Source organism: Mycobacterium kyorinense (genome assembly GCF_001672775.1).
GTDB classification, from domain to species: Bacteria; Actinomycetota; Actinomycetes; order Mycobacteriales; family Mycobacteriaceae; genus Mycobacterium; species Mycobacterium kyorinense_A.
This window is the reverse complement of the sequence record NZ_LZKJ01000143.1, coordinates 1-48,741: the sequence shown is the minus strand read 5'-3', so window position 1 is coordinate 48,741 and position 48,741 is coordinate 1. Positions and strand designations below refer to the sequence as shown.

Here is a 48,741-nt window from a genome sequence, read left to right as displayed (position 1 = left end):
GACATGTTCTACAACCTCGGGATCGCCGGACGGGCCATGCGCCGCATCGGCGCCGTCGAGTTCGCGACGACGATCGCACCGGGCCTGCGTGACGTGCTGCTGACCGGCAAGATCAAAGAGTCGGTGATCCGGATGAACAAGGGCACCAAGAACCCGGTGTATGACGCGATCGTCGTCGACGCACCGCCGACCGGGCGGATCGCGCGCTTCCTGGACGTCACCAAGGCGGTGTCCGATCTGGCCAGAGGCGGGCCGGTGCACTCGCAGGCCGATGGCGTGGTCCGGCTGCTGCACTCCGATCAGACGGCTATCCACCTGGTGACGCTGCTGGAGGCACTGCCGATGCAGGAAACGATGGAAGCGATCGACGAACTGCAGGAGCTGCAGCTGCCGATCGGCAGTGTGATCGTCAACCGGAACATTGCGGCCTACCTGCAGCCCGACGATCTGGCCAAGGCCGCCGAAGGCGACATCGACGCCGACGCTGTGCGCGCCGGATTGGCCACGGCCGGAATCAATCTCAGCGACGACGACTTCGCCGGCCTGCTGACCGAGACCATCCAACACGCCACCCGGATCACCGCCCGCGCCGCGGCAGCGGAGCAGCTCGACGAGCTGCAGGTGCCGCGGCTGGAGCTTCCGACGATCGCCGACGGCGTCGACCTCGGCAGTCTTTACGAGCTCTCCGAGATACTTGCCCAGCAAGGAGTTCGATGAGTACCACGCCACCGGCTTTGGATATGGCCACGATCCTTACCGATACCACCAATCGGGTGGTGGTGTGCTGCGGTGCCGGCGGGGTCGGCAAGACCACCACCGCCGCAGCAATGGCGCTGCGTGCAGCCGAATACGGCCGCACCGTGGTGGTCCTGACTATCGACCCGGCCAAAAGACTTGCTCAGGCGTTGGGAATCAACGACCTCGGCAACTCGCCGCAACGCGTGCCGCTGGCGCCAGAAGTGCCCGGGCAGCTTTACGCGATGATGCTCGACATGCGCCGCACGTTCGACGAAATGGTGCTCCAGTATTCCGGACCCGAACGGGCGCAAGCGATTTTGGACAACCAGTTCTACCAGACAGTCGCTACCTCGCTGGCCGGTACCCAGGAGTACATGGCGATGGAAAAGCTGGGCCAGTTGTTGAGCCAGGACCGCTGGGACCTGGTGGTGGTCGACACCCCGCCGTCGCGCAATGCGTTGGACTTCCTGGACGCGCCGAAACGGTTGGGCAGCTTCATGGATAGCCGGCTGTGGCGGCTGCTGCTCGGGCCGGGGCGCGGCATCGGGCGACTGGTCACCGGCGCCGTCGGCTTGGCGATGAAGGCGCTATCGACGGTCCTGGGCTCTCAGATGCTTTCCGACGCCGCGGGATTCGTGCAGTCGTTGGATGCCACCTTCGGCGGCTTCCGGGAGAAGGCGGACCGCACCTACGCGCTCCTGAAGCGGCGCGGCACCCAGTTCGTCGTGGTGTCGGCGGCTGAACCGGATGCGCTGCGTGAAGCGTCGTTCTTCGTCGATCGGCTCTCCGAGGAGCGCATGCCGCTAGCCGGCCTCATTCTGAACCGGACGCATCCGATGTTGTGCTCGTTGCCGGTGGAGCGGGCCATCGACGGCGCCGAGACACTCGAGAGCGCATCAGAGGGTCGCGGCGCTGCCCTTGCCACGGCGGTGTTGCGCATCCACGCCGACCGCGCGGCGATCTCCAAGCGTGAAATCCGGTTGTTGTCGCGCTTTACCGGCGCCAATCCCCACGTTGCGATCGTCGGCGTACCGTCACTGCCGTTCGACGTCTCCGATCTGGAGGCGCTGCGCGCCATTGCCGACCAAATCACAGCGGTAGCCAGCTGACGCGCTAGTCACCGTCCAAAATCCGGACGTCCAAAATCCGGACTTAGCCAGCGCTGCGATGCTTGCGTTGCGCAGCGAAGAAGTCCGCCCAAGACACGACGTCCGGGTGCTGCTTGAGGAGGGCCCGCCGCTGGCGTTCGGTCATCCCGCCCCAGACGCCGAACTCGACGCGGTTGTCCAACGCATCCGCGCCGCATTCCAGCATGACCGGACAATGCCGACAGATCACTGCAGCTTTGCGCTGCGCGGCGCCGCGCACGAAAAGCTCGTCCGGGTCGGCCGACCGGCACAGAGCCTTGGACACCCAGGCGATCCGTGACTCGGAATCAGCCCGATAGACAGAAGGTTGGCTCGGTACCGTGCTCGTCCTGCGCACCGTCGTCCGTGAATCTGCCACCAGCGTTCCCCTTCTCGCCGGCCGCCACGTCGACGGCCCCCGCTCCTTGATACAGATCCCTCTGCGACCTACGCCACACCAAGTCCGTCAGTGTTACCTGTATCTCACTGTCCGTATAAGTTAGGTGGTCAGGTACCAATTGCGCAACAGTCTGATACCGGCTTTTTTGGCACAAGTGTGCCGTCCGATCATGAAACGCCGATTTGTGCTGGTCGTCGGAGCCTGAGGGACACCTGAGAGCGGGCTGATAAGGCGCTGAACTGTTACGCTCGCGCAACTATTCGCACAGACCACTCAAGGTGACACGCGTCGCGGCGCCGCTAGTCTAGTAGCCATGCCAGAGCCCGAGCGACCCCCGACCGCGATGACGGTCGCCAAGCTCGCAGGGTGCTGTCTGCTGGCCGGGGTACTCGTCGCAGCGCTGCTATTTCCACTGGTCGGTGGGGTCGGATTAGCGTCCAACCGGGCCTCGGAGGTCGTTGCCAACGGGTCGGCCCAACTGCTCGAGGGCGACGTGCCGGCAGTGACCACGATGGTCGACGCCAAGGGCAACACCATCGCCTGGTTGTATTCGCAACGCCGCTTCGAAGTACCCAGCGACAAGATCGCCAACACGATGAAGCTGGCAATCGTCTCGATCGAGGACAAGCGGTTTGCCGAGCACAACGGCGTGGACTGGCAGGGCACGCTGACGGGGCTGGCCGGCTACGCCTCGGGCGACCTTGACACTCGCGGCGGTTCGACGATCGAGCAGCAGTATGTGAAGAACTATCAACTGCTGGTGGTCGCGCAGACCGACGCGGAGAAGCGGGCAGCCGTCGAGACGACGCCGGCGCGCAAGCTGCGCGAAATCAGGATGGCGCTCACCCTGGACAAGACCTTTACCAAGTCGGAGATCTTGACCCGCTACCTGAACCTGGTGTCGTTCGGGAACAACGCGTTCGGCGTGCAAGACGCCGCGCAGACCTACTTCGGGGTGAACGCCTCGGAGCTGAACTGGCAACAGGCTGCGCTGTTAGCCGGATTGGTGCAGTCCACCAGCACGCTCAATCCGTATACCAACCCCGACGGCGCACTGGCCCGGCGGAACCTGGTGTTGGACACCATGATCGAGAACCTGCCCAAAGAAGCTGACGCGTTACGCGCGGCCAAGGCAGAGCCGTTGGGAATCTTGCCGCAGCCCAACGAGTTACCGCGCGGCTGCATCGCCGCCGGAGACCGGGCGTTCTTCTGCGACTACGTGCAGGCCTACCTGGCCCGAGCCGGAATCAGCAAGGAGCAGGTGGCCCGGGGCGGCTACCTGATCCGCACCACCTTGGACCCCGACGTGCAGGCCTCGGTCAAGCAGGGGATCGACGCGTCGGCCAGCCCGGACCTCAACGGGATCGCCAGCGTGATGAGCGTGATCAAGCCGGGCAAAGACTCCCACCGTGTGCTGGCGATGGGCAGCAACCGTAGATACGGGCTGGACACCGATGCCGGGGAGACCATGCGGCCGCAGCCGTTCTCCCTGGTCGGCGACGGGGCCGGGTCGATCTTCAAGATTTTCACCACGGCCGCAGCGCTCGAGATGGGCATGGGCATCAACATGCAGCTCGAGGTTCCGGGCAGCTTCCAAGCCAAGGGCATGGGCAGCGGCGGCGCCAAGGGCTGCCCCAAGGAAACCTGGTGTGTGGTCAACGCCGGCAACTACCGGTCTCCGATGAACGTCACCGATGCGCTGGCGACGTCGCCGAACACTGCATTCGCCAAGCTGATCCAGCTGGTGGGCGTGCCGCGCACGGTGGATATGGCGGTCAAACTCGGGCTGCGTTCCTACGCCGATCCCGGGACCGCTCGCGACTACGACCCGGACAGCAACGAGAGCCTGGCCGACTTCATCAAGCGGCAGAACATCGGCTCGTTCACCCTGGGCCCATTCGAACTGAACGCCCTGGAATTGTCGAATGTCGCGGCGACGCTCGCCTCCAGCGGCAAATGGTGCCCGGCCAACCCGATCGACAAGCTGATCGACCGCGATGGCAACGAGGTTGCCGTCACCACGGAAGCCTGCGAGCAGGTGGTTCCCGAGGGGCTGGCCAACACCCTTGCCAACGCGTTGAGCAAGGACTCGCAGGCCGGCGGCACCGCGTCGGGATCGGCAGGCGCCGCGGGCTGGACGCTGCCAATGTCGGGCAAGACCGGCACCACCGAAGCGCACCGGTCGTCGGGCTTTCTGGGTTTCACCAACCAGTACGCGGCCGCCAATTACATCTACGACGACTCGACCTCCCCATCCGACCTGTGCTCGTCACCGCTGCGACGCTGCGGCGACGGCAACTTGTACGGCGGCAATGAGCCGGCCCGTACCTGGTTCACGGCGATGAAACCGATCGCCACCAATTTCGGCGACGTGAAGCTGCCGCCGACCGATCCGCGCTACGTGGACGGCGGTCCCGGTTCGCGCGTTCCCAGCGTCGTGGGTCTCGACGTCGATGGGGCGCGGCAGCGGTTGAAGGAAGCCGGTTTCCAGGTCGCCGACCAACCGACGTCGGTCAACAGCACAGCCAAGTACGGGGAAGTGGTCGGCACCTCGCCGAACGGCCAGACCATCCCGGGCGCGGTGGTCACCATCCAGACCAGTAACGGGGTCCCGCCGGCGCCCCCGCCACCTCCCGAAGGTGCGCCGGTGCCGATCGGCTCGCAGGTCATCGAGATTCCCGGTTTGCCGCCGATCACCATTCCACTGTTGGCGCCACCGCCGGGTGAGCCGCCACCGCCGCCGCCGTAGCAGCGGGTCACCACCAACTGGCCGTGGTGATCGCAAGCGCGGCGAAGCCGGGCGCAGCGGGTCACCACGAACTGGTCTAGCCGCAGTAGGCTTCCGACATGCCTGCCGTTTCATCTCTCCTGAAAACCACAGGCGCTGTCGGGCTCGGCTCGGCCGTCGCCGGGATCGGTTATGCCTCGCTCATCGAACGCAACGCGTTCGTGCTGCGCGAGCTGACCATGCCGGTGTTGACGCCGGGATCGTCGCCGCTGCGAGTGCTGCACGTCAGCGATCTGCACATGCGACCGGGCCAGCGCCGCAAGCAGGCGTGGCTGCGCGAGTTGGCCGCCTGGGAGCCCGACCTGGTCGTCAACACCGGCGACAACCTGGCCCACCCCAAGGCGGTTCCTGCGGTGGTGCAGAGTCTGGGCGATCTGCTGAGCCTGCCGGGAGTGTTCGTCTTCGGCAGCAACGACTACTTCGGGCCGCGTCCGAAGAACCCGATGAACTATCTGACCAACCCCGGTCACCGCGTACACGGCCAGCCGCTGCCCTGGCAGGATCTGCGGGCGGCGTTCACTGAGCGGGGCTGGCTGGATCTGACCCACAACCGTCGCGAATTCGAGGTGGGCGGGCTGCACATCGCCGCGGCCGGCGTAGACGACCCGCACATCGACCGCGACCGCTACGAGACGATCGCCGGTCCGGCCAGCCCGGCCGCCAACCTGCGGCTGGGACTGACCCATTCGCCCGAGCCCCGCGTGCTGGACCGCTTCGCCGCTGACGGCTACCAGCTGGTGATGGCCGGCCACACCCACGGCGGGCAACTGTGTCTGCCGTTCTACGGTGCGCTGGTCACCAATTCGGGTCTGGACCGGTCTCGCGCCAAGGGGGCGTCGCGGTGGGGTGCGACGATGCGGTTGCACGTCTCGGCTGGGATCGGCACGTCGCCGTATGCGCCGGTGCGGTTCTGCTGCCGGCCCGAGGCAACCCTGCTGACGCTGATCGCTGCGCCGACGGGCGGCCGCAACTCGGATAGCGACCGCGGCCGGTCGCAGCCCAGCTATTCGGTGCGTTGAGCCACCCGGCGCGGGTCGCGGCGCACAGCCGACCACGCGACTGGACCGACAACGCGATCCGGCTGATCGAGGCCGATGCACGGCGCAGCGCCGACACGCACCTGCTGCGATATCCCCTCCCGTCGGCGTGGTGCGACGACGCCGACGTCGCGCTTTATCTCAAAGACGAGACGACGCACATCACCGGCAGCCTCAAGCATCGGCTGGCGCGTTCGCTGTTCCTCTACGCGCTGTGCAACGGCTGGATCGGCGAGGACACCACGGTGGTGGAGGCATCCTCGGGGTCGACGGCGGTGTCGGAGGCGTATTTCGCGGCGCTGCTGGGCCTGCCGTTCGTTGCGGTCATGCCGGAGTCGACCAGCGCCTCCAAAATTGCGTTGATCGAATCACAAGGTGGGCGTTGCCATTTCGTGCAGCGATCTAGCCAGGTGTATGCCGAGGCCGAGCGGGTGGCGCGAGAAACCGGCGGGCACTATCTGGACCAATTCACCAACGCCGAGCGGGCTACCGACTGGCGGGGCAACAACAACATCGCCGAGTCGATCTATGTCCAGATGCGCGACGAGAAGCATCCGATTCCGGAGTGGATCGTGGTCGGGGCGGGCACCGGTGGGACCAGCGCGACGATCGGGCGGTACATCCGCTACCGCAGGCACGCCACCCGGCTCTGTGTGGTCGACCCGGAGAACTCCGCGTTCTATCCGGCCTACGCCGAAGACCATTACGACGTCGTCATCAACGCGTCGTCTCGCATCGAGGGGATCGGCCGACCGCGAGTCGAACCGTCTTTTTTGCCCGGGGTGGTCGACCGGATGGTGTCGGTGCCCGATGCCGCGTCGATTGCGGCCGCGCGTCATGCCAGCGCGGTACTGGGGCGACGGGTGGGCGCCTCAACCGGAACCAACCTATGGGGGGCGTTCGGGCTATTGGCCGAGATGGTCGCGAACGGTCGCTGCGGTTCGGTGGTCACGCTGCTGGCCGACAGCGGCGACCGCTACGCCGACACCTACTTCTGCGATGAATGGGTCAAGAGCCAAGAACTCGATCCGGTCGCATTCGCTGCGGTGCTGTCCGAGTTTGAACGCACCTGCCGTTGGGAGTGATCCCACGCCTCTTGAGCTTCGTTCGCCGGAGCTGTCACCAGCAGCCACAACACGCCAAGGGCCAAGAGTCCGCCGAACACCACGGCGCCCAACACCGTCATGATTCTCTCGCTTCCGTTGGACCGAAATCGTGCGCTGATTGGTTTGCTTAACGTTACTGACAGGAAGGCCTATTCCACTGCATCCTGTGTGGCACGTCGCTTGCGAGTCGTAATGTGACCTGCACATCACCAACCCGAGATCCCATCCCGTGCTGTCGACCGCACCAGAATCGGACGTCCAGTGAATACCCATCGTTTGCCGCACCCAATCCACTTTGGCGAGCCGCGGCGGCGGTGCGATACGCTGTCGTGGCTTCATGCGGGGTGTGGCGCAGCTTGGTAGCGTGCTTCGTTCGGGACGAAGAGGTCGTGGGTTCGAATCCCGCCACCCCGACTCGTGTCATCGCAGGTGAGAGGCCCTGACTGGTTGTACTGGTTGGGGCCTTCGTCCTTTCCAGTCCGCAGCTGGTCCGCAGCAGCTTTCAGCGATTGAGTTCGAGCTTCGTCGAGAGCAGCCGAAACCATCTCCAAGTCATCCGGAAACAGATCGGCGTAGGTATCCAACGTGAGGACTGCCGAGGCATGGCCCAGCATGGTCTGCACCGCCTTGACGTTGGCTCCGGCACTGATTGCCAGCGACGCGGCGGTGTGACGGAGATCGTGCGGCGTCACCACCGGGAAGGTCGCATCCGTCGCGACGAGCCGCTTGACCGCTTTGTTGAATACTCGGCGACGCCAGTTCGACACCCTCAGCACTCCGCCTTCGGGCGCGGCGAAGATCAGGTCATCGGGCTTCTTTCCGATCATCGACGCACCCAGTTCGTCAGCGAGGAATGCGGGAAAGGGCACCATCCGCTGCTCGTACGACTTAGGCGATGACCATTCAAGTTGACCTTCGACCTCCGTGACGGATTCACGCACGTGGACGCGACGTCGAAGCATCTTCGCGTCACCGACACGCAACGCTGCCATCTCTCCCCAGCGCAATCCGGTGTAGGCGAGGAAACGCACGACCGTCGCATCGGTCCCGACTTCAGACGCGAGCTGCTCCACCTGTCGGTGCGTCAGATAACCGCGTGGCCGCCGTTTGCGCCGAGGAAGTTTGATTCCGACACACGGATTGCGTGCGATACGGCGGTCCTCGACAGCCATCTCCAGCACCTGCCGCAAGATACCTACGGCATTCTCGATGGTGGCCGCGCCAGCACCGGCAGATGTCAGCGACTGGACCCACGCCCGGACGTCGGTCGTTTGCACGTCGGCGACGGCTACAGCTGACCACCGGGGCTCGACGTACACCGGCCACGTGTATCTCCGCGTCGATGCCGTGGTCTTCTTGAGATGGCTCTGCGTCCCAAGCCATTTCGCGTAGAGCTCGCCGACGCTGACGCGTCCCGCCTTCGGGGCGACGTAAGCGCCCGTCACCTGCATGGCTGTGATCTCGTCGAGCCAGGCCTGCGCATCCACCTTTCGCTCGAAGGACCGTGTGTTCTCCTGACCCTGGTCGTCGACATAGCGTGCCAGCCAGCGACGCCCCTTGCCTGCCCGCGCAGAACGGCCACCGTCTGCACGCCGCCAGCGGTCCTCCACGCCTCCGCGGCGGTTACGTCTTTGCATAGCTGCTCCTCTGCCAACGCCAGTTTGGCACCGACCACCGACAGTCGGTGAGAAGAACCGACCGCCACCAGTTTCATCGTGAATTGCAGGCTACTGGTGGACAGATTGGTAACACCACCAGCAGGGTGGGATCCACACCGAAGAAGTTTGATTTAGGAGGAATCAGATGGAACTGCTTGGAGCTAAACAGGTATCGGAGATGATCGGCGTTCCAGTCGGGACGCTGCGGTACTGGCGCCATTCGGATATCGGCCCGGCGAGCTTCACGCTCGGCCGCCGAGTCGTCTATCGGCGCGACGAGGTACTGCGGTGGATCTCGCAGCGGGAGAATGCAACCCGTCGAGGAGGCGGCGACGCGGCATGACAACCATCCAAGCGAAAAGCCCCGGGGACTAGCCGAGGCTTTTCGTTCGAACCACCCGATCCTCGAACACGGAAGTTCCTCATGAGAATAGCTCGTCATGTCTGCCCGCAGAAGCACCACGGGCAGGAAAGCCTATGAGCGCCAAGGAAGAAGCTGACAAGCGGTCAGTTGCCGCCCGTCTGGTCGGCATGGCGCAGGAACGCTACCTTCTCGGGGTGTCCGAAGACGGCGAAGCATTTGGCGCCGAACGTACGCGTCCGCATATAGCGATGCTCCTTCGCGGCGGCCGAACGGGGCTGCGTGCCGACCTTGCCGCCCGACACTTCGCCGAGACCGGCGCAGTCGCCGGCGGCCAAGCACTCACCGACGCCACGTTGATCCTTGAAGGCCTGGCAGCTGCCCAGCCCCCGGAGAAGCTGCACCTGCGCGTTGCCGAGCACCACGGGGCGAGCTACATCGATACCGGACGTCCCGATGGCAAGGTCATTCGCATCGGCTCAGGCCGTTGGACGATCCTCGACTCCGCTCCGGTGCGGTTTTCTCGAACGCGGCTGACCGCTGCCATGCCCCTACCTCCGGCCAACGGTGATCTGGAACGGCTTTGGGATTTCGTCAATGTCGCTGTCGAAGATCAGCCCGCGTTGCTCGCAGTACTCGTCGCTGCACTGATCCATTGCGACGTGCCGCATCCTGTCTTGGCACTCTTCGCGGAGCAAGGCAGCGCCAAGAGCACGACGACACGCATGCTGGTCGACCTCATCGACCCGTCCCCAGTCCCGCTGCGGCAAGCGCCGCGCGACGCCGACTCCTGGGTGACCGCCGCCTCCGGCTCATGGGTGGTCGCCCTGGACAACCTGTCCGCCATCCCGCCGTGGTTGTCGGACTCGCTGTGCCGCGCCGCCACCGGCGACGGCAACGTCAAACGCGCGCTTTACACCGACGCCGATCTGGCGGTTGTGAAGTTCCGCCGCTGCGTCATCATCAACGGCATCGACGTCGGCGCGGTACGCCCCGACCTCGCCGAGCGACTTGCGACGGTCGACCTGCGACGCATCGATCGTCACATGCGACAACCGGAGGCCACGATGCGACAGAGGTGGCTGGAGTCTCTACCAGGTATTTTAGGCGGGCTCCTCGACCTAGCCTGCACCGTGCATCAGCGCCTGGCGACCATAGTGGTCGACGACGCGCCACGAATGGCGGACTTTGGCCGCACCCTGGCGGCCGTCGACGAGGCGTTGTCGACCCATGGCTTGCGTCGCTACTTGTCGCGCGCCGATCAGCTCTCCGAGGACAGCCTGTCCGCCGACCCATTTATTGAACAACTGCGGCGGCACGCCCGTGAACCACTCGTCGGGAAATCTGGCGGCGACCTGCTGACGATGGTCACCCCGGTCAGCGACCACTGGCGACGCCCCAAGGAATGGCCGAAGAACGGCAGAGATGTCACAGCAAGTCTGAGGCGGCACGCACCGGCGCTGCGGAGCCTCGGATGGGTCATAGATGACGACGGCGCGCGTAACCATCGGAACGTGTTGCTATGGACCATCTATCCGCCATACAAAGATGTGGTGGCTCAACTAGCCTCGCAATCCTCGCGTCCCTCGCCGCTACCGTCGAGCACCACCACGCTGCGTAATCCTGAGATCGCGGTTGCACCGGTCACCGATGAGAGCCGCGAAGACCTACCCGCGTAGCAGTGCCTGCGTCGTTCTGCGGAATTGCGAGTTGTTCTGTCGGGTCCGGAGGGCATTATCAGGACGTACACGGGAAGGCCAGTTGACATGAATCTCGATAACGATCTGAAGCGGTTGGCCACCGCCGCGGCAACTAATTGGCCGGAGATCGCATTATCGGGGCGTCTCGACGCCGCGATTCGCGACCTCTACCGAACACATCTGCCGTTCCCGCCATCCTGGACTCCCGACGAGCGTGACGAGTTCATCGAGGAGCACGCCGAAATGGACGCGCAACAATTGGTTAGCCGGTTCGACGACCTGATCGACGTCGTGATCGACGGTTTCGGCTGGCAGAACGGCTACTTACCCCATTCCGAGGACGCTTCAGCGATGATCGCTGAAGCGCGAAAGGATGCCGTCTACGAGTTGGAAGCTAGTATCGAGTATCTGTCAGATGACCTCGCGCAGAGGGCAATCCACACCGCAGGTCGGACCGCCGCGAGTATGACCGGGTGCAGTCCCGCCGGACGACGTTCCCGGCGGAGGTCGAGACATACGAGCCGCTGATTCGCCTGAGCTTCTCACCAGCTACGGTGCGGATGAACGGCATTGGACAGATCCCGCGCGGCCGTCAGAGTCGCCCGATCGAGCTTCTTGAGCCGAGCCTGCTCTGCCACACGTGTGAGCACCTCACACAGCACCCCGGCGTCACCCAGCGCAATTCCTACGGCATCCACCTGCACTACAGGCTCGTTCCGTCGGCCTGTCGGCTCAGATTGCTCCTGTGACGCAATGCCTTTCGGCACTTCGACGACACGTATCGGTGCGCCGTAGCGTTGCGCGGCTGTGCGCGCCGCCGACGCGTCTCGACGACACGTGTCCGAGCAATACAGTCGGCGACGGCCACGCCGAGGAGCGACCTTCTCATCAAGCATCACCGCATCGCAGCGGACACAGCGAGTCGGATCGTAGCCACCGCCAACACCTTCACCGGACGAACCCCGTGGTACATCCTCTGGCTGTGGATCGACGCTGACTGAGTCGGTATTCGGATCCACCGCATCAACAGGTCCCGAACTCGCCGCCGCGCAAGCTGTTGAACCCCGTCCACCCTGATCTCCGGTGCGCGCCCGGCGCAGGACAGTCTGAATTTCGCGGACATCCACGCCGACGAGTTCGGCGATCTGCGCATAGGTTTGGCCGCGAGCCCGCATCTGCTCGATGACGGTCTGCATTCCACGGAAGTGACCTGACCGCCTCTTCACCGCATCAGCGCGGATGTTCTCGGTGGCCTGGTCTAAGCGTCTGCGTTCCCAAATATCAACGACGTTAACTCTATGGAGAATCGCCCGGATCTCCTCGGCGCCCGCCGCGTTGGCACGATCACGGCGAGCCCTCTCCTCCTTCTTCTTCAGCTGCGCTTCCCATGCCCGGCGCCGCGCAAGAAGCTTCTCATTCGCGCCCATGTCTGCAACCTACGAACCGGTAGCCGGACAAGTCCACCACCACAGCCACATTCGCGTTGCGATACTTCGGTCGTGAATCTTGATCTCAGGTGAAGTCCATGGAATTAGCACTACTCATTGAGGAAGGGCAGTACTTCACGTAGTCAGATCACGATCCGAGGGCGAAGAGGCGCCGTTCGATCACGTCGGGTTCTGTGGCGAATTCGTAGGCCCAGTCCTTGGCCAGGTCCAAGTAGCGAGTGTAGTGATCACCTGAGGCTTCCCACGGGTGGCCGGTGACCTTGATCAGTCCGGCAATGACGTTGTCGTCCATGATCAGAGGCTGCGAGAGATAAGGTTTCGCGTCGTATCCAGCGAAATACATCAACTTGGTGAAGTACGACGGGCCGAGCCCTCTGACCCACAGTCGCTGGTGTCTACTCAACGCTTTGTACGCACTGATCGGCCCCTCACCGCGTGTAATTTCGATTGCCTGGGTCAGGCGCCCCGCAACATTGGCATCCGCGAACGGCTTCGCCGCACGTGTCGTCGACTGCCCTGGTGGCGCACCCCAGAATGTGATCGCTGCGTGCAACTGCGTGGCCGACCACGGATCGTCGAGTTCGGTTATCGCGCGCCGCGCAATCGCGAATACGACGGCGCGGTCGATGCGAATCCGACCGTCGTCATTTGCCGGTAGACGATCGAGTTCCGGCGGCCACATCCGTTCATCGGGTAGCACTCCCCGGCAGTACTCCGGGTTACGCAGAAATCCTTGGGCAAGAACGTAGTCGTCTCGCGACGGCGCTGCCTGGCCGTCAAACAGATCGGGGACCTGGCCGATCGTCATTGCACCTCCCCTCAAATAGTGACTCCGGTGCGTCGATTTCACATGAGGAGGCGTCCTTCGGAGTTGTACCGAGCAGCAACTCCTCCGTACGCGTATACAACGAGCTGATTGTCATCGACGACTTCGAACGAGTCGAAGGGAGTCGAGTAGTTGACGAGCGTAACTGGGCCTTAAGGATGCTCCTGGATTCGGAAGCAGCGCATTCAGCTGTCGTACTCCACCTGCATGACCGGCCCCTTCCGCTACTGAACGCAATGGTCTCGGACATGGTCAGCGACCGTTGACAGAACAGCGCGATCCAACGGTTTGTATCTAGCTCGTCGGCCGAGCGCCGGTCGTGGGCCTCGACCACCGCGTCGTAAAACCGATTGTGCACCGGCCGCCACCTCCTCCGGATACCCGTTGATCGGCTATGTAGCCAAGCACCGCGGACACGTTCGTCGGTCGGACGGTTACGCCTGATATTGATGGCGCCCCCAGCGGGGTGCGCGCTGAGCACCTCATGGATCGGCGTCGTCGTCGCGGAACTCGTGGGCACTCATTGCCTCCTCGTCCGCCACGCTGCCATACGGGAATGACCTCCGACGTTGTCGCATCAACATCAAGTCCCTGCTCAATGCCCAAATCCACACACCTCTTGCACTCTGGGCCGGTATCGGCCGCTAATCGCCGGACGAAAATCGAGTATGCCCGTCCGCCGGCGCCAGAAATCGCCGAGCCCATTCAACGAGGAACACCGCACCGAGGGCATTGTCGCGGTGTTCGCAACACTCAGCAGCGGCAAAAAGAGCGTCAACTACAACGAGCAACTACGCGAGGACCGCGAGGCTTCATCGCCCTGGTCATCTGATTGGCCGCGCCGCCCGCAGGCTGACGAGCACCTTGACTCCTATCCGCCCGCGGGATCGGCCAAACCTTGGCCGATGTCTGTCTAGACATCTAGACTCAAGCCCTTATGGGAGACGAGGTCGACACCGACGACTTGGTTGGCGCAGCTGAAGTCGCGGCCATACTCCGTCTCTCGCACCCGAACAGCGTTACAACGTACCTCCATCGATACCCCGACTTCCCGAAACCCGTCGTCGACCTCGCGGCGAGCCGTGTTCGCCTCTGGCGACGGCAGGACATTGAGGGCTGGCATCAGCGGAGGACACAGCCATGACCACAACAGAGATAGTCCGAGGTGACCGAAGCGGCGGCGCCACGACGAGCCACACCATCGTCGTGCCCGCCCTCAAGCTTCTCCTTCAAGAGGTTGGTACGCACGCGGCCGCTACCGACTATGAGCAGGCTGTGCTCGAAGACAACGTCCTGGGGAAGGGCACCATCGAGTCGCGTCGACGGACTCTTCGATATCTTCGCGAGCTCTACATCCTCCGAAACGATTCCTTGCTATTTCGGGCACTGAGTGATCTCTGGACCGACGACCCTGCCGGTCAGCCTCTGCTAGCCGGGCTGTGTGCGCTCGCGCGTGATCCCGTGTTCCGGGCAAGTGCTCAAGCGGTCTTTGACAGCGAGCCCGGCGATCCGGTCACTAGTGCCGATCTGGCCGAGACCGTCGGGAAGACGTTCCCGGACGCCTACAGTGACTCGACCCTCGCGAAAGCCGGTCGCAATACCTTCTCGTCTTGGGAGCAGACAGGTCATCTCCGGGCAATCGCGAGGACCGCCAAGGTTCGCCAGCGTGCGACATGCACTCCTGCGACCACGGCATTTGCCCTGTTACTGGGACATCTTGAAGGCCTGTCAGGGGCTGCGTTGTTCGACACCTTGTGGGCGCGCGCGCTGGACCGCCCCAAGGTTCACCTCATCGACATGGCTGCCTCTGCATCGCAGCGGTCGCTCGTCGATTTCCGCCATAGCGGCGGCATCACCGAGGTGGGCTTCACCGAACTACTTCGTCCGTCGGAGGGCCGACCACTGTGAGCCGCATCGATGACCTCATCTCCAACTATGAGCGGTTCGTGTGCCTTCCATGGCCGTCTGGCCTTGCCCCCGCCCAGCGGGTGTGGATGGCCGTCTATGGGCCGGACGATGAGCGCCGACTGCGACTGCACTTGCCGGAGTTTGAGACTGCATCGAGTGCCGCCGGTCGCGAGTGGGCGCAAATCGACATCACGAACGCCTTTGAGGTTTGGATGGCAGCGCACGAATACCGCGATGCGTACTTTGCCAATCCGAAGCTGATCCAGCCCGAATTAGCCGGCTTCATCAATGCTCTTGTCAGGGATGTGCGCGCGCAGCTGGCAGAGATGAGCACACCGAATACCGTTGTCGGGCTGGTGGGGGCAGGAAGTCTCTTCGGTCTTGGTGATCAAGTGAAGGTGTCCGCGTTGATCGGCGGGATTGAAGACCTTATCGCGGGTCGCTTGCTGGTCTTCTTCCCAGGCGAAGTGGATCACAACAACTACAGACTGCTGAACGGACGTGACGGATGGAATTACCATGCCGTCCCCATCACTGCCGACAAGGGGACACTCCTGTGACTTTGACTAACCGCGACGTTTTCGCGATCGACCCGACCGAGCGCGACATTCCCAACCTCGGCGTAGCGAAGGTCAAGAAGCCCGAGGACGATCGCGATTGGGCGACCCTGGAGTGGGAGCTACGTAGCTTCGTCTGCGACGGCGAGTACGAACGCGGGCTGGAACGAATTCTCGATCAGTTTCTCAGCCATCTCAGCCAGGCAGAGCAGCCAGCAGTATGGGTCAGCGGGTTCTACGGCAGCGGCAAGTCCCACCTCATGCGCGTCCTTGAATACCTTTGGCGCGACTATGAACTCCCATCAGGCACATCGGCGCGTTCGCTAACCACGCTCTCATCGGAAATCCAGGCACATTTGAAGGAACTATCCGTAGCTGCCAAACGTGCGGGAGGCCTGTGGTCTGCTGCGGGAACCCTCGGCTCGGGAGCTGCTGGATCGGTACGGCTCGCATTCTTAGGGGTTGTCTTTGGCGCCGCTGGACTTCCGCAACAGTATTCGCCGGCCCGCCTAGCACTTTGGATGCACCAAGAGGGCCTATACAACGACGTCCGAGCAACAATCGAGGCCAACGGCAAGGAATTCGAGCACGAACTTCGCAATTTGTACGTATCGCCTGTGCTTGCCCAGGCCTTGATTGAGGCCGGCGCCAGCTTCGGTGAGAACCCCGCAGCAGTTAGCGCTGCTTTGCAGAGTCAGTTCCCCTTAGTCGACGACGTCACCAACGACGAAACTCTCGACACCTTCGAGGAAGTCCTGCGACTGCAGAGCGATGACGCCGGCAAGCTGCCGCTCACACTCGTCATTTTGGATGAGATGCAGCAGTACATCGAGGATGACAACGTAAAGGCATTGCAGGTCCAGGACCTCGTCGAAGGATGCTCATCACGTTTCAACAGCCAGGTGCTCATCGTCAGTACCGGTCAAGCCGCACTCACGGCTAATCCCACTCTCCAAAAGCTCATCGACCGTTTTCCCGTTCCGGTTGCCCTGTCGGACACCGATGTCGAGACAGTCGTCCGCGAGGTCGTTCTCCGAAAGAAACCCGACAAGGTGGCTGATATCGAAGCGGTACTCGAGCAGGTCACGGGCGAAATCGACCGACAACTCGGCGGCACACGCATCGAAGCCAAGGGCGCCGACAAGGCGACGATCGTTGCCGACTACCCACTTCTGCCGACCCGCCGCCGGTTCTGGGAGAGGGCGCTGCGGGCCATCGATAAGGCCGGCAAGGCCGGGGTCCTGCGTACGCAACTAAAGATCGTTCACGAGGCCGCTCGCAACGTCGCCGACCAACCGCTCGGCACGGTCATCGGCGGCGACTTCGTGTTCCGCTCCGAGTCCGCCAGCATGCTACAGAGTGGCGTGCTATTGAAGGAGATCGACGAGCTGATCCGCGGCCTCGATGACGGTTCCGTGGAAGGTGTATTGAAGTCGCGGGCCGCTGCGCTGACGTTCCTCATTTCCCAGCTCCCTCACGAGGGGGTTGGCGACACTGGTCTTCGCTCTACTGCGCCGATACTTGCCGACCTCCTGATCGAAGACCTCGCAAGCGACGGCGCCAAGCTGCGTAAGGACGTCCCCCGAATCATGGAGGAATTGGTCGAGCAGGGTCGAGTAATGAAACTCGGCGACGAGTTCCGGCTGCAAACTGCCGAGGGCGCCGAGTGGACTCAGGAGTTCAATCAGCGCCGCACCTCAATCCGCGCCGACGCTGCGCGCATGTCCTCCCTCCGCAACGATTGGCTTCAGCGCGCGGTTGATACGGAGTTGGCCGGGCTGAAGTTGGTCCACGGCAAGAGCAAAACCCCCAGGAAGCTGACCCGGCACTGGGGCGACGACCTTCCGCCGACCGATGGCACTACGGTTCCGGTATGGATCCGCGATGAGTGGGGCATGACCGAGGCCAAGGTCCGCGAGGCGGCAGCCGCTGCTGGCAACGACAGCCCGATCGTGTTTGTGCTCTTGCCGAAAATCGACGCCGAGTCCATCGCGGAGACGCTTGCCAGCTACGCGGCTGCGACCGACGCGGTGAGCCAACGTCCCGAACCGCAGACCGACGAGGGGCGGCAGGCCAAGCAGGGCATGCAATCAAGGGTGATCGAAGGCCAGCAGCGGCTTGACAATCTGTTCGCTACCGTGATCGCCAAGGCGCGGGTATTCCAGGGCGGTGGCAACGAGCTGACCACTGGTTCACTACGAGCCGGCGTCGAAGCCGCGGGCAACCATGCCCTGTCCCGCCTGTTCCAGAAATTCTCCGCCGCTGATGACCCCGGATGGAGCAAGGTCATCGCCAAGGCGCGCGATGGCGCGCCTGACGCGCTCGGAGTAGTCGGCTGGCAGGGCGAGGTACCCGCCAACCCGGTTTGCAAGGAAGTCCTTGCGCGTACGTCTGGTTCCGGCACCAAGGGCAGCGACCTCCAGCGCGATCTTGGCGACGCGCCATTCGGCTGGCCCAAGGACGCGGTCGATGGTGCACTGCTCGCTTTGTTGGCCAGCGGCAATGTTCGCGCCGAAAGAGACGGCCACCGCATCGACGGCGCCAAGGAGCTTCCAGCCACCCAGGTCGGCAAAGCAACGTTCTTCAAAGAAGACGAACCACCAACCAAACACGAGCAGCTAGCTGTGCGGGGACTGCTCACTGCCGCCAATGTCGCCTACACCTCCGGGAAGGAGGGCGCTGCCATTAGTGGGCTCCTGCAGCACCTCCTCGACCTTGCGGCGAGAGCAGGCGGTCTTCCACCGCTACCTGCACCACCCGACACGTCGCACCTGGATGGCCTCGCCGCGCTCGGTGGAAACCAACAGCTACGTGCAGTCGCCCAGCACGCTGAACAGCTACGCCAAAGCCTCAAGACCTGGACAGCTATCGGCGCCAAACGGGGCGACCGGGAAGCATCGTGGCATGTACTCGACCGCCTACTAGTACATGCGTCCTTGCTCGAAATCGCACCATCGATCAAGACGCAGCGTGACGCGATCGAGACCGGTCGCCTACTTATGCAGGACCCGGACCCGGTGGCACCACTGATCAAGGAACTATCCGACGGCCTCCGCACTGCGGTGCTCGACGCCGCGAAGTCAGTTAAAGACGATCACGCGAGAGCCTTAGCCGAGATCGAGGCCTCGCCCGAATGGCAACAACTCGATCCGGCCGACCGCACCCCCATCCTGGAAGGTGCGGGGCTTGCCGCGATAGCCGTTCCGGCGGTCGGATCCGACGATGAGCTGCTCAAAGCACTGGATACGACCCCATTGAACATGTGGGCCGAGCGCCGTCAAGCAATCCCCGCCAAGGTCGCAGCGGTGCGTACTGCCGCAGCCAAGAAGATCGAACCCAAATCCGTCACTGTCACGACACCTGCGGCGACTCTCCGGACACAGGCCGACGTCGAGACCTACCTGACTGCGCTACGAGAGCAACTCCTCCGTCACATCGCAAACGGCGAAACAATCATCATCTGAGGACTCGAAAGTGCCGATACTCACTGCCCGTCAGCGCAACTTCCTCGAAGCCGCCTGCACCAAAGGCCGCCGCGCATCTGAACAAGCGGTCCGCGCCTCACTCACCTCCCTTGCCGTAACCGCAGAGCGTCCCCCGACCCACCTAAACGAGAACGATCGAGAACTCCGCCGCGGGTTACGGGCTAAAGCCCGCCAACTAGGCGACGTCGGCGACAAACTTGACTTACTTGTCGCCGAATGCGCGTACGAGCAATGGCATCGCTTGCTGTTTGCCCGCTTCCTCTCCGAGAACAATCTACTTATCCACCCGGAGTACCAAGCACCTGTCACCCTCGAAGACTGTGACGAACTCGCAGCTTCCCTCGGAGAACCGGACGGCTGGTCCGTCGCTGCCCTCTTCGCCGCTGAGATTGTGCCCGGCATATTTCGCCTTGAGGACCCTTGCGTTCAGTTACGTCTCGCGCCGGAAGGTCGGTTGGCATTGGAGAGCATCGTCGCGGACATACCCGCAGAGGTCTTCGCTGGCGACGATGCGCTCGGGTGGGTCTACCAGTTCTGGCAAAAGGACAAGAAGGAGGAGGTCAACGCCTCGGAGCGCAAAATTGGCGGGGCGGACATCGGACCGGTCACCCAGCTATTCACAGAAAACTATATGGTCCGCTTCCTGTTGGAGAACTCGCTGGGAGCCTGGTGGGCGTCGCGACACCCAAACAGCCCGCTGCTCAAGGATTTCGAGTACCTGCGATTCAATGACGCCGGCAAGCCCGCGGCGGGCACATTCGATAGCTGGCCTGACAACGTTAGCGACGTCACAGTCATGGATCCCAGCTGCGGATCAGGCCACTTCCTAGTCGAGGCATTCGCGATCCTGTGGCGGATGCGAGCGGAGGATGACGGACTCGCTCCGGTCGACGCGCAAGACGCGGTATTGCGCGAGAATCTCTTCGGCCTAGAGCTCGACCCCCGCTGCGTTCAAATTGCCATATTCGCGCTGGCGCTTCACGCGTGGAAGTCGAGCGGCGAGTGGCGTGAGATCCCAGTGCCTAACGTCGCATGTTCCGGTATCCCCGTGAATGCACCAGCCGAAGAATGGCGAGCCTTGGCAAACGGTGATCAACGACTGGAGGACGCCCTTGCACGCTTGCACATCCTGTTTCGAGAGGCCGACACGCTGGGCTCGCTGATCGACCCGAGGCGTTCCGCAGAGATCAGCGATCCGACCGGAACACAAATTTCGCTTGAAGACGTCGACTGGGATGAGTTGCTGCCTTCAGCACAGCATGCCTTAACAATGGAGGGGCGGGATCCCGCGGCGTCGGTCCTCGCCGCAGACGTATCGGGCCTTTGGCGCTCAGCAGAATTACTCACTCGGAGCTTCACGCTCGTCGCGACGAATGTGCCGTTCCTCAGTCGTGGAAAGCAATCACAGGTACTACGGACGTACTGCGACTCGCATCTTGCCGAAGGACGTGGTGACCTCGCGACAGCGATGCTGCTGCGGTGGGCCCGCGTAGCGACGGTGGCGCTAGTTACGCCCCAGAATTGGCAGGAGAAGTCTACATATGAGGATCTGCGGCAATGGGTCTTACGCAGTTGCAGTTACAAGCTTTTCGCGCGGATTGGCAATAACGTCTGGCAGACGCAGTCGAGCGGCCAACCTTTCAAGATGCCGACAGTGTTGTCCGTCATTGAGCGTCAAGAACCGCATGACGGGGCAACCACATCGGTCATCGATATTGGGAACGGATCACTAGCGACGAAGGCTCGGGACCTGGCCAAATCAGACGTCACAGCCTTTGCTCAGAGCGCGCAACAAAGCAATCCCGAGAGTCGGATACTCCCGGTGCCGGTCGCCCCGTCGTCGGTGCTGCTGGGCTCTATCGCGCGGTGCATTCAAGGAACAAGTACAGGTGACACGCCGCGGTATGTACGGAAATTTTGGGAGCTGCCGCATGTCGAGGCACCATGGCATCGTTTCCAGTCCTCGACTGCCATAACCGCGCCATACGTTGGTAGGGAGTCAGTGGTGCGATGGGATGGGCCAGGCGGCGTCGCCGACGAACCCGGCTCCGCGGTCAGAGGAGATGAGGCGTGGGGACATCTCGGCGTGTCCGTGACGCAGATGGGCAACCTCAGTCGGACGCTGTACCTGGGTGATCGATTCGACACAAACGCTGCAGCGGTTGTTCCGCACGACGCGGAGTTGGTCCCTGCGTTGTGGGCATTCTGCACGTCTAATCAGTTTGTCGCCACGGTTCGTTCGGTCGCTTCGTCTACTCAAGTGACCAATGGCGCACTTGAACTTGTGCCATTCGACGTCGATCACTGGCGCAAGGTTGCCGCGGAAAATGGGCAACTCCCGGAGGAAAATTCACAAGATCCGACTCAATGGTTATTCAGGGGCCGACCCGATGCATCGACGGCTCCACTTCATGTGGCCATAGCGCGGCTCTTGGGCTATCGGTGGCCCGAGCAGTTCGAGTCGGACGAACTCAACACCTTCACCGATGCCGACGGGATCGTCTGTCTTCCCTCGGTCACAGGTGAGCCGCCAGCTGCCGAGCGGCTCCAGCAATTGCTTGCCACGGCATTCGGCGAATCCTGGTCCTCTGCCAAACGGAAAGACCTTTTGGAGTTGTCGGGAAGCAAGAAGGACAAGCTTGACGACTGGCTGCGGGATGAGTGCTTCAAACAACACTGTGCTCTATTCGGTCATCGGCCATTCGTGTGGCACATCTGGGATGGCCAGCGCGATGGCTTCGCGGCGCTGGTGAATTACCACCGGCTCGATCGCAAGGTGCTTGAGAAACTCACCTACACCTATCTTGGCGACTGGATCGAACGACAGCGCGCGGAAGTGCGCGACGAAGTGATTGGGGCGGAGGCTCGACTGGCAGCTGCATCGAAGCTGCGAAAGTCGCTCGAACTGATCCTCGACGGAGAGCCACCGTATGACATCTATGTGCGCTGGAAGTCGTTGGCAGAACAGCCGATCGGATGGGAGCCGGACCTGAACGATGGCGTGCGTGTGAATGTGCGGCCGTTCGTCGAGGCGGGGATTCTGCGCTCGCAGTTCAACGTCCATTGGCGGAAGGACCGCGGCAAGAACCCTGATGGATCAGAGCGACTTAATAATTGCCACCTCACGACCGCCGAGAAGCGGGCATCACGAGGTGGTTCTGCATGACAGAGACCGTCCTTGACCGCCTCGGTATTGCACTTGATGACGCTGCGCGCAGCGACAGCAATGTCTTCGACCCACCGGTCGCGATCCTATGGCCGGACAAGGGCAGACAGTGGGAGGGCTCGATTGCACGGCTTCGCCAGCGACGGCAGGTGTTGACCCTGGGTCCACACAATCCATCCTCGGGTACCGGCCCCGCGTATTGGCTTCGATGTGTTGCAGCGGGCACCCTTGAGATCCACGGCCCGGGCGGTCTTCCCGTCATTTACTTGCCGGGAGTCTCCCGAGATGACCTTCGGTCCGTGGCTACGAGTAATCAGGCCCTTGCCCCGCTGGCTCCGTTGCAGCACCGAAGCCAGTGGTTCACACAGTCGAGCGGCAAAGACTGGACCGTACGTGCGCTACTTATTAATCAGGATCGCGGGCTCGGTCTTAGTGTGGCTGGTGACGACTCAACATCACAAGCTCTGATCGCTGGGCTAGGCGACCTAGTGCAACTACCTTTATCGCGCTTGAAGGAACGCTATATCGATGCACCATTTCTCAATGGCTTGCTGAACCCTGATCCGATCCGGCGACTGCTGCAGTGGATCGATGATCCAGTCGCCGTGCGGCAAGAACTAGGCGACGTTGCATGGAATGCTTTTGTTGCACAGTGCGAGTCCGACTTTGACTTCGATCCAGCAACAGCCGGCGTGGTTGAAGCCGCCCGCAAGCTCGGCACCGCGGAAGGCGCTTGGGTGCAGGTGTGGCAGCGCTTCCGAGAAGCGCCGGGCGATTACCCGGGTATCCACCAGCGACTACGGGACGCAAGGCCGATGGAGTTATTCACCCCATCCGGTTTGGCGTGGCCTCAGGACAACGAGGCCGCCGAGGATCAACTTCGAAATCGGCTACTTGATCTGGCATCTCTGACAGCAGCTGGCGCAGCGTCTCAGATTGCACAACTGGAGGACAGCCACCGTGAGCGGCGTGGATCGGTGTGGGCGCAACTAGGGAAATCGCCCCTTGCTTTCGCCGTTGAGCACCTAGCCAACCTAGCTGCAAAATGCACGTCTGCACCGCCGACGGGCAACGTTGAGCAGCTTCGCGGAAGCTACGCGACCGGAGGGTGGACGGTGGATCTTGAAGCGCTGCAGGCGCTCGGCGAGGTCGATCACGACCGAGACATGAAAGCCGTCGCAGCAGCTTTGGACGCGTTGTACAGGCCCTGGGTTGAGGCTGGTGCGAGAGCGCTACAGGATGCCGTGGGCCCCGAAGCGAATTCCGGCACCTATGTAGCGAGCGATGCACCGAATCTCTCGGCGAGCCAAGTCGTAATGTTTGTCGACGGTCTGCGACTAGATGTCGCTCACCTTTTAGCCGAACGACTTGAAGGCGCGGGCGCGAAAGTCGCGATTGATATTGGCCTGGCTGCGCTACCAACAGTCACCCATACATCAAAGCCTGCACTGGTACCAATCAACCAAGCCCTCCTAGGCCCGGGCGCAGCCCTAGACGCATGCCGTGTGTCGAGTGGGGCAACGGCCGGTGTTCAGACCTTGCGTTCATTGCTGGCCGAAGCCAGCGTGCAGGTCCTCACCTCAAGTGATTTCGGCGATCCTGCCGGGCGAGCGTGGACCGAAGCCGGCGACATCGACCGAAAGGGCCACAGCGTGGGCAGTCGGCTTGCCCATGAGATTGAGGGTGAAGTCACGAGGATCGCGCGACGGACTCGCGAACTGCTTGACACGGGGTGGTCCGTCGTCAGCATTGTTACCGACCATGGGTGGATTCTCTTGCCGTCAGGCCTCCCCAAGAACGACAGCCTCCCAGTGGCGGCGACAGCTGTGAAGAAGGGCCGATGCGCTCGGCTCAAGGATGGGGCGTCGGCCGATGTTTCGACCGTCCCGTGGCATTGGGACAACAATGTGCGGATCGCAATTGCGCCTGGTGTTTCATGCTTCGAGGCAAACAAAACGTACGAGCACGGCGGCATAAGCCCACAGGAGTGTTTCGTCCCCCGGCTGACCATCACTGCCTCGGAAGCGGCGACGAGCTCAAGCGCGGAAATCACCAGGATCAAATGGCGCGGACTCACACTTGTCGTCGAGTTCACCGACCTGCCCGAAGGCGCCAAAGTTGACCTCCGCCGGCAGGCAGGCGACGCGGCGTCGAGTATTGCCGACCTTGCTCGATTCACAAGCGGTACCGGAAAGATCATCCTCCTGGTCGACGACGAGGATTTGGAGGGCGCTACGGCCCAGCTCGTAGTCGTTGACGCTGACGGCACCATTCTCCTTCAACGCGAAACCACTGTGGGACAGAACCGATGATCGGACTCGACGATCTAGACACTGCTGCTGCAGAAGCGTTCGACGGCTACCTCGTCAAGAAGGACTTGGCCCAACAATTCCGCGGTCAATACCCCGTCCCGACGTACGTCGGCGAGTTTCTCCTCGGCCGCTACTGCGCGACGACCGACCCCGACGAGATCGCTGCCGGCTTGGAGATGGTGCAACGTTCGATGAGGGAACGCACTGTCCGTGCCGGCGAGGAAGAACTGTTCAAACACCGCGCGCGGGACAAGGGGCGGGTGAAGATCATCGATCTTCTGCGAGCACGTCTTGACGCTCGAAGCGACGCCTATAAGGCAGAGTTACCTAGCCTGCAGCTCAACGACATTCACATCTCGGCCGAGTTGGTCAATGAGCACCAACGAATGCTGACTGGCGGTTTCTACGCCGAGGTCACGTTGGAGTACATCGCCGCGCTTGCCCAGCAACAAGGTGGACAGCCGTTCCGCGTCGAGGCTATCCGCCCCATCCAGATGTCGACCCATGATGCACTCGGCGAATTTGTCTCGGGGCGAAAGCATTTCACATTGGACCAGTGGAGGAGCCTGCTCCTCCGCAGCGTCGGCTTCGCACCAGAACGATTTACGGTTCGGCAACAGGACATACTACTGCTCAGGATGGTTCCCTTCGTCGTCAACAATTACAATGCAGTCGAGCTGGGACCGCGTGGAACTGGAAAATCGCACTTGTTCCAGCAGATCTCGCCATACGCCCACCTCGTCTCGGGTGGCAAAGCAACGATCGCGAACATGTTTGTGAACATGAGCACCGGGCGACGTGGGCTGGTAGCCCAGTACGACGTCATTTGCTTTGACGAGGTGTCGGGCGTCTCCTTCGATCAGAAGGAGGGCGTCAATATCTTGAAGGGATACATGGAATCCGGCGAGTTCAGCAGGGGCAAAGAATCGATCCGCGCCGACGGCGGAATCGTCATGGTTGGAAACTTTGACGTTGATGTGTCGCACCAGCTCCGCACGGGCCACCTGCTGGGGCCACTTCCCAAAGAGATGCGAGACGACACCGCTTTCATGGACCGTATCCACGCGTACATCCCGGGCTGGGACGTCCCGAAGCTCAACCCGAGCTACTTCACCGACCATTTCGGGTTCGTCAGCGACTTTCTAGCTGAGGTCTGGAGCCGGCTCCGTAGGGCACCCCGCCTTGACGCCATCCAAGGTCGACTGGACTGGGGCAATCAGTTGAGCGGCCGCGACCGGAAGGCGGCGAATCACACCGTCGATGGGCTACTTCGACTCCTGTACCCCGATCCAGAGATGGAGGTACCCGCTGAGTTTCTCGCCTGGGCGGCAACCCTCGCCTTGGAGTCACGCCGGCGTGTCAAGGAAGCCCAGGCCTTCATCGGCGCAGACGAATTCGGCCATACGGACCTATCTTTTAGCATTGGCGGCGGGTCAGAGGTCATTGTCTACTGCGATGAGTCGCTTATGCATCGAGCCCAACTCGACCGCGAAAGCCGGGACGGGCAGACCGGTGGCGGCGCAACGAGCAGCGGGCTACTCCCAGCTCCAGAACCCGGCGAAGTCACCTCAAGTGTGCAGGCTCGTGACTACGCCATAGGCGACACGATCGGCGGCCGATTCGAGGTTGATGCGCTACTCGGTAGCGGAGGATTCTCGAAGGTCTACCGAGTGCGCGACGTTGTCGAGGGCGAGCAGCGAGCGCTCAAGTTGTTCGATAGCGCTGCCGGATACGATGCTGTACGCCGCGAGGTCGGTGCACTCCGCAAGGTCGATCATCCGAACGTCGTGAAGGTAATCTGGGCCGACCGCACAGATCACGGCGAGTGGTACCTGATCATGGAATACGTCGACGGCGAGTCCCTAGCTGACTACGTGGACGGAAGTAGGCACCTCCGCGATCGCGAGGCGGTAGACGTAGCGCTGGACGTGCTCGACGCACTGGCCGCATTTCATCCCGACACGGAACGAATAGAAGTGCTTAACCACAAGAAGAGTGAAGGCGAGATCAGCGCCGAGGAGTACGACGAACTGATGTCGCTCCACGAGAAGGCCCTTGTCCATCGGGACATCAAGCCGCAGAACATCATGCTCACACGAGCCGGCGCCAAACTCCTCGACTTCAACATCGCGTCGCGTGTTGGTGACCCGGTGAAGACGGTGTCGGGCACGCCGCCCTATCAACCTCCAGATGCCGACCTAACCCGGTGGGACGTCTCTACCGACCTGTTCGCCGTGGGAGTCACACTCTACGAGTTGCTGTGCGACGGCCAGCACCCTTATCCGCATGCCCGTCCAACATTAGATGCGGACCCACGAGATCCGCGGCAGTTCCGAGGTGACCTCGCTGCGGGCCTCGCAGAATTCTTGGAGAAAGCTTGTGCGCGCGATCGCAAGAACCGATTCCAGACCGCTGCGGAGATGAGAGCCGCCCTCGTCGCGCTGCGCTCGACGCTGTGACCCGCTTCAACGAAAACCGGTCCTAGGACTCAATATCACCGGGAACACGCCACCTCCGCTCGGCCTGGACAGAGCTCTACCGGGATGGGTACAACTCAAGTGGTGGCTATGCAGTAGTGATCTCCGTTGCGATCGGCAGCCCGACTTGGAGAGCTATCGGCGTATAGAGGTCGACTTCCTGTTCTGTGGTTCGCAACGACAAAATCAGTGAGTAACGCACCGGGAAATCGCGCCGATCTAGACGTGTGTTGTTTTTCCACCACCCGCCGACCGGATAGACTGCGACAGAATTACATTGCGCCAGTTCGCTTCCCGTCCCCGTCCATTCGTCCTGATGTAACGACCCGAGGCCGCGCTGACGCTCGCCAAGGAACCAGCGATCGGACGTGGTTCCTGCTGAGCCACCATCCTCCCGCGCCTGTGCGTCACGATTGACGCGGTTGATGAACTCTTGTCGGGTCTCAAGCTGACCTTGCAGGTCGAACTGCAGGGAGTGTGAAGCGTAGGCGTAACGGTTGCGCCATCCGCGACGAGAGGCAGACGGCTCGACGAAGTAGGACAGGGTGATCCGTAGCCGCACATCGGCGGCCCCGAGATCTTCGAGCGCCTCGCGCGGCCACGGCAACGTGTGGAGCCGGAACTGTCTCATACGGAAGTCGGCACCTTCAAACGGTACGAATTGGTCTTGTGTGAGTAAGGTGACCGCCCGCCGCGACGAGTTGAGTACCGCTTCTTCTGTCGGTACACCCCAGCCGTAACGCCGTAGTTGTTCGAGGCGCTTCTTCTTCAGCTGCTCGGGCTTGATCCGCCGGTTCATGGCGCCTGTCCACTCCGCTTCGTGGGTCAACAACCCACGAATCGACTCCGGCCAGTAGTCGGGGTATCGGTCCATGGCCAAGGCTGCAAGTCGTGCAGCCTGAGCAGTCGCGGCACTCGTGGCATTCGCGGACGTCAGCGAGATGTCGCTTGTGTTCCCAGTGGAGCGGAGAGAAAGTATGGGAAGTCTGTCCTCGAACATCTGGTCACCGTCGGTGAGGACGTTTCCGCCCTCCATGCAGATGTCCGGCTTGATTGGTGTTTTGCGATGCCTGAACATCATCGACGTTCGACTGTGTGGCGACAACTCCCCCCGCTCTGCCACGGGTTTCCAGCCGGAGTACTGAGGATGCTGAGGAACCCCGGCAAGCTCGGTGTACGCGCCGACCGTCAGCGCGTTCCATGCTTGAGCAGGGTCTTCTATCGCCGCCAGGTCCGAGTTATCGAGGTGGAGGCCAGCATAGGAATCGACGTTGCCAGCCGCTACAACAATGAGCCGGGAGGCCGCGGCATCCGGTTCAGAGATAAGTTGGAACTGGTCACCCTCGCGGTCGGAGTCCGTCCCAACCGCTAGAGCGTCGACTGCTGCCGACCAAAGCGTAGGTTCACCTGGGCTATCTGGCGTACTGCTGAGGGTTAAGGCGAATACGCGCTGACGGCTGCTGGCGATCTCCGTCAGTGCGACCGCTTGGACGGTCGCGCTGCCATAGTCCAGCGGATCCAGCTCCCCCTCTCCGGGTCCCGGTTCCATACGCACCGACTCCAGGCGGTGGCGCAACTGGATCGGATTCACGTCTTCCAACGCAGCATCGAGGTCACCGAACAGAGCAAGCCCGGCCATTGAAGTGCCATGCCCCCGAGGATTCATGTCCGCGCCGGACGTTCCGATGATCGTGTGCAGATCCGACGGTGCAAGCGACGCCGCGAGGAGCACGTGAGTGCGAAGGACACCGGTGTCGAGATGGCATACCGCTGGAGCATCGTCGTCGGCCGGGCTAATGCGCTCGGAGAGTTCGTAAACGTATTCCGCTTGCTCGGTAGCCGAAAGGTCCTCAATCGTCTCGATGAACTCCGGTCGCCGAATCTCTGCCACCGGCACCGCGGTAAAGGGCAGGGGTTCGAGTTCGCTCCAGGTTGCCTCGATCCAGAAGACGGCGCGGTCGCGGAAACGGAATGAACGCGGCCGGATCCGTAGTTGGTGTGCATCGGCGAAGCCGTGGACCGTGTCGACATGATCACTGGCGGTATCGAGCCATAGTTCCCACCAATGCTGCCCACGCTGCGGAGGTTCCCCCTCCGAAGTCCACAGATCAGCCAGAACTGCCGTTCGGATACGGGAGATATTGGCCACCAGATCTTGGTTCTTCGGCTGTCCCCTTTTCGTCGTCTCGGCAAGGTAGTCCTGGAAGAGCTTCATGAACGCAGCACGGTGGCCATCGGAGACCCACACCGTCGCTCGCTCAGGCTCGGTGTCCGTCGCTGCTCGCACTGAAAGGAGCAGCCACCGCGGCTGTTTGGGCACCTTGCGATGCCGGGTCAGACTGTTGAGTGAATCAAGCTTCAGCGGGTACGCCGCACCTTCACCTTCGAGCACGATGATTGTGCCCTGTGCCCGTAGAGCCTCGTCGGAGAGCGCGATCGACGTGCGTTCGGCTTCAGACGCCGTGAACGAGTCCTCGAGTTCGCTATTGAGTGCGGCTCCGTGCGACGCGGCGTCGACGTTGCGCCGCCTAGAACCACCTCCCCCTCCGTCCGAATAGCGGCTGAATTCTTCGGACGCGGAATAGCCCTGAACATAGATATGGTCGTATTTTTCTCCCCCGCCGGCCTCGCCTCCCTCGTCAGCCAAGTGTTGCCGATCGACGAGCCTTCAATGCCACGATGACGTCCTCTCGCTCCACTTGCTTGCCGCCGCGCATCAGCACTGCCTTGGCCGCAGACTCCACGGCCTTTACAAGGTCAGCATGGCTAAGGCCGCCGGTGTATTTACCGAGGTTGGTCAGATCCGTTTTCGATGCGAGCGAGCCAAGCCGCGCACGCATCACGGTGACGGCTTGACGCGCATCCGGCAGCGAGTAGTCCAGCACCATGTCGAAGCGGCGGAACAACGCCTTGTCCAAGATGGCGCGGTGGTTCGTCGCCGCGATCACGATCGATTCCGGGCTCGAGTTCTCTAGGAACACTAGAAACGAGTTGAGTATCCGGCGCGCTTCACCAACGTCGTTGCCCGAACGATCGCCCCCGAGCGCATCGAACTCATCGAAGAGATAGACAGCTCGTTCGGCTGCCACTGCGTCGAATACCACCCGCAACTTCGCAGCCGTCTCACCCATGAATTTGCTCAACAGGCCATCGAGTCGCACCGTGTACATCGGCAATCCGAGTTCTGTGGCCAGCACCGAGGCCGTCATCGTCTTCCCAGTCCCGGGCGGGCCTTCGAGGAGTAGCCGATGCGATGGCGCGAAACCATGCTCGAGCAGATTCTTCCGCTGTCGTTGCTCGGCGAGGATTTGTTTGATTTGTGCGATGCGCTCCGTCGGGGCAACTAGTTCCCGCAGCTTCACCTGCGGATGGGAGACCTCGACGAGTTCGGTCAGCTCACCGCGAACACGAGGAAGAGCGGTGACGTTAGCCAGTGGTGCGCGTTCGCGCGACGCGTCGACAGCCTTCTTAATGTTGTCCGCAAGGACATGGTGACCCTGTCTGGCCTCACGCGCGGCAATCTGAAGAGCCACGGCATAGAAGGCGGCGTCGTCACCGGATGCGTGACTTCGCACCATCGCAGTGATGTGCTCGCCCAGCCCAGCCATGTCGCCTCCCCCTGAGCTTAGCGCCGTGTCTGGTTGTAGATCGTACGGTGCCGATCCTGGCGCGCTTCAGGTTCGTCGGCTCCAATGTGCAGATCGTTATTTGTTTGTCGGCCTCCGGGTTTGTCGGGCGGAAAGGGTCACGGGTGGCCGAGACCGTTCGACTGCGGGGCGTGGGGGTACCACAGAACCGCGAGGACGAGACTCTTGCGGCGGCGATCGATGTTCCCGTGATCAACTATGGGCTCTCCAAACTGTCAAGCCTGCACTGCTCTATCCACGTCGTCAGGAGACTGAGTGCCGCCAACCGCTCGGCAGCCTCCTGCGCTCGCAGCGGCGTCCGGTCGTGAATGGTCGGGTTACGGATCGCGGCTTGAATCCCGGTTGAGAACCCCAAGAGGCCGCGGTTCATGGATACGACAGTCTGGTCTTGATCGCAGCCCGGCCAGCGCAATCGCGGGGCGCCTGCCTTCGGCGGATTCTGCGAGAAGGCATGCGTAAAGACGTCTTTGTCAGCGAGGTCAGCGCGTCCCGTGAGATGCCGCACATAGTCAATTACGGCGCCTACAGCGGATGACACCGCTTCGCGGTACAGCTCGATACGCCACTGCCCTCGCGCGGCGCCCCACACAAGGGGATGTATGTCCTCGATGCTGATATCTGCGGCGACGTCGACACGTTCAGCCATCGCTTCGAGGATGCCAATGGTGTGCTCAGAAGTGGCGAGGATGTCGTCCGGCTGTACCTCCGAGTTCGACTGCGTGACTGTAATCCACACCTCGAACGGGTTCACCGGGCCGCCGAATCCTGGCCGTGATATCCGCACGCCCGTGAGGTCCGGGATGTGGGCTACCCGACCAGCCGTCAGCGAGCATCGAGCTTTTGCGGCAACCCAGTCATCATCGGATACGCCGCTGTCACGGATTACGGCAGGCAGGCTGGCGTAACTGGCCATGACGTCGGCCGGCAGATTTGGGCCGGCGACCGCTCGGAGGTCAGCGGTGAACTGGCAGAGTTCGAGCAACGCACTGAACGCTCGCTCGAACTCGCGCACCTGCTCGGCCATCCGTCGCAGATACCGCGGATTCGATTTCAGATCGTCATCGTCACCCACGCGCGCAGCTCACGGCCCAGTCGCGTACGTCGCGTTTGCGCGCACATTCTCGGAATACATCGATCCTCCTGCCCTGACCGCTGGTCCGCAGCCAGTCCGCAACAGGTCTATCAACAGCTACCGACAGCCAACACCCTCAACGCAGTTGAGCTGCGGATTCTCACACAACCAACACAGCAAACTCACTCAAACGGCCTGGTGGCTTCGTTCGGGACGAAGAGGTCGTGGGTTCGAATCCCGCAACCCCGACTCATGTGGTCTAAGTCGACCGCCTCTTGGGTAATCACCTTCCTGTTACCTGCTGCCTAAAACAGGAATGGGGTGTGCGATGGCAGGCGCGTTGGTTGCCGACTTCGTGCTGGAACGGCTGCGCGACTGGGAGATCGAGAAGGTTTTCGCCTACGCGGGCGACGGAATCAACGGTCTGCTCGCGGCTTGGGGCCGCGCGGACAATAAGCCGAAGTTCGTGCAGGCCCGCCACGAGGAGATGGCCGCGTTCGAGGCGGTCGGCTACGCCAAGTTCTCCAACCGGCTCGGCGTATGCGCGGCGACATCGGGCCCAGGCGCCATCCATCTGCTCAACGGCCTCTACGACGCCAAACTCGACCGGGTACCGGTACTGGCGATCGTCGGGCAGACCAACCGCAGTGCGATGGGCGGCTCCTATCAGCAAGAAGTCGACCTGATGAGCCTGTTTAAGGACGTGGCCAGCGAGTACATCCAAATGGTCACCGTGCCCGAGCAGCTTCCCAACGTCTTGGACCGGGCCATCCGCACCGCCGTGACGAAGCGGACGGTGACGGCCGTCATCATCCCCGCGGATGTGCAGGAACTCGAATACTCCCCGCCGACCCACGAATTCAAGATGGTCCCGTCAAGCCTGGGGTTCGAGTGGCCTGACGTCGGACCCTCGAAGGACGGGTTGCAGCGGGCCGCCGAGGTGCTCAACGCCGGCGAGCGTGTCGCCATGCTCGTGGGTTGCGGTGCGAAGGGAGCGGTCGACGAGGTGACCGAACTCGCCGACTTGCTCGGAGCCGGTGTTGCCAAGGCATTGCTGGGTAAGGATGTGCTCTCCGACGAGCTGCCTTGGGTGACCGGCTCCATCGGGCTGCTGGGCACGCGTCCGAGCTGGGAGTTGATGCGCGACTGCGACACTCTGCTCACGATCGGATCGAGTTTCCCCTACACGCAGTTTTTACCGGGCTACGACCAGGCGCGCGGTGTGCAGATCGATATCGACCCGGCGTTGATCGGCATGCGCTACCCCAACGAGGTGAACCTGGTGGGCGACGCGGCGGCGACGGTGCGCGCGCTGCTACCGCTGATCCAGCGCAAGTCCGATCGGTCCTGGCGCGAAACGGTCGAGAAGAACGTCAAGCGTTGGTGGGAAACCATGGAGATGGAAGCCAACGTGGCCGCCGATCCGATCAACCCGATGCGGCTTTTCGCCGAGTTGTCACCGAAGCTGCCCGACAACGCGATCGTCACCGCCGACTCGGGGTCGTCGGCGAATTGGTATGCGCGCCAACTGAAGTTCCGCGGCAACATGCGCGGCTCACTGTCCGGCAATCTGGCCACGATGGGTCCCGGCGTGCCCTACGGGATCGGCGGCAAGTTCGCCAACCCGGATCGGCCCGTCATCGTCTTCGCCGGCGACGGCGCGATGCAGATGAACGGGATGGCCGAGTTGATCACGATCGCGCACTACTGGGAAGAGTGGAGCGATCCCAGGTTGATCGTCGCGGTTCTGCACAACAATGACCTCAACCAGGTGACGTGGGAGATGCGAGCGATGGCCGGTGCTCCGAAATTCGCTGTGTCGCAGACGCTTCCGACGGTGGATTACGCGTCCTTTGCAGCCAGCTTGGGTCTGGCGTCGGCGACGTTGACCGATCCCGATCAGATCGCATCGGCGTGGGATCAGGCACTGCGGGCGGATCGCCCGACGGTGCTCGACGTGCACTGCGACCCGAACATCCCGCCGGTGCCGCCGCACGCGACCTTCGATCAGATGAAGGCCGCCGCCACCTCGGTGCTCAAGGGCGACGAAGACGCCTTCGGCATGCTCAAGGAAGGCATCAAAGTCAAGGCCCAGGAGTTCATCCCGCGCCGCCGCAAATAGCGTGAATCAGAAGGGAGGCGGGTCGTTACAGGCGGCGATCCGCTCAGCTTCTTGCACCGCTTCAGCAGCAAGGCGGGCTTCATTGATGCCGCGCTCGTGTGCGATGCGGGCGGCACGCTCGTCAGCTCTGGTACGGCAACGCGTCGGCATCATCAGGCCCCGGTTCTCGCACGGCGATGCCATCGATGTCTGCAGCGCTAATGCTCCTGTCGGATCGGCCAACACCGGAAACAACAGGGCGCCACCGGGTTTGGTGGTGTAGATGTGGCCCGTGGGAGCTGTCCACTCGACGGTGCCATCGGGGTACTGCCGGTCGGTCCAGCCGCCGCGGCCGGTGTAGAACGTTTTGAGTAGGTGATGGTAGCGGCAGAGCAGCTTGAGATTCGAGGGATGTGTGGGGCCGTTCGGGTACGGAACCGTGTGGTCGACGTCGCACACTTCGGCCGGCTGATCGCACCCCGGGAATCGGCACGTGAGATCCCGCAGTCGCACGAATTCCGCCAACGCCGCGGACGGTCGATAATGCGGCTCGGGATCAGCTGAGGGTTTCACCAGTGGCTTGATCTTGGCGGTGGTGCCCACCTCGCGCAGCACGGGCGCCGACAGCGGGCCGTAACCGGGCAGATAGCCCGGCGCTTGCGAGTCTCCATTAATCGTCACCTGCTCAGCCAACACATGGATGATCACATCGGTGGCCGGCCGCCGTTGGGCCGCTGAGCAATCCGGCGAACCACACTGACAACGCAATGTCTCCAGTCCCGCGGCCAACGCGCCGAGCCCATCGGCGCGGCGCTGTTTCTTGGTGCGCGGATCCGCCGGACAGACCGTTGCGGCTAGCGCATCGAGTTTCCGGTCTAATGCCGCGCCATCGGTTGCGTGTAGTTGCGCCCACACGCCGGCCAGCCCGGGCTCAACCGGCCCAATCTCGACATAGCGCTGCTCATTGCGATGGCTTGGCTGCTTAACGCCGGCCGGGTCGAAGCGGGCAACCCACATGTCGATGCGCTCAATGAGCTTGGGTTCAGAGAGCCGCATCCACTTGGGTCCATGCCGAGCGATCGCGGCGTCCAGTTTGGCTATCAATACGGGGTCGTCAACCAGTTCGGTGCGGCCGACCACCGCGGCCATCAGCCGGAAATCGATGTCTCCCCGCGCAAAGACTTCAGCGAGTCGTGGCAGGCTTTCATGCAGCACAATCGCGTAGCGCAACCGCCCGCGGGCTCGTCCTCTGCTGATCCCCAACGCCGCAGCCACTTCAGCAACGACGTTTTCGTAACCATCGATGGCCCAGTTTTATCGATCGACATCGTCGTCGGGCGCGCGACGCTCATAGAGCTCACCGACGGCCGCCAGTTCCCGCGCGCACATCGCGTTCTGCCGGCGGGCAGCAGCTGTGATGGCATCCACCACTCCAGCGTCATCGACCCCAGCAAAAGCCTTTGTGAGCTGGGGCACCGCTTGAATATCGAACATATATTCGACTATAAGCGGACCCTACGACACACCTCGCTGACGCGGTCCGCCGGTCTGTGTCGACGATCCGCTCAGCTGTCGTGCGGTATTCACCAGCCCGACCATGCTGAACGCCTGCGGGGTGTTGCCGACCAGCCGTTGCGCACCGGTGTCGTACTCCTCGCTGAGCAGCCCGACGTCGTTGCGCAGGTCTAGCAGCTTCTCGAACAGCTCGCGGGCCTCGTCACCGCGGCCGATACCGTGCAGAGCATCAGCCAACCAGAACGTGCACGCCAGGAACGTGCCCTCGGTGCCGGGTAGGCCGTCGACGCCGCCGTCGGCGTCCGGTCGATAGCGCATCAGGAATCCCTCGCTGGACAACTCGCGTTGCACGGCATCGACCGTGCCCACGACCCGCGGATCATTCCACGGCAAGAACCCGACGCGCGGAATCAGCAACAGCGCGGCATCCAGACCCTGAGAACCGTAGAACTGCGTGAAGGTCTGCCGTTCCGCGTCGTAGCCGTGCTCACAGACGTCGGCATGGATGCGGTCGCGCAAGTCGCGCCATGTGTCGAGCGGGCCGTCGAGGCCCTGCGTTTCCACGGTGTGCACAGCCCGGTCGACACCGGCCCAGGCCATCACCTTCGAGTGCACAAAATGCCGCCGGTCGCCGCGCACTTCCCACAGGCTGGAATCTGGCTGGTCCCAATTGCTTTCGAGAAAATCCAGCAGCGCCAGCTGAATGTCCCACGCCGAATCCACCGCCTGCATCCCGGTTTCACGAGCCAGGTGCAGCCCGTCGAGCACCTCGCCCCACACGTCGAGCTGGAACTGTCCGGCGGCGTCGTTGCCGATACGTACCGGCGCCGAGTTCTCGTATCCGGACAGCCAATCAAGTGTCAGCTCCGGAATCCGGCGGGTGCCGTCGATGCTGTACATGATCTGCAGCTTCGCTGGATCGCCGGCGACGGCTCGGACCAGCCAGTCCCGCCACGCCCTGGCCTCGTCGACGTAGCCGGTGCCAAGCAGCGCCTGCAAGGTAAACGTCGTGTCCCGCAGCCAGCAGTACCGGTAGTCCCAGTTACGAACTCCGCCAAGTCCTTCGGGCAGCGACGTTGTCGCTGCGGCGAGGATCCCGCCGGTGGGGTCATAGGTGAGCGCCTTCAGGGTGATCAGCGCCCGGCGCACCGCCTCTTCGTACGGCCCGCTATAACTGCAGCGGCCGATCCAGTCCCGCCAGAATTCTTCGGTGTCGCGCAGCGCGCGGTCGGCGTGTGCCCGCACGGCATGCGGGCGGTGCGACGACACGTGAGTCAGCACGAACGGCACCTTGTCGCCGGCTGCGACTTCGAATTCGGCGACCGTGGACATGTGGTCGCCGCGTACGTCGGCCGGCGTGGTCAGGCACAAGGTGTCGGGACCGGCGATGGCGATCAGGCCGTCCTCGCTTCGCCGGATCCAGGGCACGACGTGGCCGTAGTCGAATCGGATCACCAGGTGCATCCGCATCGGCACCCGCCCGGAGAGTCCTTCGACGATGCGCACCACGTCGGCGGCTTCACCGCGCGGCGGCATGAAATCGGTGACTCGCACCGACCCGTCGTCGGTGTCCCATTCGGTGTCCATGATCAGGGTGTCGTCGCGATAGGCGCGGCGCGTCGCGGGTCCGCCGGAGGCTGGCGCCAGTCGCCAGTGACCGGCCGATTCGTCGTGCAGCAGCGCGGCAAAGCACGAACCGGAATCGAACCGCGGCAGGCACAACCAGTCGATGCTGCCGTCACGGCTCACGAGGGCGGCGGTGTGCAGATCGCCGAGCAGGGCGTAGTCCTCGATTCGAGCCATCAGAGTTCGATGACCACCTTCACGTCGCCGTCAGCCGGCTGGAACGCCTCGGCAGCCTTCTCCAACGGGACGCGGCGGGTGACCAAACCTTCCAGCCAGTCGTTGTCGGCGTGGGCCAGCACCTCGGCACCCTGCTGGTAGTGACGCAGGTTGGCGTTGACCGAGCCGACCACCACGTCGTTCTCCAGCACGATGTCACGGTTCACCAACCCGGCGTCGACGTCAATGCTGTGCCCGCCTGACGAGACGCCCGTCAAACAGGTGATGCCGTAGGTTTCGGTGTTCATCAGCGCGCCGAAGACGATGCTGCCCACCCCGGTGGCCTCGATGACGACGTCGGGCCGCACCTGTTTGGCCACCGACTCGATGTCCTCGTGGTGGTAGGTCGCACCGAGTGATGTGACCAGCTTCGGCTTCGGGCCGTCGGTCACCCGGTCCAGCACATGCGTGTCCAAACCGCGCTGCACCCCGATCAGCGCCGCCAACAAGCCGATCGGCCCGGCGCCGGTCACCAGCGCCCGTTTCGGTTCGAACCAGCCGCGGCTGCCGATCCGCTCCACCTGCTCCCAGGCTTTTGCCACCACCGTCGTCGGCTCCAGCAGCATGCCGACCCGCTCCAGCGACGGATCGAGCCGCACCGCGTAATCGGTTTCCACACACCACGCTTGGCTGCCGTAGCCGTCCAGCTCCTTGATGCCGCGCTCGCGGTAACGGCCGTTGCGGCACATGTCGAACTCGCCGTGCGCACACGCACCACACGGCTCGGGGTCGGGGCGGCGCACCACGCCGACCACCAGATCGCCGGCCGAGAAGCTGCTCGAGGCCGGCGCCTGCCGCACCCGGCCGAGCGATTCGTGGCCGAGGACCAGGTGCGACGAGTTGGGCGGCGCCCAGCCGTACTCGCCGGAGACGATCTCTTTGTCGGTGCCGCAAACGCCCATCGCAATGCCGTCGACCAGCAGTTCGCCGTCGGCCGGGGTGGGGTCGGGCACGTCGGACACGCTCAGCGAGCCCTTGTGGCCCGGCTGTACGGTCAATGCGCGCATGTCACCTCCTAGGTTGGTCGTGCGACGCAGTACTACCCCGTCGACGGGCCTGTTATGCGGCCGCGTCGTTTGGCCGGCGGGTAAATCGGGGTAAACCCCGGCGTGACCCAGGCAGAAGCAATGGTCGAACCCCGATTGCCCGCCGCGCATGGACCGCTGTCCATGGCTGTGCGGCGCACACTCACCGAACCGGCGCCGCGGGACCAGCTGGTCCGCGTCGGAGCGTCGGTGCGGGAATCGGATCCCTACGGTCTGGACCTGCAGTTGGCGCTGTACATGTGCTACGAGCTGCACTACCGGGGCTTCGCCGGCGTCGACCCGACCTGGGAATGGAATCCCGGGCTGTTGCACCTGCGCGGGCAGTTGGAGCGCGCGTTTCTGGCGGCAGTGCAGCGAGACGTCGGTCCGATCGAGCCCGACCACACCGCGGCAGCCGAAATGGACGCCCTGTCAGTGGAATCCGTCGACGGCACTGGACCGTCATATTGGCTGCGTGACAACGGAACCTGGGCGCAGATGTGCGAATACTTCGTGCACCGATCGCTGTATCACCTCAAAGAGGGCGATCCGCACGCCTGGGCGATTCCGCGTCTGACCGGCCAGGCCAAGGCCTCGTTCGTGGCGGTCGAATTCGACGAGTACGGCGCCGGGCAAGGGCCGCGAGTCCACCAACAGCTGTTCGCAGACCTGTTGACCGCCGCGGGTCTGGATGCCACCTACTTGGCCTACCTGGACGCGGTTCCGGCCGAATCGCTGACGGTGGTGAACCTGATGTCGCTGTTCGGTCTGCACCGCCGGTTGCGCGGCGCGGCCATCGGGCATTTCGCGTCGACGGAGATCACCTCGCCGCCGGGATCGCGCCGACTGGTGGAGGCGCTGCAGCGACTCGGCGCACCCGCGGAGTGCGTGACGTTCTACAGCGAGCATGTCGAGGCCGACGCGGTGCACGAGCAGGTGGTGCGCCTCGACGTGGTCGGCGACCTGGTCGCCCGGGAGCCACAGTTGGACTGCGACGTGGTGTTCGGGATCCGCGCCCACGCGATGGTCGAAGACCGTCTCGGTGACGCGATGGTGGCGGCGTGGAAAGCCGGCGAGAGCTCGCTACGCCGTCCGCTCGGTTGAGGCTGAGGTTGACTGCGTCCGGCGGCAACGCCGGTGGCTGGTGTCGCACAGCGGGTAGTTCTTGCTGCGCCGGCAGGTGCAGACGGCCACCATGAACCGATCGGACTCGACGACATCGCCGCCGGGCATCTCGATTCGCACCGGACCGGCGATCAGCACCGGCCCGTTGGGTATCACCTGCACCCGAGTGCCGCCGGTCATGGCTTGTCCGCCCGGATCACGACGAGTTCCTCTTGGCGGCAACCGCGTTGGATGCGACCGGTGTCTTCTAACCAGCCTGCCCGGGCCGACATCACCGGCCCGAACGGGATCCATTGGGAGGCAATGACTCGCGCGTTCAAGCCGGTTGATCGCAATCCTTCGAGCGACTGCTCGACGCCCGACAAGCTGGAGTGCACCAGCAGCATGGAGCCGCCGTCGCACAGCAGCCGCGACGCCGACTCACACAGCGGATCGAGTATCAGCCGGCCGTCCACTCCGGCGTTCCACGCCCATTCGGGGCCAGCGCTTTTCGGGATCTCCTCGCTGTCGCCCGTCGGCGGGGTGGCCACATAGGGCGGATTGGACATGATGACCTCGAAGGGCGCGCAGCCGAGCGCACCGATCCAGGAACCCTCCCGCACGTCGACGTCGACGCCGGCGTGCACCGCATTCCCGCGCGAACACGCCACAGCGTGGGGACAAATGTCGAATGCGGTCACGCTGGCTGCGCCCAATTCGGCAGCGGCGATCGCGATGTAACCGCTGCCGGTACACAGATCCAAAACACGACGTCCCGGCACCAGCGCGGTGGCTTCCATGGTGTCGACGAGCAGTTGCGAGTCCTGTTGCGGCGGATAAACGCCCTCAGCCGCCAGGACATCCGTTACGGGCGGCGCCAAGTAAGAAGTGGTCACCTGCGGCCTTTCGACACGTCACCACGGCGATCGCGGCTGGCGTGACTATGCCCCCAAACCACGCTGTTGAAACCAGGATCAATCAGGCGCTCGTCGGGGCGTGAGCGAACTTCTCGACAATCGTCGAGCAGAACGCCTCGAGATCCGACGGTGAGCGACTGGTGATCAGGTTGCCGTCGACGACGACTTCCTCGTCGACGACATTGGCGCCGGCGTTGCGCAGATCGGTACGAATGCTCTGATACGACGTCAACGTGCGCCCCTTGGCCACACCGGCCTCCACCAATGTCCACGGGCCGTGGCAGATCGCAGCGACCGGCTTTCCCGATGTCACGAAGTCCCGCACGAACGACACCGCCGCCTCGTCCATCCGCAGCTTGTCCGGGTTGACGGTGCCGCCGGGCAACACCAGCGCGTCGAAATCGTCGACCGACACGTCTTTGACCGCCCGGTCGACGGGAAATGTCCCCGCCGGCTCCAAATCGTGGTTGCGGGCTTCGATTTCGCCGGATTTCAGCGACAGCAGCTCGGTTCGCGCTCCGGCGTCTTCCAGAGCCGCGCGCGGCTGTTCGAGTTCGACCTTCTCTACGCCGTCCGCCGCCAGGAAAGCGATCTTCTTGCCTTGCATTTCATCATGTGACACAGCGGTTCTCCTTTGTCGTCTTAGGGTTTGAGCACGACCTTGGTGCAGTTGTCGCGTTTGTGTTTGAAGATCTCGTATCCGTGCGGCGCCTCGTCGAGCGACAGCCGGTGGGTGATCAAGAACGTCGGATCGATCTCGCCGTTACGGATCCGCTCGAGCAGTGGTCGCATATACCGCTGCACGTGGCACTGTCCGGCTTTGATGGTCAGTGACCGATTCATGATCGCCCCGATCGGGAACTTATCCATCAGCCCGCCGTAGACCCCGACGATCGAAATCGTGCCGCCGTTACGGCAACTCATCGCCGCTTCCCGCAAAGCGTGGGGCCGTTCGGTTTCCAGTCGAGCGGCCTGTTTCACCCGGTCGTAGGCATCCACCACGGTGGAGTCGTTACGGGCCTCCAGGCCAACCGCGTCGATGCAGTGGTCGGGCCCGCGCCCGGCGGTCATGTCGCGGAGCTCTTCGAGCACCGCCGTCTCGGCGAAGTTGAGCGGTACCGCTTGTAGTTCCTCAGCCAGCTCCAGTCGATACGGAACACGGTCAATCGCAATGACTTTCGATGCACCCAGCAGGTAGGCGCTTGCCATCGCGAACAGACCTACCGGGCCGGCGCCCCAGACGGCGACCACGTCGCCCGGCTTGATGTCACACATCTCGGCACCCATGTAGCCGGTCGGGAAGATATCCGACAAGAACAGCACCTGTTCGTCGGTCAGGTCATCCTCGATCTTCAGCGGTCCCACGTCGGCGAACGGCACCCGCGCGTATTCCGCTTGCCCGCCGGCGAATCCGCCCAGCATGTGCGAGTACCCGAACAGTCCGGCAGGTGAATGACCCATCAGCTTCTCGGCGATGCCCGCGTTGGGGTTCGAGTTCTCACACAGCGAGTACAGGTCGCGTTCACAGGCCGAGCATGCACCGCATGCAATCGGGAACGGCACCACCACCCGGTCACCCACCGCCAGTTTCGTGACAGCTTTGCCGACGTCGACGACTTCGCCCATGAATTCGTGCCCGAGGATGTCGCCGTGCTTGACGGTCGGGATGTAGCCGTCATAGATGTGCAAGTCGGAACCGCAGATTGCCGTCGAACTGATGCGCACGATCGCGTCGCGTTCGTTGAGGATCTTCGGATCGGGAACCGACTGCACTTCCACGCGGTTGCGGCCGGCCCACACGGTGGCCTTCATCGGGCCGCCCCCTTCGGCTGTCCGCTCTGCTGATGCATTTGCCTGCGCGATGAAGTGCCTTCCGGCGATCCGTCGGAACGCATGACCTGCCCGGTCTCCAGAATCTGCTTGAAGCGACGAAGGTCGTCGTTGACTTGTTGGTCCGGCGACTCGCCGAATACGGTTGCTGCCGCCTTGGCCAGCGCGCCGCCCGGCAGGCGATAGCCCATCGTCACCCGCACCTCGGTGTCGGTGCCGCCCGGCGCGGGTGTGAACTCGACGCTGCCCCCGTTCTCGATGGTCGAGCCCGGCAGCGACTGCCACGCGATGCGGGTGTCGGGTTCGTCGTCGGTGATCTGCGCGTCCCATTCCACCGACTGGCCCAGGGGCGCGTTGGCCACCCAGTGTGTCCGGCCGTCGGATCCGACGGTCACCGACTTGAGGTGATACATGAACGACGGCAGGTTCTCCAGGTCACGCCAAAACCGGTAGACGTCAGCCGGCGGGCGTCGCACCGTAACCGCGGCCCGCAACGTCTGATGACGCGACCCGTTGGCGTGTCGCCCGCCACTGTTGCGAGTGGTGCGCAGCGCCGCATAGAGATCGGCAGCACCGATGCCGGCCAGTGCGGCGGCCGCAATCGCGCCGCGCTTCCGCCGCCCCGCTCCGCGGTTGGCCACTCCGACGCCCAGCAGCGCCAGGTCCAGGGCGTCGCCGGCGACGCGGGTCCAGACCAGCGGCTCAGGCCCGAACAGCAGCGCGGCGCCGTGCCCGCATTCACGCAAGCCGAGCGCCCGGATCACCGACCGCGTCCGGTCGGTGTCGTCCACGCCGGCCACCGCGGCAACCCGCGCCGGTGCCAGCAATTCACTGAGTCCGAGCGCCAGGCTCGCTCCGCCGAGCCCTTTCACCAGCAGCGCAGTGCTGTTGGCAAACGACGGATTAGTCATCGCCGTCCCCTTGTTTGTCGGCGGCCCGCAGCGCCTCGAGCAACGGCTCGGCGGCTTCTTTGAAGAACGGATCCTGGGCCTCGCCACCGATTTGCACCAGTGCGACGTCGGTAAACCCCGCTTCCCAGTACGCACGCACCGCGTCGACGATCGCGTCGAGGTCCGGTCCGCACGGAATGCTCTCGGCGACGTCCTCGGGGCGGACGAACTGGGTGGCGGCCGCGAAACCAGCCGTCGTCGGCAGGTTCGCATTGACATGCCAGCCCCCGGCGAACCAGCGGAATTGCTCGTGGGCGCGTTCGACCGCGGCGTCGCGGTCGGGATCCCAGCACACCGGCACCTGCCCGACTACCCGGCCGCCGCCAGCCATACCGACCGCCTGGCGCGCCGAGTGCCAGTCGCGGACCAGGTCTCCGCTGGGCTGAACCGCAATCAGGTGGTCGGCGAGCGTGGCGAAGTTGCCGACCCCCCGTTCGCCGGTCATCGCCACCGCGATGCCGATCGGATCGTCAGGCAGATCCCACAGGCGTGCCGAGTCCACCTGGTAGTAGTCCCCGCGCCAATCGACCAACTCGCCACCGAACAACGTGCGGATGATTTCGATCGCCTCGGCCAGCATGTCCTGGCGCTGCTTGAGCGCCGGCCAGCCCCGGCCGACGACGTGCTCGTTGAGGTTCTCGCCGCTGCCCAGCCCGAGGGTGAACCGGCCGTCGGCCAGGATCTGCACGGTCGCGGCCTGTTGCGCGACGACCGCCGGGTGGTAGCGCATCGTCGGACAGGTCACATACGAGTACAGGTCCACCCGTTCGGTGGCGTGTGCCACCGCACCCAGCACTGTCCAGGCGTTGGGGGCGTGTCCTTGCGACGAGAGCCACGGCGAGAAGTGGTCACTGCAGACCTCGAAGTCGAAACCCCGACGTTCAGCCGAAATCGCGTGCCGGACAAGGTCTTTCGGGCCGTTCTGCTCAGTCAACAGGGTGTAGCCGAACCGCGTCATAGAAGACGGGTACCCCAGCACGGCCAGGGCAAACGATCGCCGGTGACTAAAGCCGGTCCTTCACCGCCGCCGACAGTCGGGCTCCGTCGGCCTTGCCGGCCGCGATCGCGGTGGCCGCCTTCATCACCATGCCCATCTGTTTCATGCTGGGCCGCTCGCCGAGCTGTTCGGCCACCTGGGCGACGGCGGTGTCGACGACGTCGGCGAGCTCCCCCTCGGTGAGCGGGGTGGGCAGGTATTCGTCGATGACCCGCGCCTCGGCGTGCTCCTCGGCGGCGAGCTCGCCGCGGCCGTTCTGGGTGTAGATCTCGGCGGCTTCCCCGCGCTTGCGGGATTCCCGGGCCAGGACCTTGAGCACCTCGTCGTCGGAGAGTTCCCGCGACTCCTTGCCGGAGACTTCCTCGCTCTGGATCGCGGCCAGCAACATGCGCAGGGTCGCAGTGCGCAGTTTGTCCCGCGTCTTCATCGCTTCGGTCAAGTCGGCGCGCAGCCGGGATTTGAGTTCGGCCATAGCTGAGACGCTACGCGAGCGGTCTGCCGCCGCGGGACCTTGCGAGACATTGAGAAATACCCCCGTGGCCGACAGGATGGAGCCATGATCGACGACGGCGGCGCCACCTGGTGAGCACGCCACCGCTCGACTACCCCGAATACCCCGAGGGGTGGAACCCGCCGCCAGGTTACGGTCCCCCGGGTTACCCCCCAGCGGGTTATCCGCCCCCGGGATACGGACCTCCGGCCGGCGGCCCGCCACCGGGCTACGGTCCGCCACCCGGCTATCCGCCGCCACCTGGTTACGGGTCGCCACCCGGCTACCCGCCGCCGGGCTACGGGTCGCCACCTGGCTACGGCGCTCCGCCACCTGGCTACGGCGCTCCGCCACCTGGCTACGGCGCTCCGCCACCGGGCTACGGCGCTCCACCACAGTTCCACCCGGGCGGGTTCCGGCCGGGGATTATCCCGCTGCGGCCGTTGGGGCTCAGCGAGATCTTCAATGGCGCGGTTGGCTATGTCCGGGCCAATCCCAAGTCCGCGTTAGGGCTGACGGCGATCATCGTCGTGATCACCCAGGCCATCGCCTTGATGGTCGAGGCCGGTCCGGTTGCCGGCACGAGCCGGCTTGGAACGGCTTCGCCCGACGAGCCCACGGGCGGTGATCTGGCCGCCGGGCTGATCTCGGCTGCGGCCAGCGGCCTCGTCACCTGGCTGGCAGGGGTACTACTCAGCGGCATGCTCACGGTCGTCGTCGGCCGCGCGGTGTTCGGGTCGACGATCACCATCGGCGAAGCCTGGACGAAGATCCGCGGGCGCCTGCCGTCGCTGCTGGGCCTGGCCGCGCTGGAAGCCGTCGGGGTGATCCTGCTCGTCGGCCTGGTGACGCTGCTCATCACCGCCGTGGCCGCCGTCGGCAGCGGTGCCGCGGCGGTCGTTTTCGGCCTTCCGTTGGTGCTGGCCCTCATTGCGGCGCTGGGCTACTTCTATACCGTGCTGTCGTTTGCGCCGGTGCTGATCGTGCTGGAACAGCTGCCCGTCATGGACGCCATCACCAGATCCATTGCGCTGGTGCGCAACAGCTTCTGGCGTGTGCTCGGCATCCGATTGCTCACCTCTGTCGTGGTGTTCGTCATCGCCGGTGCGGTCGCGGCGCCGTTCAACTTCGTCGGTCAGTTGTTGGCCGACCCGTCCAGCGGGCCCACGCTGATCGGTTTGACGGTGGGCGCTATCGGATCGGCGATCGGCCGGATCATCACCGCTCCGTTCAGCGCCGGTGTCGTGGTCTTGCTGTACACCGATCGCCGCATCCGCGCCGAGGCGTTTGATCTGATCCTGCAGACTGGCGCTGCCAGTGGTCCGGCAGCGACACATTCCACCGACTACCTCTGGCTGACCCATCCGGGGATGAGGATCGGCTGAGGATGCCGACCATCGACATCGACCGCGATGCCGCACACGATGCTGCGCAACGCGAACTGGCCAAACCGATCTACCCCAAAGCTTCGCTGACACAACGGTTCCACGATTGGGTCGACGAACTGCTTTTCCGTCTGGTCGAAAAGGGCTCTGAGCTGCCTGGCGGATGGTTCACCATAGCGGTGTTGCTAATCCTGCTGGGGGCGGGGCTGGTGGTCGCAATCAGGGTGTGGCAGCGCATGCTCCGCACGCGCCGCGGGGTTGACAACCCGTTGTTCGACGGCGGCCAGCTCAGCGCTGCCACCCACCGCGCTACTGCGGAACGTCTTGCCGCTGAAGGCAATTGGACCACAGCGATTCGACACCGGCTGCGCGCGATCGCCCGCACACTAGAGGAGACCCGGGTACTCGAGCCCGCTCCCGGCCGCACCGCCAACGAGCTGGCCCGCGACGCCGGCGTGCGCATACCCCAGCTCGCCTCCGAGTTCGCCCAGGCCGCCGCAGCATTCAACGACGTCACCTATGGCGAACGACCCGGAACCTCAGCCGCCTACCAGATGATCGCCGACCTCGACGACCATCTGCGGTCCGGTTCGGCGGGCGGCTCGCCCGCGGCCGATCAATCGGCAGCCCTGGGTCCGTGGGCGGCAGTGCAGTGACGACCACCGGCTCGTCGACGCTGGGCAGACGTTTGCGAACCTGGCGGTGGGTCCTGCTGACACTGGCCGCTGTCTGCGCCGTCGCCGCGGTCGGCACCTACCTGACCGCGCCGCGGCCGGGCGGCCGGATGGATCCGACGGCCACCGGACCGGACGGCGCACACGCATTGGTCGCGCTGCTGGGCGACCGGGGGGTCGACGTCCTCGTCGCCGACACCGTTGCCGATGTCGAAAGCGCGATGCGCTCGGGCACCCTGCTGCTGATTGGGCAGAGCCAGTACCTCACCGACGACACACTGCTGCACCGGCTGGCCGATGTCCCCGGTGACCTGCTGCTGGTGGAGCCGACGTCGCGGGCTCGCGCCGCATTGGCGCCCGACATCCGTAGCGGCGGTGCCGCCACGCCGGAGAGCAAGCCGGATTGCGCGCTGCGCGAAGCGAATAGCGCCGGATCGGTGCAGTTCGGCCCCACCAACACATTCAGTGTTGCTTCAAAAGCGGCCGGCCAGCACGAGATCACCAGCTGCTACGGCGGGGCGCTGGTCCGCTACCGCGACGGTGAACGCACCGTCACCCTGGTGGGCAGCACCGACTTCATGACCAACGGCGGCCTGTTACGCGCCGGCAACGCTGCGCTGGCGATGAACCTCGCAGGCCAGCGCGCTCGACTGGTCTGGTACGCGCCGCAGCGGGTCGAAGGCGAAGCAAATTCCGCAGCAACCATTTTCGATCTGATCCCCGACAACGTCAGCTGGATGGTCTGGCAACTGTGGCTGACCGTCATACTCGTCGCACTGTGGAAGGGCCGCCGGATCGGCCCACTGGTCGCCGAGGATCTGCCGGTGGTCGTGCGCGCGTCGGAGACGGTCGAGGGCCGCGGCCGGCTGTACCGGTCGCGGCGGGCCCGCGACCGCGCGGCGCAAGCCCTGCGGACTGCGGCGCTGCAGCGGCTGTCGCCCCGGCTCGGACTGAGCCCGACCACGCCCGCCCCGACGGTGGCCACGGCGGTCGCGCAGCGCAGCGGGGCCGACGCGAACTCGGTGCGGCATACGCTGTTCGGGCCACCGCCGGCCACCGACACCGATCTGGTAGCGCTGGCCCGGGCGCTCGACGACATCGAAAGGCAGGTCGCACACCTATGACCCAGTCGGCCCCCGCATCCGCGCCGCCCGTCGCTGCCGAATCGGCACGTCAGGCATTGTTGGCGTTGCGCGCCGAGATCGCCAAAGCCGTCGTCGGACAGGACGCCGTGATCAGCGGCCTGGTCATCGCGCTGTTATGCCGAGGCCATGTGCTGCTCGAAGGCGTTCCGGGCGTTGCGAAAACGCTGTTGGTCCGTGCGCTGGCCGCGGCGCTGCAGCTGGAGTTCAAACGCGTCCAGTTCACGCCGGACCTGATGCCCGGCGACGTCACCGGCTCGCTGGTCTACGATGCCCGCACCGCCGCTTTCGTATTCCGGGCCGGCCCGGTGTTCACCAATCTCATGCTGGCCGACGAAATCAACCGCACACCGCCCAAAACGCAGGCCGCTCTGCTGGAAGCCATGGAAGAACGTCAGGTCAGCGTCGACGGCGAACCCCGGGCTCTGCCCGACCCGTTCATCGTCGCCGCCACGCAGAACCCGATCGAATACGAGGGCACCTACCAGTTGCCCGAGGCGCAACTCGACCGCTTCCTCCTCAAACTGACCGTGCCGCTGCCGCCGCGCGACTCAGAGATCGCCATCCTCGGGCGGCACGCGCACGGCTTTGATCCGCGTGACCTGTCGACGATCCGGCCGGTGGCCGGGTCCGCTGAGCTGACCGCCGGGCGCGAGGCAGTGCGCCAGGTAATCGTCGCCGACGAGCTGCTCGGCTACATCGTCGACATCGTCGGTGCCACCCGCCACTCACCGGCTCTGCACCTTGGCGTATCGCCGCGTGGCGCAACGGCGTTGCTGGGCACGGCGCGGTCATGGGCCTGGCTGTCCGGGCGCAACTACGTCACACCCGACGACGTCAAGGCCATGGCCCGCCCCACCTTGCGGCACCGGGTGATGCTGCGCCCGGAAGCCGAACTCGAAGGCGCCACTGCCGACGCGGTGCTCGACGGAATACTGGCCTCGGTTCCGGTGCCC

35 protein-coding genes, 1 tRNA gene and 2 pseudogenes are annotated in these 48,741 nt (G+C 63.8%); 21 read left to right on the top strand and 17 right to left on the bottom strand.

Going from position 1 to position 48,741, the window contains the following annotated elements; translation table 11 throughout:
• Positions 1–717, top strand: a 717-nt coding sequence (locus tag A5707_RS15680; protein ID WP_065015381.1) for an ArsA-related P-loop ATPase, incomplete at its 5' end; no start/stop codon positions are given.
• Complete coding sequence (locus tag A5707_RS15675) at positions 714–1,847, top strand: ArsA family ATPase (protein WP_065015377.1); 1,134 nt, start codon at positions 714–716, stop codon at positions 1,845–1,847. The genes A5707_RS15680 and A5707_RS15675, both read left to right, overlap by 4 nt.
• 43 nt (positions 1,848–1,890) lie before the next feature.
• Here A5707_RS15675 and A5707_RS15670 read toward each other — a convergent pair whose 3' ends face one another.
• Positions 1,891–2,223: a WhiB family transcriptional regulator gene (locus A5707_RS15670; protein WP_269455154.1), complete on the bottom strand. Its 333-nt coding sequence runs from the start codon at positions 2,221–2,223 to the stop codon at positions 1,891–1,893.
• A 355-nt stretch (positions 2,224–2,578) separates the two neighbouring features.
• Between A5707_RS15670 and ponA2 the strand changes: the two genes are divergently transcribed.
• The 4 genes from ponA2 (at position 2,579) to A5707_RS15650 (ending at position 7,610) form a co-directional block, all read left to right on the top strand.
• Positions 2,579–5,014, top strand: coding sequence for a transglycosylase/D,D-transpeptidase PonA2 (gene ponA2, locus A5707_RS15665; protein ID WP_065015375.1), 2,436 nt, complete (start codon positions 2,579–2,581; stop codon positions 5,012–5,014).
• Positions 5,015–5,112: 98 nt separating this feature from the next.
• Complete coding sequence (locus A5707_RS15660) at positions 5,113–6,072, top strand: metallophosphoesterase (protein ID WP_065015374.1); 960 nt, start codon at positions 5,113–5,115, stop codon at positions 6,070–6,072.
• Complete coding sequence (locus A5707_RS15655) at positions 6,069–7,175, top strand: PLP-dependent cysteine synthase family protein (protein ID WP_065015373.1); 1,107 nt, start codon at positions 6,069–6,071, stop codon at positions 7,173–7,175. Before A5707_RS15660 ends, A5707_RS15655 begins: the two co-directional genes overlap by 4 nt.
• A gap of 361 nt (positions 7,176–7,536) precedes the next feature.
• Positions 7,537–7,610 (top strand) — tRNA-Pro (locus A5707_RS15650).
• 209 nt (positions 7,611–7,819) lie between these two features.
• On the opposite strand, the pseudogene A5707_RS24560 reads toward A5707_RS15650, so the two are convergent.
• Positions 7,820–8,368: pseudogene (locus A5707_RS24560) on the bottom strand (tyrosine-type recombinase/integrase); the annotation flags it as partial.
• 631 nt (positions 8,369–8,999) lie between these two features.
• Between A5707_RS24560 and A5707_RS15640 the strand changes: the two are divergent.
• The 3 genes from A5707_RS15640 to A5707_RS15630 all read left to right on the top strand — a co-directional run bounded on the left by A5707_RS15640 (position 9,000) and on the right by A5707_RS15630 (position 11,443).
• Positions 9,000–9,197 carry a helix-turn-helix transcriptional regulator gene (locus A5707_RS15640; protein WP_065015371.1) on the top strand — a complete coding sequence of 66 codons (198 nt, stop codon included), beginning with the start codon at positions 9,000–9,002 and terminating at the stop codon, positions 9,195–9,197.
• 134 nt (positions 9,198–9,331) lie between these two features.
• Complete coding sequence (locus A5707_RS15635) at positions 9,332–10,894, top strand: ATP-binding protein (protein WP_065015370.1); 1,563 nt, start codon at positions 9,332–9,334, stop codon at positions 10,892–10,894.
• Positions 10,895–10,981: 87 nt separating this feature from the next.
• Positions 10,982–11,443 carry a transposase gene (locus A5707_RS15630; RefSeq protein WP_065015369.1) on the top strand — a complete coding sequence of 154 codons (462 nt, stop codon included), beginning with the start codon at positions 10,982–10,984 and terminating at the stop codon, positions 11,441–11,443.
• Between the two features lie 14 nt (positions 11,444–11,457).
• Here the strand turns inward: A5707_RS15630 and A5707_RS23410 are convergent, their stop codons facing one another.
• Both A5707_RS23410 and A5707_RS24555 read right to left on the bottom strand, forming a co-directional pair.
• On the bottom strand, positions 11,458–12,342 hold the full coding sequence (locus A5707_RS23410; RefSeq protein ID WP_082969490.1) for a hypothetical protein: 885 nt from the start codon (positions 12,340–12,342) through the stop codon (positions 11,458–11,460).
• Positions 12,343–12,490: 148 nt separating this feature from the next.
• Positions 12,491–13,171: a hypothetical protein gene (locus A5707_RS24555; protein ID WP_065015366.1), complete on the bottom strand. Its 681-nt coding sequence runs from the start codon at positions 13,169–13,171 to the stop codon at positions 12,491–12,493.
• 1,158 nt (positions 13,172–14,329) lie between these two features.
• Between A5707_RS24555 and A5707_RS15605 the strand changes: the two genes are divergently transcribed.
• The 6 genes from A5707_RS15605 to brxL are packed head-to-tail and all read left to right on the top strand — an operon-like array spanning position 14,330 to position 27,076.
• A complete protein-coding gene (locus A5707_RS15605) occupies positions 14,330–15,097 on the top strand; it encodes a hypothetical protein (RefSeq protein WP_065015364.1) in 768 nt (255 codons plus the stop codon).
• The gene (locus tag A5707_RS15600; protein ID WP_065015363.1) at positions 15,094–15,657 is read left to right on the top strand and encodes a hypothetical protein; all 564 of its coding nucleotides are present in this window, start codon (positions 15,094–15,096) and stop codon (positions 15,655–15,657) included. Before A5707_RS15605 ends, A5707_RS15600 begins: the two co-directional genes overlap by 4 nt.
• On the top strand, positions 15,654–19,118 hold the full coding sequence (gene brxC, locus A5707_RS15595) for a BREX system P-loop protein BrxC (protein WP_082969488.1): 3,465 nt from the start codon (positions 15,654–15,656) through the stop codon (positions 19,116–19,118). Before A5707_RS15600 ends, brxC begins: the two co-directional genes overlap by 4 nt.
• Before the next feature lie 10 nt (positions 19,119–19,128).
• Complete coding sequence (locus A5707_RS15590) at positions 19,129–22,305, top strand: DNA methyltransferase (RefSeq protein WP_065015362.1); 3,177 nt, start codon at positions 19,129–19,131, stop codon at positions 22,303–22,305.
• Entirely contained in the window at positions 22,302–24,617 is a 2,316-nt protein-coding gene (gene pglZ / locus A5707_RS23910) for a BREX-1 system phosphatase PglZ type B (protein ID WP_065015361.1), read from the top strand. Before A5707_RS15590 ends, pglZ begins: the two co-directional genes overlap by 4 nt.
• Positions 24,614–27,076 carry a BREX system Lon protease-like protein BrxL gene (gene brxL / locus A5707_RS15580; RefSeq protein WP_065015360.1) on the top strand — a complete coding sequence of 821 codons (2,463 nt, stop codon included), beginning with the start codon at positions 24,614–24,616 and terminating at the stop codon, positions 27,074–27,076. The genes pglZ and brxL overlap by 4 nt, the downstream gene beginning before the upstream one ends.
• A 106-nt stretch (positions 27,077–27,182) precedes the next feature.
• Here the strand turns inward: brxL and A5707_RS15575 are convergent, their stop codons facing one another.
• The 3 genes from A5707_RS15575 to A5707_RS15565 all read right to left on the bottom strand — a co-directional run bounded on the left by A5707_RS15575 (position 27,183) and on the right by A5707_RS15565 (position 31,765).
• The gene (locus A5707_RS15575; protein ID WP_065015359.1) at positions 27,183–29,741 is read right to left on the bottom strand and encodes a S8 family peptidase; all 2,559 of its coding nucleotides are present in this window, start codon (positions 29,739–29,741) and stop codon (positions 27,183–27,185) included.
• Positions 29,734–30,702, bottom strand: coding sequence for an AAA family ATPase (locus tag A5707_RS15570; RefSeq protein ID WP_065015358.1), 969 nt, complete (start codon positions 30,700–30,702; stop codon positions 29,734–29,736). Before A5707_RS15570 ends, A5707_RS15575 begins: the two co-directional genes overlap by 8 nt.
• A gap of 235 nt (positions 30,703–30,937) precedes the next feature.
• The gene (locus tag A5707_RS15565; RefSeq protein WP_065015357.1) at positions 30,938–31,765 is read right to left on the bottom strand and encodes a TIGR02391 family protein; all 828 of its coding nucleotides are present in this window, start codon (positions 31,763–31,765) and stop codon (positions 30,938–30,940) included.
• Positions 31,766–32,141: 376 nt separating this feature from the next.
• Here A5707_RS15565 and A5707_RS15560 point away from each other — a divergent pair, with 376 nt between their 5' ends.
• Positions 32,142–33,935 carry a thiamine pyrophosphate-requiring protein gene (locus tag A5707_RS15560; RefSeq protein ID WP_065015379.1) on the top strand — a complete coding sequence of 598 codons (1,794 nt, stop codon included), beginning with the start codon at positions 32,142–32,144 and terminating at the stop codon, positions 33,933–33,935.
• A 6-nt stretch (positions 33,936–33,941) separates the two neighbouring features.
• Here A5707_RS15560 and A5707_RS15555 read toward each other — a convergent pair.
• From A5707_RS15555 to A5707_RS15540, 3 genes and pseudogenes are all read right to left on the bottom strand, one after another.
• Positions 33,942–35,408 (bottom strand): annotated as a pseudogene (locus A5707_RS15555) (HNH endonuclease signature motif containing protein).
• A 21-nt stretch (positions 35,409–35,429) separates the two neighbouring features.
• Positions 35,430–37,232, bottom strand: coding sequence for a glycoside hydrolase family 15 protein (locus tag A5707_RS15545; RefSeq protein WP_065015354.1), 1,803 nt, complete (start codon positions 37,230–37,232; stop codon positions 35,430–35,432).
• Positions 37,232–38,278: a glucose 1-dehydrogenase gene (locus A5707_RS15540; RefSeq protein WP_065015353.1), complete on the bottom strand. Its 1,047-nt coding sequence runs from the start codon at positions 38,276–38,278 to the stop codon at positions 37,232–37,234. The genes A5707_RS15545 and A5707_RS15540 overlap by 1 nt, the downstream gene beginning before the upstream one ends.
• A gap of 120 nt (positions 38,279–38,398) precedes the next feature.
• Here A5707_RS15540 and A5707_RS15535 point away from each other — a divergent pair, with 120 nt between their 5' ends.
• On the top strand, positions 38,399–39,400 hold the full coding sequence (locus A5707_RS15535) for an iron-containing redox enzyme family protein (RefSeq protein WP_082969491.1): 1,002 nt from the start codon (positions 38,399–38,401) through the stop codon (positions 39,398–39,400).
• Here the strand turns inward: A5707_RS15535 and A5707_RS15530 are convergent.
• From A5707_RS15530 to A5707_RS15500, 7 genes are all read right to left on the bottom strand, one after another.
• Complete coding sequence (locus tag A5707_RS15530) at positions 39,380–39,601, bottom strand: CDGSH iron-sulfur domain-containing protein (RefSeq protein WP_065015351.1); 222 nt, start codon at positions 39,599–39,601, stop codon at positions 39,380–39,382. The two genes, A5707_RS15535 and A5707_RS15530, sit on opposite strands and share 21 nt — an antisense overlap.
• Positions 39,598–40,296, bottom strand: coding sequence for a HemK2/MTQ2 family protein methyltransferase (locus A5707_RS15525; protein ID WP_065015350.1), 699 nt, complete (start codon positions 40,294–40,296; stop codon positions 39,598–39,600). Before A5707_RS15525 ends, A5707_RS15530 begins: the two co-directional genes overlap by 4 nt.
• Before the next feature lie 82 nt (positions 40,297–40,378).
• Entirely contained in the window at positions 40,379–40,924 is a 546-nt protein-coding gene (locus tag A5707_RS15520; protein WP_065015349.1) for a type 1 glutamine amidotransferase domain-containing protein, read from the bottom strand.
• 35 nt (positions 40,925–40,959) lie between these two features.
• Entirely contained in the window at positions 40,960–42,129 is a 1,170-nt protein-coding gene (locus A5707_RS15515; RefSeq protein ID WP_065015348.1) for a zinc-dependent alcohol dehydrogenase, read from the bottom strand.
• The gene (locus A5707_RS15510) at positions 42,126–43,058 is read right to left on the bottom strand and encodes an SRPBCC family protein (RefSeq protein ID WP_065015347.1); all 933 of its coding nucleotides are present in this window, start codon (positions 43,056–43,058) and stop codon (positions 42,126–42,128) included. Before A5707_RS15510 ends, A5707_RS15515 begins: the two co-directional genes overlap by 4 nt.
• Positions 43,051–44,055: an LLM class F420-dependent oxidoreductase gene (locus A5707_RS15505; RefSeq protein WP_065015346.1), complete on the bottom strand. Its 1,005-nt coding sequence runs from the start codon at positions 44,053–44,055 to the stop codon at positions 43,051–43,053. The genes A5707_RS15510 and A5707_RS15505 overlap by 8 nt, the downstream gene beginning before the upstream one ends.
• 46 nt (positions 44,056–44,101) lie before the next feature.
• Complete coding sequence (locus A5707_RS15500) at positions 44,102–44,566, bottom strand: GatB/YqeY domain-containing protein (protein WP_065015345.1); 465 nt, start codon at positions 44,564–44,566, stop codon at positions 44,102–44,104.
• Between the two features lie 110 nt (positions 44,567–44,676).
• Between A5707_RS15500 and A5707_RS15495 the strand changes: the two genes are divergently transcribed.
• From A5707_RS15495 to A5707_RS15480, 4 genes are all read left to right on the top strand, one after another.
• On the top strand, positions 44,677–45,969 hold the full coding sequence (locus tag A5707_RS15495; protein WP_065015344.1) for a hypothetical protein: 1,293 nt from the start codon (positions 44,677–44,679) through the stop codon (positions 45,967–45,969).
• Between the two features lie 2 nt (positions 45,970–45,971).
• On the top strand, positions 45,972–46,625 hold the full coding sequence (locus A5707_RS15490; protein ID WP_065015343.1) for a DUF4129 domain-containing protein: 654 nt from the start codon (positions 45,972–45,974) through the stop codon (positions 46,623–46,625).
• Entirely contained in the window at positions 46,607–47,767 is a 1,161-nt protein-coding gene (locus A5707_RS15485) for a DUF4350 domain-containing protein (protein WP_419866434.1), read from the top strand. Before A5707_RS15490 ends, A5707_RS15485 begins: the two co-directional genes overlap by 19 nt.
• On the top strand, positions 47,764–48,741 hold a 978-nt coding region (locus tag A5707_RS15480), incomplete at its 3' end, for an AAA family ATPase (protein WP_065015342.1). The genes A5707_RS15485 and A5707_RS15480, both read left to right, overlap by 4 nt.

Coding starts and splice junctions, on each gene's coding strand:
- A5707_RS15675 (WP_065015377.1), top strand. CDS start 714: ATGAGTACCACGCCACCGGCTTTGGATATGGCCACGATCCTTACCGAT.
- ponA2 (WP_065015375.1), top strand. CDS start 2,579: ATGCCAGAGCCCGAGCGACCCCCGACCGCGATGACGGTCGCCAAGCTC.
- A5707_RS15660 (WP_065015374.1), top strand. CDS start 5,113: ATGCCTGCCGTTTCATCTCTCCTGAAAACCACAGGCGCTGTCGGGCTC.
- A5707_RS15640 (WP_065015371.1), top strand. CDS start 9,000: ATGGAACTGCTTGGAGCTAAACAGGTATCGGAGATGATCGGCGTTCCA.
- A5707_RS15635 (WP_065015370.1), top strand. CDS start 9,332: ATGAGCGCCAAGGAAGAAGCTGACAAGCGGTCAGTTGCCGCCCGTCTG.
- A5707_RS15630 (WP_065015369.1), top strand. CDS start 10,982: ATGAATCTCGATAACGATCTGAAGCGGTTGGCCACCGCCGCGGCAACT.
- A5707_RS23410 (WP_082969490.1), bottom strand. CDS start 12,342: ATGGGCGCGAATGAGAAGCTTCTTGCGCGGCGCCGGGCATGGGAAGCG.
- A5707_RS24555 (WP_065015366.1), bottom strand. CDS start 13,171: ATGACGATCGGCCAGGTCCCCGATCTGTTTGACGGCCAGGCAGCGCCG.
- A5707_RS15605 (WP_065015364.1), top strand. CDS start 14,330: ATGACCACAACAGAGATAGTCCGAGGTGACCGAAGCGGCGGCGCCACG.
- pglZ (WP_065015361.1), top strand. CDS start 22,302: ATGACAGAGACCGTCCTTGACCGCCTCGGTATTGCACTTGATGACGCT.
- brxL (WP_065015360.1), top strand. CDS start 24,614: ATGATCGGACTCGACGATCTAGACACTGCTGCTGCAGAAGCGTTCGAC.
- A5707_RS15570 (WP_065015358.1), bottom strand. CDS start 30,702: ATGGCTGGGCTGGGCGAGCACATCACTGCGATGGTGCGAAGTCACGCA.
- A5707_RS15565 (WP_065015357.1), bottom strand. CDS start 31,765: ATGGCCGAGCAGGTGCGCGAGTTCGAGCGAGCGTTCAGTGCGTTGCTC.
- A5707_RS15560 (WP_065015379.1), top strand. CDS start 32,142: ATGGCAGGCGCGTTGGTTGCCGACTTCGTGCTGGAACGGCTGCGCGAC.
- A5707_RS15545 (WP_065015354.1), bottom strand. CDS start 37,232: ATGGCTCGAATCGAGGACTACGCCCTGCTCGGCGATCTGCACACCGCC.
- A5707_RS15540 (WP_065015353.1), bottom strand. CDS start 38,278: ATGCGCGCATTGACCGTACAGCCGGGCCACAAGGGCTCGCTGAGCGTG.
- A5707_RS15535 (WP_082969491.1), top strand. CDS start 38,399: ATGGTCGAACCCCGATTGCCCGCCGCGCATGGACCGCTGTCCATGGCT.
- A5707_RS15530 (WP_065015351.1), bottom strand. CDS start 39,601: ATGACCGGCGGCACTCGGGTGCAGGTGATACCCAACGGGCCGGTGCTG.
- A5707_RS15520 (WP_065015349.1), bottom strand. CDS start 40,924: ATGCAAGGCAAGAAGATCGCTTTCCTGGCGGCGGACGGCGTAGAGAAG.
- A5707_RS15515 (WP_065015348.1), bottom strand. CDS start 42,129: ATGAAGGCCACCGTGTGGGCCGGCCGCAACCGCGTGGAAGTGCAGTCG.
- A5707_RS15510 (WP_065015347.1), bottom strand. CDS start 43,058: ATGACTAATCCGTCGTTTGCCAACAGCACTGCGCTGCTGGTGAAAGGG.
- A5707_RS15505 (WP_065015346.1), bottom strand. CDS start 44,055: ATGACGCGGTTCGGCTACACCCTGTTGACTGAGCAGAACGGCCCGAAA.
- A5707_RS15500 (WP_065015345.1), bottom strand. CDS start 44,566: ATGGCCGAACTCAAATCCCGGCTGCGCGCCGACTTGACCGAAGCGATG.
- A5707_RS15490 (WP_065015343.1), top strand. CDS start 45,972: ATGCCGACCATCGACATCGACCGCGATGCCGCACACGATGCTGCGCAA.